A 55,624-nucleotide genomic window follows, 5' to 3' on the forward strand; every position below is an offset into this window, starting at 1 on the left:
TTTCTCGTCTTGAACCGTGCCGAGAAAGACTGGAAGATGTCAGCCCGCGAATGGACGGCCGCCAAGGCACAGATGGCCATCATGTTCGGCGAGCGCTTCACAAAGGCGATGAGCGCCTGAAACTGAAACCGCCCCTGCCGAGCACGAAATTCCGGACACTCCCCATCCCCGGCCGCCACCGCATCACGGTCGGAGCCGACAAGGCCTACGACACCAAGGATTTCGTGGCAGACATGCGCGCCCTCGGCGCAGCCCCGCATGTCGCCCAGAACACCCGCAATCGCCGCTCGGCCATCGACGGCCGGACCACCCGCCACCCCGGCTACCAAGTCAGCCTGCGCATCCGCAAACGGATCGAAGAGGTCTTCGGCTGGATCAAGGGAGCCGGTTTGCGCAAGACGCGCCATCGCGGCACGGCTCGCGTCGGCTGGGTCTTCACGCTGACCGCCACCGCCTACAACCTGATCCGCCTGCCCAAGCTGCTGGCCGCCGCGTAAAGTACGCCCGGAGTCCGCCTGAATGGCGGCTCCGGAGCTTCGGAGCGAGGCAAAAGACCTCCATCTCGACCAAAACGGGTGTGGAAGACGCCATTTTCAAGCCTCAGCGAAGGCAAGAGCGCTGCACAGGCTCGTTTTTCCGCGTCCTGTTAATAGCTCGCTTCTGGTATGTTATTCGCAGAAACTTGGAGGATTCTTATGAGTGATGGGCGAGGGGACGCACAGGTTCAGAGTGCAGCGCGGGCGCTTTTCAACGGGTGTGCGCCGGAGCGGAAGACGGAGCTCGACGACCTTTGGGAACGGTTTGCGCCGGAATTCCAAGTCCATGAGGACAACCATCCCAATGGCCCGTTCCTCTTCGACGCTGGCGCTTACAAATACGTTCGGTTCAACAACCGGGCGATGAGGCTAATTTGGCTGGGTGCCTTCATCGCGTGGGAGGCATTCAGCGCCACCCCCGAGACTCAGCAGACCGCACCAGACTGGACGCGGCTGAAGGCTATGCTCTCCACCTTCAACGGCATCCTAGCCGCTGTCGATCCCGAGACTGTCCCCTATCCGAGTGGTGTGCCTTTGCCGGGTGTCTATCTGGACGGCAAGGCTAATCCCGAGGAACGGGCGGTGGGCGAATTGGCCACGATCGCCAGCGGCTGGGCGCTGCTTCATGAGTTCCGCCACATTCAGAACCAGCAAAGCGGAACTGCCGCCGCTTTGGATGATGAAGCCGGGGTCAGAGCGGAGGAACTGGACTGCGACTCCTTCGCCACGACCTTCCTGACAAAGTGCATCGGCGACTACGCCGCCTCCAGTGGCTACCCGGCTGACAAGGTCCGCTGTAAACGCCAGCTCGCAATCTACATCAGCCTGTTCAACATTGCTCTTCTGACCAATGGACATTGGGAGCAGAGCGCCACTCATCCGGCGCTCCGTGATCGAATTGACGCCGTCAAGGCGATCTTCGGCGCCGACCGACAAGCTGAGGCAGAGCACGTGGCTGAGCTTGCCTTCCAAGCACTCGGTTGCATCTTACCGGGCGCGCCTCACTTCTAGAATTTCCCAATACTGAGCACGCCAAGCTAGAATACCCTTGCTTATCCGCAATTTCCTGTCTCAACAGCCGCAGTCCGGTTGCACAAACGCCGGTGCGGGTTTTTGCGGATAAGTCACGTTCAATGTCCTGGCTCATCGACAGAATTCAAAAGTTCGCTGATGGCTCACAGGAGGCGGTCGCGGCGGCTTACATAGGTTTTCTGTTCCGTTGCTACTCAGACCCCGCGTTCGGCGCTATCGCCCAGCATCAGCGTTGCGGGTCCGATCTGGACGGTAGTCAATTTGTCTTCTCTAATGTGTGGTTGCGACTGAGCGGGAAACGGGGAAATCCCGTTCAGTTTGGCGGGTGTCAAAAACGAGCGTTTACGGGCAAGGGGGCGCCCCGACCAGATCGCACTCCATGCGATCGAGCTGGCGGCGCAGGTCGTTGATCTTGTCGCGGACGGCTTCGCCATCGGCGCCGGGCTTCAGGCGGGCGATGCGCGTTTTCGCCTCGTCTATCGCCTTCCAGTCTGGCCATTCGCTGTTCAGCCCGAGGACGCCAGCGAGCGCGGCCCAGGTGTTCCGCGTGAGTTTCGCGTGATAGGCCAAGTTCTGGATCGTCTTGCACATCCCATAGCCGCTGGCGTCCTGCTCACGCCGGCCGGTCAGGGCCACCAGCTTGTCGGCCACTTTCGCGCGCCACGTCCGCATATTCGAATAGGTCGGCGACGTCCTGCCCGATCCGGCGCGCGACAACATCACGGGCGTGCCAGCGGGAGGCCTTGCGCGGCTCCGCCTGCCGAAACCGCTCCGCCCTGCCGACGCCGTCGAACAGCAGCTTCTGCCAGGCGGCGAGGGGGAGATTTTCGACCGGCCTCAAGGTCGGGGACTTGACCATCCGCCAGCCGTTCGGCCCGCGCGTCATCAGGCCGCACCCATGGGGCAGGTCCTGCTTGCCGATCAGGCCGACCGGCACTGCGAAGATCACGGCCGACGCGAAGGGTAGATAGCTCTGCCACTTCCCAGCGGTGACGTCGGCGCGAAAGTCCGCCACGCTGATTTTGCACTCATAGGCGAGGGGGCAGAAACGGCTGTAGGTGGTCGGGATGGTGTAGACGTCGGGCCGCACGGAGCCGGACGGCCCAAGCTGCATGTCGGTGAAGGTCAGCCGGTTTGTGCCGCCCACATGGGCCGCCAAGTCGTTGGCCAGATCATCGTGTTTCCATTCGACGCGGGAGAGGAGGTCGGTCATGACAAAGCCCAAAGGGAATAAGGGAGCCCTTTCGAGACCAAGCGTCAAGCAACAACGGAGTTCACCCTCGCCTGAAGGGTCTGTAATGGCTAATTCGTGAACGTAGCCTTATCCACAACTGTCTCGGGACCTCGTCTCATGCCGCTGACCATCAGAAGCGCCGTGCCGGAAGACGAGCCCGGCGTCGTCGAGTTGTGGCGCGCCTGCGGTCTGGTCGCGAGCTACAACGATCCCGCCGCCGACTTCCGCTTCGCGAAGGCCGGTGCCTGCTCCGACGTGCTGGTCGGTGAGGATGAGGCCGGCCGCATCAGCGGCAGCGTGATGGTCGGGCATGACGGCCACCGGGGCTGGCTCTACTACGTCGCCTCCGCTCCTCATGCCCGTGGCAACGGGATCGGCCGGCACATGGTGCAGGCCGCGGAGGAGTGGCTGCGGCAAAGGGGCGTGGTCAAAGCCCAACTATTGGTCCGGGAGACCAACACCAAGGTGGTCTCCTTCTACGAACAGCTTGGGTTCGAGGTGGCGCCGCGCGTGGTCATGGGCAAATGGCTGGATAAGCCGGAGTAGGCCCACGGTCCACCCGTGGCTGGCAAGGCGGCAGGAGCTGTTGATGGCCGGTACGCTGCACATGGGAGCATAGGCGATGCGGAGCATGACGGAGATCCTGTTTTGGCAACGCACGGACATGCCGGGCATGGAACGGCTCGTGCTCACGGTCTCCACGGACGCGGTGCTCGCGGGCTCGACCGTGATCTGCATGGAGGCGGGCGGCTTCAGGCTCGATCACCGGTGGCGGCTTACTCCGGACTGGCGGGTCCTGTCGTTGAGCGTGGACCGATGGCGGCTGGACGGGCATGAGCGCCTCCAGCTCGAGCGCAGGGATGGCGGCTGGTGTGTCGATGGCATGAGGCGGAGCGACCTTGATGGAGCGGAAGAACCGGACCTCTCCGTCACCCCCTTCTGCAACAGCTTCCCGATCCGCCGGACGCCCCAACGCGCGGGGGAGAGCCTCACGCTCGACACCTGCTTCGTGGACGGAGCGGCGATGACTGTGGCGCGGTCCCGTCAGCGATACGACCGTTTGGGTCCCGATCGCCTGCGCTATGTCGATCTCGGGCTGTCCGCTGGCTTCGAAGCCGATCTCGAGGTTGATGGGCGCGGCTTGATCCTTCGCTACCAGCATCTGTTCGAACGGATAGCGGGCGCCTGAACAGGGTGATGAGCCGGCGCGTCCTACCCCTCGGACCGCCCCGTGCCCTCACGGTCGCGCTCGTACCGTATCGCGAGCGGAAATTGCGGCAGCCAGGATTCGCGGCGGATGGTCCAGCACTCGTAGGTCGGCGTCAGCTGGTCCGGGGCGTCCAGGGAGCCCAGGTTCACTTCCACCTCATCGGCGAAGCGCGCGAAGACGGACGAGCCGCAACGGGGACAGAAGAACCGCCCGGCATGGTCGCGGGTCTCGCCCCCCACCGTCACCGCATCCGCAGGGAAAATCGCGGCGGCGTAGAACAGCGCCCCATGGTGCTTGCGGCAGTCGAGGCAGTGGCAAAGGCCGACCCGGTAGGGGCGCCCCGTCGCCACGATCCGAACATTGCCGCACAGGCAACCGCCCGTGAACCGGTCCATGCCGCGTCTCCCCAGCAATCAGGCAGGCGGAATGTCTACAACGATCCCCGCCGGGCGTCCATGAACGCGGCGCCGGCCCACCAGCCGGATCGTCTTCCCCCGGATTCCCACCAACCCACCGCCCGTTCATCGTATGATCACGCGGGCCGCCCATGGTCCCAAAATCGGAGGAAACCGTACGATGCGCGTCATGGTTCTGGTGAAGGCGACGAAGGACAGCGAAGCGGGCATCCTGCCCTCGGCCGACCTGCTCGAAGCCATGGGGAAATTCAACGAGGAGCTGGCCGCGGCCGGCATCCTCCTGGCCGGCGAGGGGCTGAAGCCGTCGGCCCACGGCAAGCGGGTGGCCTTCGACGGCGCGGGCCGCACGGTCATCGACGGCCCCTTCGCCGCGACCGGCGAGCTGGTCGCCGGCTTCTGGCTGTGGCAGGTCAAGGACATGGCCGAGGCGGTGGACTGGGTGAAGCGCTGCCCCAACCCGATGCCCGGCCCCAGCGAGATCGAGATCCGCCCCCTGTACGAGGCCGCCGATTTCGGCGACGCCCTGACGCCGGAGGCCGCCGAACGGGAAGACCGCCTCCGCGAAGGGTTGGCCGGCCGCTGAGGCGTCGCGGCCGGCGCCCGGCCCGGCAAAACCCTCAGGCCCCCTTCGCCGCCGCCTCGCCGCGGCCCGCCGCCGAAAGGACCAGCGCCGCCACCGCCAGCGCGAGCGGCGCGAAGGACACCCACAGGACCCGGTCCCACCCATAGGCCGTCAGCAGCCCCCCGGACGCGAAGGAGCCCAGCGCCATCGTCCCGAACACGATGAAGTCGTTCAGCGACTGCACCCGCGTCCGCTCCTCCGGGCGGTGGCACTCCAGCACCATGGCCGAGGCGCCCAGGAAGCCGAAGTTCCAGCCGAGCCCCAGCAGGATCAGGCTCACCCAGAAATGCGCGACATCCACCCCGGCCAGCCCGGCGGCGGAGGCGGCGGCGATCAGCGCCAGCCCGGCGGCCACCATGCGGGGCGCGCCGAACCGCGCGATCAGCCCTCCCGTGAAGAAGCTCGGCGCGTACATCGCGATCACGTGCCATTGCAGGCCGAGGTTGGAGGATTCCTGCGACAGGCCGCACAGCCGCATCGCCAGCGGCGCCGCCGTCATGATGAAGTTCATCAGCAGGTAGGACACGACCCCGCAGACCACGGCGGTGACGAAACGGGGCTGGCGCGCGATGACGCCGAGCGGCCGGTCCCCGGCGATCTCCTGCGCCGTCGGCATGGGCAGCCGCACGCCGACCAGCACCAGCGCCGACAGCAGCGCCACGCCGGCCTGCGCCAGGTAGGTGGCCGCGAACAGGTAGGGCGCCCACAGATCCATCGTGTGGGTGACGAGCTGCGGGCCGATGACCCCGGCGAACACCCCGCCCGCCATCACGGCGGACATGGCTCGCGGGCGCCGCTCCGGCGGCGCGCAGTCGGCGGCGGCGAAGCGGAAGGACAGGACCACGGCGGCATAGGCCCCGCCGAACACCATCGCCGCGCAGAACAGCGCGAAGGACCCCAGCACCACCGCGAGCGCCGACAGCAGCCCGACCAGCACGCCGCATCCCGTTCCCGCCAGGAAGGCGGCGCGGCGGCCGTGATGCCGGGCGATGGCGCCGGCCGGCAGGGTGCAGACCGCCATGCCCACCACGAAGATCGAGATCGGCAGCGTCGCCAGCGCCGGGCTGGGCGCCAGCGTGTTGCCGACGATGGCGCCCGTCGCGTAGACGACCACCGCGTTGGCGCCGGCCAGCGCCTGCGCGACGGTCAGCCGCACCACGTTGCCCATCTCATGCCCATAGGGGCTCGCGGGCGCGGCGCCGCCTGCGGGGCTGGTTTCGGCTTGGGACATGGGTTCCTCGGGCTGTGCGTTGGCCGGCGGGCGGTTGTTCCAGCAGTAATGGCCGCGCATCATGAACGGAAATGGTTTGTTCTCATGGATGAATGAACGGGAGTCATGGATGCTCGACCGCCAGCTTCTCGCGATCCTCCGCGAGGTGGACCGCCTGGGCAGCGTCACCGCCGCCGCCGCCCGGCTGAACCTCAGCCAGTCGGCGCTGAGCCACACGGTGCGCAAGTTCGAGGAGCGCCAGGGCGTCGCGGTCTGGACGAAGAAGGGGCGCGGCCTGCGCTTCACCCAGGCGGGCGCGCATCTGCTGGCGCTGGCGCAACGCGTGCTGCCGCAGATCGAACACGCCGAGCGGGTCCTGGCCGATTTCGCCTCGGGCCGGCGCGGCGCCCTGCGGGTGGGGATGGAATGCCACCCCTGCCAGAAATGGCTGATGCGCCGGACCGCCCTCTACCTCGCGCGCTGGCCGGACGTGGACCTGGAGGTCCGCACCGCCTTCCGCTTCGACGGCATCGCCGCCCTGCTGGAGGACGAGATCGACCTGCTGATCACCCCCGATCCGGTGGAATCGCACGAGGTCCTGTTCACGCCCGTCTTCGATTACGAACTGATCTTGGTGGTGCACGAGGCCCACCCGCTGGCCGCGCGCGGCGTGGCGCAGCCGCGGGACCTGCTGGACGAGGAACTGATCACCGTCCCGGTCGGGCTGGAACGGCTCGACGTCTACACCCGCTTCCTCCTTCCCGCCCACTGCCGGCCGCGCCGCCACCGCACGGCGGAGACGGTGGACCTGATGCTGCAACTCGCCGCCGCCGGGCGCGGCGTCACCGTCCTGCCGGACTGGCTGGTGCGGGAGGAGGGGGCCGACCTTCCCCTCCGGACCGTGCGGCTGGGTCCCGATGGCATCGGCAAGAGCATCCACCTCGGCGTCCGCCGCGGCGAGGAAGCGGTGGACTACATCGCGGGTTTCCTGGCGCTGGCGCGGGAAACGGGACGGTAGCGGCGCCCAATCGCCCGCCCGCCTCGCGCACGGTCTTCCCCCGGACGCCAGGATGATCTAATCCCCTCATGTTGCGGGACTGGCACCCGGATTCGCCACCGGCACGCCCCGCAGGGCATCAGCCCCCAGCATCATCCACCAGGGATCAGGATCACCGTGCCGACGACACTGACGGATCTTCTTTCGGCCCAGGGCGCCATGCTCGCCGGCTTCATCGAGGCGCACGCGGACTGGGCCGAGGCCATCGTCTTCCTGGTGGCCTTCGCGGAAGGGCTGACGCTGGTCGGGCTCGTGATCCCGGGCATCGTCGTGCTGACCGCCGCCGGCGGGCTGGCGGCCGCGGGCGTGCTCGATTTCTGGACGATCCTCCTCGCGATCACGGCGGGCGCCATCCTCGGCGACGCCGCCTCCTACTGGCTGGGCCGCCGATACGGCGAGCGGCTGTTCCAGCTCTGGCCCTTCAGCCGCCGGCCGGGCCTGCGCGGCCGGGGCGAGGCCTTCTTCGAGAAGCACGGCGGCAAGAGCGTGTTCCTGGCGCGCTTCCTCGGCCCCCTGCGCGCCGTGGTGCCGACGACCGCTGGCATGATGGGCATGCCCCACCGGCAGTTCCAGGTCTTCAACGTCCTGTCCGCCGTGATCTGGGCGCCTTTGCTGATGTCGCCGGGCCATGTCGCCTGGAACGAGTTCGGCAAGGGCGGCGCCGGCGACCGGGCGGTGCCGTCGGCCCCCAGCGGCGGCGGGGAACCGGCGGCACCCCGCACTTGCGTCCTCGCCCCGCCCGTGGAAGGCGTGCCGCCCGCCCCGGGCTGCTGACCGCCGCGCCGGGTGCGGCGCGCCCAATTCCATCCCTTGCGGGGCGCCTGTAACATGCTCCGCCTCCATGGATGCCCAGCAGGGGAAAACGGCGTGCCTCACGATGTTCCGCTCATCGCCACGGTTTCGATCGCCTTCGGGCTTGCCTTCGCGTGCGGCTTCCTGGCGGACCGGCTGAGGCTGCCGCCCCTCGTCGGCTATCTCGTGGCGGGGATCTTCGTCGGCCCCTTCACCCCCGGATTCGTGGCCGACGGCGGGCTCGCCGGCCAGCTCGCCGAGATGGGCGTCATTCTCCTGATGTTCGGCGTCGGGCTGCACTTCTCGGCGTCGGACCTGCTGGCGGTGAAGGGCATCGCCATCCCCGGCGCGGTGGGGCAGATCCTGCTCGCCACCCTGCTGGGCGCCGGCCTCGCCGTTTCCTGGGGGTGGAGCGTCGGCGCCGGCATCGTGCTGGGGCTCAGCCTGTCGGTGGCGAGCACGGTCGTGCTCCTGAAGGCGCTGGAGGAGCGCAACCTCCTCAACGCCCCGGACGGTCGCGTCGCCATCGGCTGGCTGATCGTCGAGGATCTCGCCATGGTGCTGGCGCTGGTCCTGCTGCCGGCCTTCGCCGAGGCGCTCGGCGGCCACGCGCCCGGCGGCGCCTCCGGCCACGCTCCGGCGGCCGGCGGCCCCATCTGGCTCACCCTGGCGGTCACGCTCGGCAAGGTGGCGGCCTTCGCGGCGGTGGCGGTCCTGCTCGGCCCCAGGGTCGTTCCCTGGCTGCTCGCCAAGGCCGCCCGCACCGGCTCGCGCGAGCTGTTCACCCTGTCGGTGCTCGCCGTGGCGCTCGGCATCGCCTACGGCTCGGCCGTGCTGTTCGGCGTGTCCTTCGCGCTCGGCGCCTTCTTCGCCGGGGTGGTGCTGAGCGAATCCCGTTTCAGCCACAAGGCGGCGGCCGAGTCCCTGCCCTTGCAGGACGCCTTCTCGGTGCTGTTCTTCGTCTCGGTCGGGATGCTGTTCGACCCCTCGATCCTGGTCCGCGAGCCCCTGGCGGTGCTGGCCGTCCTGGCCCTGATCCTGTTCGGCAAGTCCGTGATCGCCTTCGGCATCGTGCTCCTGCTGCGCTACCCGGTGGGCATGGGGCTGACGGTCTCGGCGAGCCTCGCGCAGATCGGCGAATTCTCCTTCATCCTGGCCGGCCTCGGCCTGTCGCTGGGCCTGCTGCCGCCGGAAGGCCGCGACCTCATCCTGGCCGGCGCGCTCCTGTCGATCACCCTCAACCCGCTAGCCTTCCTGGCGGCGGAGCTGATCCGCAAGCGGCTCCAGGCGCGGCGGTCGGGCGATCACGCCCCCTATGGCCGGCAGAATTTCGACAACCTCCAGCGCGGCCTTGCCGACGCCCGCCGGCGCGCCGAGGAGCGCGAGCGGGCGCGCGGCCTGGAAATCCAGGAGCTGGTGGAGACCTTCCCGGTGCTCTCCATGCTGGACCACTACGACCAGGAACGGCTGCTGCTGCTGTTCCAGCCCAGGTCGGCCCCGCCCGGCGAACGGGTGATCCGCCGCGGCGAGCGCGGCAGCGAGATGTTCTTCATCTCGACCGGCGCCGTCGAGGTGGCCGCCGCCGGCCGCGCGATCCGTCTGGAGGCCGGCGCCTTCTTCGGCGAAATGGCCCTGTTGAGCGGCACGCGCCGCAACGCCGACGTGACCGCCATCGACTACTGCCGCTTCCTCGTGCTCGACCGCCGCGACTTCAACCAGTTCACCGCCCAGCACCCCACCCTGCGCGCCGCCTTCATCGACATGGCGCACCAGCGGCAGACGATGAACCAGAAGAACAGCGATCCGGCGGAGGCGGCGCAGGCGTCTTGAGCCGGGGGGCGGAAGCGGTGGCGCGTCCTCGCCCCGCCCGTCAACGGCATCCCGCCCGCTTTGGGCTGCTGGCCGTTGCCGGTGCAGCGCCGATCAGCGGGTGTCGGTCGTCAACTCGCCGACTCCAGTCAGCGTGAATGCCCCCTTGCCCGGCAGCGTCACCCGCAATTCCAGTTCGCCGCCGGCCGCTTCCACGAACCGCCGCAGGGTGGAGAGATACAGGTCCGTGCGCTTCTCGATCTGGTGGACGGTCGGCTGCTTGATGTTCAGGGCTTCGGCAACCTGGCCCTGGGTCAGTTCGGCGATCCGGCGCAACTCGGCGAGGCCATCGATTTCGGCCAGGAACTCCGCCTTGCGCGCCTCGACGGCCGCACGCTCCTCGGGCGTCATTTCGGACAGGATCTGCTCCAACGGGATCGCCATGCTCAGTCCCCTTTCTTGAGGTCGGCAAGATGGTCGTCGTATCGCCGGTCGGCGGTGGCGACGAGCGTCGAATAGAACCGCTTTTCCGACACGCCGCTCTTGTCGCCCGCGACCAGCAGGATGGCGTTGCGCTTCGGATCGAAGGCAAACGCCACGCGCCACACGCCGCCATGCGACCTGAAGCGCAGCTCCTTCATGTTGGCATGCTTCGACCCGTTCAGCGTGTCGACATGCGGCCGGCCGAGGGAAGGGCCGCGCTCGCCGATCACCTTGGCAGCGGCGGCCAAATCGATCCGTATGGCCTGCGGAAGAGCCCTGAACTCGGTCGCAAACGCGGCATGGAAGAGCACGGCGTGCATGAAAGGAAAATAGGGTGGAGCCTATTTTCTAGCAATGGGAAAAAAATAGGGCAGAAGCTATGAGGGCGAGGGTGTGGAGCCGGTCTCAACCATCTCCATTGCCTGAGCATTATTCTGCTAACGTCGCGAACGTTTCCCGCCCCATCGCCCGCGCCAGCATCAGCGGAAAAATCCCCCCCATCCGCAGCAGCGTGACCTCCAGCGACGTCTCCACCGCCGCCTGCGCCGTAAACTCCTGCGTCTCCCCCGACGCCCGCCGGATGGTCACCGGAACCGCCGCGCGCGGCGTCAGGCCCTCCGCCTCCGCCGCGACCTCGATCCGGTCGCCGGGCTTCAGCCCCAGCCGCTCCGGATGGAACTCGGCCGGTAGGCGCAGGGGCAGGATGCCCATGCCGACGAGGTTCGAGCGGTGGATGCGCTCGAACCCCACGGCCAGCACGGCCCGGGCATTCAGCAGCCCGACCCCCTTCGCCGCCCAGTCGCGCGACGATCCCATGCCGTACCGCTCGCCGGCGACGATCACCACGGGGCGCCCCTCCTCGGCGTAGCGCTCCGCCGCCCGCCACAGCGCCATCCGCTCGCCGGTCGGCGCGTGGATGGTCTGGCCGGCGGGAAGGGTGGGGTCCAGCAGGTTGCGGACGGCGCGGTTGGTGAAGAGGCCGCGCAGCATCACCTCCCAGTTCGCCCGGCGCGAGGCATAGACGTTCAGGTCCCCGGGGTCGTCCCCCCGGGCGATCACGTGCCGCCCGGCGTCACTGTCCGGCGGGATCTGCCCGACGGGGGAGATGTGGTCCGTGGTGATGTCGTCGCCCACCACCAGGATCGGGTCGGCGAGGTACCGGCCGAGCCGGCTTTCGGCCGAGGCCGTGGCGAAGGGCGGCCGCCGGATGTAGGTGGAGGCCGGGTCCCAGGGGAAGACCGGCCCCTCCGGCGCCTCCAGCGCCCGCCACTCTTCGCTGGCCTCCGCCGCGTCGAAGGCCGCCGCCACGTCGCCCGCCTCAATCGCCCGGTCCAGCGCCGCGTCGATCTCCGCCCCGCTCGGCCAGACGTCCCGCAGATGCACCGGCCGCCCGTCGGAAGCCCGGCCCAGCGGGTCCGACAGGATGTCCCGGTTCACGTCGCCCGCCAGCGCGTAGGCGACGACCAGGGGAGGGGAGGCGAGGAAGCCCGCGTCCAGCTCCGGGTGGACGCGGCCGGGGAAGTTGCGGTTTCCCGACAGCACGGCGGCCGGCAGGATGCCACGCTCCGCCATCGCCTCGCGGATCGCCGGGGTCAGCGCGCCGGAATTGCCGATGCAGGTCGTGCAGCCGTACCCGACGATGCCGAACCCCTGCGCCTCCAGATCCTCCAGCAGCCCGGCCCGGCGCAGATAGCGTTCCGCCGTCGGCGATCCGGGCGCCAGCGAGGTCTTGGCCCAGGGCGCTGGCCTCAGCCCCAGCCCCCGCGCCTTGCGGGCGAGCAGGCCGGCGGCGACGATCAGCCGCGGATCCGACGTGTTGGTGCAACTCGTGATGGCGGCGATTGCCACCGCCCCGTCCGGCGGCCCGGCGCCGTCCGCCGCGCGCAGCGGGCTGCCCCCGCGCAAGACCGCCAGCGCCTCGGCGGTCCGGTCCGGGGATATCCGGTCCTGCGGGCGGCGCGGCCCGGCCAGGCTCATCCCGACCGCCGACAGGTCGAAGTCGATGGTCTCGCTGTAGCGCGGCCGGGCATCCGCGTCGAACCACAGCCCCTGCCGCCGCGCGTAATCCTCCACCAGCCGGACGCGCGCCGCGTCCCGCCCCGTCCGCTCCAGATAGCGCAGCGTCGCCCCGTCGATGGGGAAATAGCCGCTGGAGGCGCCATACTCCGGCGCCATGTTCGCCACCACCGCCCGCTCCCCGGCAGACAGGGCGGAGACGCCCGGCCCGTGGAATTCCACAAAGCGCCCGGACAGCTCGATGCGCCGCAGCCGCTCAGTCACGGCCAGCGCCAGGTCCGTCGCCAGAACTCCCTCGCGCAAGGCGCCCGTCAGCCGCACTCCGACCACCTCGGGGATGCGCAGCATCACCGGCATGCCGAAGATGACGCTCTCCGCCTCCAGCCCGCCGACGCCCCAGGCCAGCACGCCGATGCCGTTGATCATCGGCGTGTGGCTGTCGGTGCCGATCAGCGTGTCGGGAAAGGCCCACTCCCCGTCCTCTCGGCTCTCCGTCGCCACGACGGTCGCCAGCCGCTCCAGGTTGATCGTGTGCATGATCCCCGTGCCCGGCGGGTGGACGGCCATGCCCTTCAGCGCCGTGGTCGCCCATTTCATGAATCGGTAGCGCTCGGCGTTGCGCCGCAGCTCCGCCGCCATGTTGGCCGCCTGGGCGCCGGGCACCGCGAAGGCGTCCACCGGCAGCGAATGGTCCGTGGACACGTCCACCGGCAGCACCGGGTTCAGCCAGGCCGGATCGGCCCCGGCCTCCGCCAGGGCCGACCGCATCGCCGCGATGTCGGCCAGCGCCGGCCCGCAGGTCGTGTCGTGCATCAGCACCCGGCCGGGGTGGAAGGCGATCTCCCGCTCGCTGGTGCCCGTCTCCACCCAATCGAGGATCGCCGCCCGCGCCGCCTCCCGCCCATCCGCGTCCCGGCGCAGGACATTCTCCAGCAGGATCCGGTGGATCCAGGGCAGGCGGTGCAGCCGGTCGCCGGCCTCGGCCGGCAGGTCGACGATGCTGTACCGGCGGCCGGCGCTCACGATCTCGGAACGGATGAGGGACACGGGGATGCTGCCTCTTCTCGGTGCTGCGCCGGCCCGCCACGGCGGCCGGCGCTTGGGGGCATGTCGGTCAATGCGTTGCACTTTTAACAGCGTGCGTGCAAAACGGCCATTGCTTTTTTGGTGATATGCGTGCAATCGTCGGCGTCAGCCATCACGAAGCGGCGGCGGACACCGGCCCCGGACAAGGCCGCCGGGCCACCCCAACCGCCACCACACAAAAGCAAGGGAGGAGACAACCATGTCGTTCAGGACATCCGTGCGCCGCGTGGCGCTGGCCGCCGGTCTGGCGCTCGCCGCGATGCCCGGCGCCGCCCTGGCGCAGATGGAGCTGAAGATCACCGCCCCCGCCGGCCCCGGCGGCGGCTGGGACGCCGCCGCCCGCTCGATGCAGCAGGCGCTGACCGGCGCCGGCCTCGCCAGGAGCGTGCAGGTCACCAACGTCACGGGCGCCGGCGGGACGATCGGGCTGGCGCAGTTCGTGAACACGGCCCGGGGCGACGGCAGCCAGCTCCTGGTCAACGGCATCACCATGGTCGGCGCCATCCTCACCAACAAGGCACCGGTCGGGCTGGACCGGGTGACGCCCATCGCGCGCCTGACCGCCGACCCGCTGGTCATCGTCGTGCCGAAGGCCTCGCCCCACCAGACCGTCCAGGACCTCGCCGCCGCCATCAGGGCGGAGCCCGGCAAGGTCGTCTGGGCCGGCGGATCGGCCGGCGGCGCCGACCACATCCTGGCGGCACTCTTCGCGCAGGCGGCCGGGGCCGACGCGTCGAAGATCAACTACATCCCCTTCTCCGGCGGCGGGGAGGCGCTGGCCGCCATGCTCGGCGGGCACGTCACGGCCGGCGTGTCGGGCTACGGCGAGTTCGAAAGCCAGATCAAAAGCGGCCGGCTGCGCGCGCTCGCCCTGTCCTCGCCGGAACGGCTGGCCGGCGCGGAGGTCCCCACCCTGAAGGAACAGGGGATGAACGTCGAGGTCGTCAACTGGCGCGCCGTCGTGGCCGCCCCGGACATCTCGGCGGAGCAGAAGCAGGCCCTGACGGCGGTCGTCGATAAGATGGTCAAGACGCCGCAATGGACGGAGATCCTGAAGGCCCGCGGCTGGTCCGACGCCTATCTGTCCGGCGACGGCTTCGCCGCCTTCCTCACCGCCGAGCGCGAGCGCGTCGCCGACGTGCTGCGGACGGTCGGGCTGGTGAAGTAACGGCGGGTCCGGACCCGCCGCGCGGCGCAGGTTCCCGCAGGCTCCAAAGGAAAGACGATGATGCCCTCGAACCGGACGCCACGCGTCGACGTGGCCGCCCTTGCGGTCGGGCTGGGGCTGTTGGCGGCCTCCGCCATGCTGTTCCTCGACACCGCCGGCATGACCGTGACGGCGGTCTACGGGATCGGGCCGAAGGCGATGCCCTACGCGGTCGGGGGCGGCTTGGCACTTCTGGGCCTCCTCCACCTGCTGGCGGCGGTCCGGGACGGGCTGCCCCGGCCGGACCCGATGGACGCCGCGTCCGTGGCCTGGATGATCTCCGGCCTCGCCGGCCTCATCGCCTGCGTGGCCTTCGGGTTCGGCTTCATCCTCGCGGCGGCGGTCGCCTTCACCGCGACAGCGCGGGCCTTCGGCCGGCGCGCGCTGCTCGCGGACGGGGCGCTCGGCCTCGGCATGGGGCTGGGTATCTACCTGATCTTCACGAAGCTCCTGACCCTGACCCTTCCCCAGGGTCCGCTCGAACGCCTGTTCTAGGGCTCGCCTTTTCCGGACATCCGATGATCGAAACATTCGCCGCGCTGAGTCAGGGTTTCCTCATTGCCCTGACGCCCGCCAACCTGCTCTTCGCGCTCGTCGGCGTGCTTCTCGGCACGGCGGTCGGGGTGCTTCCGGGCATCGGGCCGGCCCTGACAGTGGCCCTGCTGCTGCCCGTCACCTTCAAGCTCGACCCGGCCGGGTCGCTCATCATGTTCGCCGGCATCTATTACGGCGGCATGTATGGCGGCTCGACCACCTCGATCCTCATCAACGCGCCGGGCGAAAGCGCTTCGATGATCACGGCGCTCGAAGGCAACCGCATGGCGAAGGCGGGGCGCGGCGGGCCGGCGCTGGCGACCGCCGCCATCGGCTCCTTCGTCGCCGGCACCATCGCCACGGTGGGGCTGGCCCTCTTCGCGCCGCAGCTCGTCGAAGTCGCCATCGGCTTCGGGCCGGCGGACTATTTCGCCCTCATGGTGCTGGCCTTCGTCACCGTCTCGGCGACCTTCGGCGCCTCGCCCCTGCGCGGCATGACCAGCCTGTTCCTGGGCCTCTTCCTCGGGCTGGTCGGTATCGACAGCCTGACCGGCCAGACGCGCCTGACCTTCGGGGTCCCCGAACTGGTGGACGGCATCGAGATCACGACGCTCGCCGTCGGCCTCTTCGCCGTGGGCGAGGCGCTCCACGTCGCCTCGCGCCGCCTCCACGCGACCGACGAGCTGGTGCCCGTGCGCGGCTCCCTCTGGATGAGCCGGGAGGACTGGCGGCGCTCCTGGAAACCCTGGTTGCGCGGCTCCCTCCTGGGCTTTCCCATCGGCGCGCTTCCGGCGGGCGGTGCCGAAATCCCGACCTTCCTCTCCTACGCGGTCGAACGCCGGCTGACGAAACACCCGGATCAGTTCGGCCAGGGCGCCATCGAAGGGGTGGCGGGGCCGGAGGCCGCGAACAACGCCTCGGCGGCGGGAACCTTGATGCCGCTGCTGACGCTCGGCCTGCCCACCTCGGCGACGGCGGCGATCATGCTCGCGGGCTTCCAGCAATACGGCCTCAACCCCGGCCCGCTGCTGTTCGTGGAACGGCCGGACCTCGTCTGGGGCCTGATCGCCAGCCTCTTCGTCGCCAACGCCATGCTGCTCGTGCTCAACCTGCCGCTGGTCGGGCTCTGGGTGCGCATGCTGGCGATCCCGCAGCCCTGGCTCTACGCGGGCATCCTCGTCTTCTCCGCCATGGGCACGGTCGCCACCAACCCCTCGCCGGTGGAGTTGGCCATGCTGCTGGTCTTCGGTCTGCTGGGCTTCGGCATGCGGCGCTTCGACTACCCCATCGCGCCCATGATCGTCGGCCTCATCCTCGGCCCCCTGGCCGAGGCGCAACTCCGCCGCGCCCTGGCGATGAGCCTCGGCGACCCCACGGTTCTGGTCGGCAGCCCCGTGGCCGTCGTCCTGCTCGCCCTCGCCGCCGTGGCCCTTCTCGCACCGCTCCTGTTCCGGGGGCTGGCGCGCTTCCAGGCCGCCGAGGATTGACGGTCCCGGATTGATGGGCCTCGCGGATTGACCCGCCACGCGGTCATCCGCCATCCTCCGGCCCAGTCGCGGCGGCGTCCCCAGCGGGGAACGAGGGGTTTCATGAGCACGGATCTTCAGGAGGAGTCCAGGGGCCGGGGCCGCCGCGAGATCGGCGAGGTCCTGTCCGCCCGCATCCTCGAGTTCATCCGGGCCGGAAACCCGGCGCCCGGCACCCACATGCCGGCCCAGGAACTGGCGGAACGCTTCAACGTCTCGCGCTCGCCGGTCAACCGCGCCCTGCGCCTCCTCCACGAGAACGGCATCCTGGCGCACGAGCCGAACCGCGGCTATTTCCTCGCCGAGGGCTGGGCCGCGGCGGCCGACGCCTTCGCGCCGCGGGCGGGCGATGGTCCGGGCGACCCCTATTTCCGCATCGCCGAGGACCATCTGCACGGGCGCCTGCCGTCGCCGGTGACGGAAACCTTCCTGCGTGAACGCTACGGGCTGAAGCGGACCGAGACCGCCGACATCCTGAACCGCATCGCGCGCGAGGGCTGGGCCGAGCGCCGCCCCGGCTACGGCTGGGAATTCTCGGCCATGCTGACGACGCCGGAAAGCCTGGAGCAGACCTACCGCCTGCGCCTCGCGCTGGAACCGGCCGCCCTGCGCGAACCCGGCTACCGCCTCGACCCGGAGACCGCCGCGCGCTGCCGCGAGGCGGAGGAACGTTTGCTCGCCGGCGGCATCGAGACCGAGACCGCCGACGCCTTGCACGAACGCGGCGTCCGCTTCCACGAGGCCATCGTCGGCGCCTCCGGCAACCCCTTCTTCCTGGAAACCATCCGCCGCATCAACCGCCTGCGCCGCCTGCTCTCCTACCGCTCCATGCTCGACCGCAGCCGCTATTACCAGCAATGCCGCGAACACTTGGCCATCCTCGACCTGATCGAACGGGGCCGCATGGACGAGGCGGCGGAAGCGCTGGAACGGCACCTAAGCGGCACGCTGGTGAACATCCAGCGCATCCGCCCGATCCTGGAGCGGTGAAAGCCCATTCCCTCTCCGTGTCACCCGACCCTGGCTCGCTCCGCCAGGAAATTGAGAAGCACGCGGATCCGCGCGGGAAACGGGCCGCCCTGGCCGATGTGGACGGCGTAAAAGTCCTCCCGGTCACCGGGGTTGCAGGGTTCCACGTTAGAACTCTCTCAGGCACGCAGGATATGCGTCAGATTGGAAGCTCGAAATTCTAGCTCAAACTCCAACGCGGCATAAGGCTTTCCTAGGAACTGATGTGTATTTGTAACTGTAGGGTTAGGTGTAGGTTGCGCGATAGTCTCTGAATGCTTGCTCAAAGTTTGAAAGAAGGCGCCGTTCGATATTCGTAGTTAATGGAGACATGCCTAGTTCGTAACGCTTTTCATGACGTGCAAAAAGCTTTTTTACAGATTCCCCATCCTTCGTTGAGACAAAAAATCTATTTTTTTTCTGAATGTCTTGTATGAGTCCAAGAAATGAGCGACCCAGGTTGATGCCCAAATCGGAATCTATATAATACTTGCATTCCGCTGCTAATACGACTTTGCTGCAGCGTGGGTGCGTCTTCTGTTGACGACAAAACTCAGCTTCATCTGAGAAAAGGACTGCTACGTCACATTCGTGCCTGACTTGAGATTTTCCAGCAATATAGATCCCAACGTGTGCTTCCAATAGGGGGCATTTTTGGAAATGGATTTCCGCATGCGAATAGGGGTGCCTGTCTGAAGAGATGGCGCCGGGTGAGGTCCTGAAATGAAACTGGGCGTGTGCTACGCCATCGATCGTATTACCATTGATGTCTTTGAACGTAATGTTGCCGCCTTCTGACTGTGCAGCCTCAAGGACCAAAGCCCATACATAAGCCTCGTATAAATCAGCCCCGTCTGATGCCGCTGTGAGGTTTGGGGTGATAGCTAAGCTTAATGCAGATTGAATTTCCGCCATAAGGTGTGGTCTAAGCGGCATATCCAGCCTCCTTTTTAAGCTCGATAAGAAGTTCTTTAAGCTTATTAGATGCGCTAATTCGTCGCGCGAATTCGCTATAACTTAGTACGTGCCCTGTATCGCCGGGCCTTTCTGAAGAAAAGTAAATCTCCGTTGGTTGTGCGGCAGGCCGCAGAGTCTCAGTTATTCTGTTGTGGATTAATACACCGCCAATTACGATGGTCTCTATAGCGTCAATCATTATTTTAAGAGCTTCTTTTGGTTCAAAAGGTTCTGTTGTTAGAAATGTAGCTTTGGTGCGGCTAGTCTGCCGAGGACGGCCACGGGTGATGGGGTCTTGACGAACGAGGCGCTCACTCGGAGCTGATAATTCCTTCCGCCCGGTCTTGCCCCGAGCAACCTCATCATCAATTTGATCGGCCAGCCAGCGTAGTTTGTTTTCAATCAAATAGCTTCTTAACTCATTGTAAACAGTTGTTGCTTCCTCTGGGGTCATCGTTCAACTCGCAGATTGCTATAAAGAATCTTTGCATGGCTTAACAACTCTTAGATGATAATTCAATGGGTAATTTATTTTTTGCATGTTAAAGTATGAATTCATATCATTGTATGAATGCTTTACGCGCATTCCGCATGTGCTTAGACCGTGTCTGCAAAATTCAGAGCCATAGCAAGAGCGCTGCGATGGTGATCATGGCGAGGTAGTTGACGGCGCGCTTCTCATATCGTGCGGCAATTCGGCGAAACTGCTTCAACCTGTTGATCAGGCGCTCCACACGATTGCGCTTCCGGTAAGGCTCACGGTCGAAGGCGTGGTCGCGCTTTTCGTTGCTCTTGGCCGGGATGACCGGTTCGATGCCGCACCGGCGCAAGAATGAGCGGATCACACCGCTGCTGTAGGCCTTGTCGGCGGCCAGCCGATCCGGCTTGAGGCGTGGCCGCCCCCGACCCACGCGCTTGATCCAGCCGGTGCCCATCAGCGTGAAGAAGGCCTTGCTGTCGTGCACCTCGCTGCCCGTCAGCGCGAAGGTCACCGGCCTTCCGAGCCCCTCGGCGCGGATCTGGATCTTGGTCGAGAACCCGCCGCGCGAACGCCCCAGCGCCTCGCCGTCGGCTCCCTTTTTTCTCCGCCGGCCTTGCGGGCGCCGACCGTGTGCTGATGAGCGTGAACGATTTTGTTGTCGACAAAGTGCAGGCTCCAGTCAACCCGACCCCGGCGGTTCGGCACTGGCCTGCAACGCTTCCAGGACGCGTTGCCAAACGCCGGCTTTGCGCCAGCGGTAAAATCGGCTCGAAACCGTGCCGAACGAGCCGTACCGTTCCGGCAAGTCACGCCAGGGCGCGCCCGTGCGGGCGATCCACCGCATCCCATCGATCATGCGCCAGAAGCGGCTTCAGTCGCTCGAAAAAGTTGTGAGACATCTTGCAAACGCATTGAATGATGCGTGCATCTTCAGGATTGAGACTGCGGCGCTACATCAACTCGACCGAGATGGACTTCACCGGGAGCAGCGCCCGGAGCAGTGGAGGATATCCAGCAGGAACCAGGGCAACTCTCTTCCAGCCGGAACCTCCCATTGCGCCGCCGGATGGGCTTGGGTGCAACGCCTCAGTTACACCTCGCCTATATGAATTAGGTCGACCCGGTGTCGATCAATTTGCTTGTCGGCGATAACACTCGGCAGCTTGGCATGTTAGGCTGTAAGCTCCAGTATAATGAGGGTGTTGCTAATAGCTTCCTTTCGGGAAGCAAAAAGGCTAACAGGGTAGAATCAAAGGCTTGGCCGTCATCGGGCCATGAGAGTGTTTGCTACCGAATAACGGGCCTTTTCGAAAACCCAGACGGCGCCTTGATAGGACGAAGCGCGGGAGGCCATGCCCCCCGCGCTCCATCCTCCGCTCCGGCGCCCTCAACCGGCCCCGGTCACCCCCATCTCACTCCGCCGCCATCGGCTGCGGCGTCGCCGGCTGGCGCCAGGACTGGAGCAGGCCGGTTTCCTTGGCCTTGGCCGCCTCGACGTTGCGCCGCTTGATGGGACCGTAGCCGCGCATCTCCAGCGGCAGCGAGGCGATCTCCACGGCGAGGTCCAGCCGGTCGCGGGTCAGCCCGTGCAGGATCTCGCCCATCACCGCCTCGTACTCGGCGATCAGCCGGCGTTCCATCCGGCGCTCCGCCGACCGGCCGAAGGGGTCGAGCGCGGTGCCGCGCAGGCGCTTGCCCCTCGCCAGCACCGCCAGCGCCTTCAGCATCCAGGGGCCGAAGGTCCGCTTCCTCGGCTCGGCCCCGTCCTGGCCCTCTTCCCCCAGCGCCGGCGGGGCCATGTGGAAGGTCAGCTTCCAGTCGCCCTCGAACATGGACCGCACATGGTCCACGAAGCCCGTCCGGGTGTAGAGCCGCGCGACCTCGTACTCGTCCTTGTAGGCCATCAGCTTGAAATAGGCGCGTGCGACCGCCTCGGTCAGGAGGGTGGAGCCGGGCGCCACGCGCGCCTCCGTCCGCCGGGTCCAGTCCACGAGGCTGTGGTAGCGCCCGGCATAGGCGGCGTCCTGGTAGTCGGTCAGGAAGCGGACGCGGCGCTCGATCGTCTCCTCCAGCGTGGCCGAGGGGCGGCGCTGGTCGAGGAAGGCGGTCACGGCGGCCACGGGCACCGCCGGCCTGGCGGCGGCCTCCGCCGCGGCCAGCACGGCGGCCGGGTCGATGGCGGCGCGGCGGCCCCACTGGAAGGCGTCGCGGTTCATCCGCACGGCCACGCCGTTCAGCTCGATGGCCTTCAGGATCGCCTCCTCCGACAGGGGGATCAGCCCCTTCTGCCAGGCGAGCCCCATGACGAAGGGGTTGGTGGCGATGCTGTCGCCCAGCAGCGCCGTGGCGATGCGCGTCGCGTCCAGCGCCTCCACCGCCTCCTCGCCGCAGGCCTTGCGGATGTCGGCGACCAGCTCGGGCACGGGGATGGCGAAGTCCGGCTTCTTCAGGAAGTCGATGGTGATGTTGTCGTGGGTGTTGATGACGGCGCGGGTGCGGCCCGCCGCCATCTTCGACAGGGCGTCGCCCGCCGCCGCGACGACGAGGTCGCAGCCCAGCACCGCGTCCGCCCCGCCGGCCGGGATGCGCACCGAATGGATGTCCTCCGGCGTCGGCGCGATGCGGATGTGGCTGGTGACCGCACCGCCCTTCTGGGCGAGGCCGGTCATGTCCAGCACGCCGACTCCCTTGCCCTCGATGTGGGCGGCCATGCCCAGCAGCGCGCTGATGGTGACGATGCCGGTGCCGCCGACCCCCGTCACGTAGAGGCTCCAGGGCCGGTCGAGATCCGGCAGGACGGGCGCGGGCAGGGGGGCCGCGTCGCTGTTGGCGGCGTTGCCCGCCCCGGCCGGCACCGGCTTGCGCATGGTGCCACCCTCCACCGTCACGAAGCTCGGACAGAAGCCCTTGGTGCAGGAGAAGTCCTTGTTGCAGGAGGACTGGTCGATCTGGCGCTTGCGGCCGAACTCCGTCTCCAGCGGCACGACCGACACGCAGGAGGACTTGGCCGAACAGTCGCCGCAGCCCTCGCAGACCAGCTCGTTGATGACCACGCGCTTGGCCGGGTCGGCCATGCGGCCGCGCTTGCGGCGGCGGCGCTTCTCGGTCGCGCAGGTCTGGTCGTAGATCAGCACCGACACGCCGGGGATCTCGCGCATCTCCCGCTGGACGCGGTCCAGCTCGTCGCGGTGCTCCACCGTGGTGAAGGGGGGCAGCCCGTGGCCGATCCCGTATTTCTCCGGCTCATCCGACACCACGGTGATGCGCTGCACGCCTTCGGCGCGGAGCTGCTGGGCCAGGGCCGGCACGGTCAGGGTGCCGTCCACCGGCTGGCCGCCGGTCATGGCGACCGCGTCGTTGAACAGGATCTTGTAGGTGATATTCACCTTGGCGGAGATCGCCTGCCGGATCGCCAGGATGCCGGAATGGTAATAGGTGCCGTCGCCGAGGTTGGCGAAGATGTGCTTCTCGCTGGTGAAGGGCGCCTGCCCGACCCAGGGCGCGCCCTCGCCGCCCATCTGGGTGAAGGTGTCCGTCCGGCGGTCCAGCCAGGTCACCATGTAGTGGCAGCCGATGCCGGCCACCGCACGGCTGCCCTCCGGCACATGGGTGGAGGTGTTGTGCGGGCAGCCGGAACAGAAGGTCGGCTTGCGCTCCACCTGCGCCTTGTGGGCCTTCTGCTTCTCCTGCGCGTCAAGGAAGGCGACGCGCCGCTTCAGGTTCTCGTTGTCGATGAAGCGCTCCAGCCGGCGGCCGATGACCACGGCGACCTGGGCGGGCGACAGCTCGCCGGCGCTCGGCAGGACCCAGTCGTTGTTCTCGTCGAACTTGCCGACCACGCGCGGGCGCACGTCCGGGTGCCAGTTGTAGAGCTGCTCCTTCAGCTGGTTCTCGATGACCGCGCGCTTCTCCTCGACGACGACGATCTCCTCCAGCCCCTCGGCGAAATGGCGGGCGCCGTCGCGCTCCAGCGGCCAGGGCATGCCGACCTTGTAGACGGTGATGCCCCAGTCGGCGGCCATGGCCTCGGTGATGCCCAGCTCGTCGAAGGCCTGGCGGACGTCCAGGTAGCTCTTGCCCGTGGTGACGATGCCCAGCCGCGGCCGGGGGGACTCCATCACCACCCGGTCGATCCGGTTGGCCCGCGCGAAGGCCAGGGCGGCGTAGAGCTTGTGCTTCATCAGCCGGTGTTCCTGCTCCAGCGGCGGGTCAGGCCAGCGGATGTTCAGCCCGCCCGGCGGCAGGGGGAAGTCCGGCACGGTGTTCGACACGCGGTGCGGATCGACATACACGGACGCCGAGCTGTCCACCGTCTCCGCGATCGTCTTCATGGCGATCCAGCAGCCGGAATAGCGGCTCATCGCCCAGCCGATCAGCCCGTAATCCAGGATCTCCTGCACGCCGGCCGGGTTCAGCACCGGGATCATGGCGTGCATGAAGGCGTGTTCGGACTGGTGCGGGAAGGTGGAGGATTTGGCGTTGTGGTCGTCGCCGGTCAGCACCAACACCCCGCCGTTGCGCGACGTGCCGGCGGCGTTGGCGTGCTTGAAGGCGTCGAGCGAGCGGTCCACCCCCGGCCCCTTGCCGTACCACATGGCGAAGACGCCGTCATAGGTGGCACCGGGGAACAGCCCGACCTGCTGGCTGCCCCAGACGGTGGTGGCGCCCAGCTCCTCGTTGACGCCGGGCTGGAAGCGGATGTGGTGCTTCTCCAGGAACGTCCGCGCGGTCCAGAGGCTCTGGTCCAGCCCGCCCAGCGGCGATCCCCGGTATCCCGAAATGAAGCAGCCGGTGTTCAGCCCGGCGGCCAGGTCGCGCTGCCTCTGCATCATCGGCAGCCGCACCAGCGCCTGGGTGCCCGTCAGGTACACGCGGCCCCGTTCCAGCGCGTATTTGTCGTCGAGGGTGACGGTTGCGAGCGCCATGTTCCACTCCCCGTTCGTTGCCCGGTTCAGGCGGTCGAGCGTTGCTTTTTCTGATTGTTCGCTCGACAGAAGGGTAATGACGGCTGCCCCAACCCGCAACGGGCGTCGCGGGCTGCTCCGCAAAAAGCACGAAACGGTCCGGCGGTGGCGCGGGCGGGAAAGACCCCGCAAAAAAACAGCATCAAACTGGAAAATTGGAACGCCCCGCCGGCCGGCCCGCCCGCGCTTCAGCACTTCGGGAACGGCCCGGCCCGCGGCACGACGGCCCCGTTGCGCTTTGACGGCGGCTGCCGCTGGCCCTCGTCCCCCGCCCAGCGGCAGCCGACCAAAAAATTCTGATCCACTCCGATAACATTAAAAATGTTTCATTAATGAATAGCTGAGAGAAAAATCATGACAAACGGACCCGGTTCGGGCGCGGCGGGCAGGAGGCGTGGCATGCCCTTGGCCGGACCCGGGATCCGCGCGGCGCGGTGAGCAGAAAGAAAGACCAAGCGATGGCATCAAGCCCGATATACCAGCAGAGAGTCGTCGATGTGCGCACGCAGGACGTCTACCGCGTGGAGATCTTCTACAGGGACGAAGCGGGCGACGCGCCGGCGGCGGTCCTGCCGGTCGGCGTGGACAGGAACTTCCACGCCGTGGGCGACATGCTGAGAGATCTCCTCGAGGCTTCCTCCCGGCTGCCGGAGGACATCCAGCACCTGATCTCAATCAACGTCGCGAACTCGATCTTCTTCGACGGCGATCTGACCCATCTGGTCATGTCCAGCCTCCAGGACCTGCCCTACGGCCTGTCGATCGAGGTCTCGCAGCTCGGCGATCTGCCGGAGCCACGCAAGATCAACGCGCTCTTCAGCGAGTTTCGCAAAATCAACTGCACCGTGGAGCTGGACAATTTCGGCGGCGCCTTTTCGAAGAACCCGCAGGTCTTCTCCGAATATTCCTTCGATTCGATGAAGCTCGACGCGCGCTTCGTCCAGAACGCCCTGGCCGACGACCGCCGCCTGCGGCTGCTGTCGCTGGTGTCCGACATGGTCAAGGCCCAGGGCAAGCGGATCATCGCGACGGGTGTCGCCTCGAAGGCGGACAGCGACAAGCTTGCCGGACTCGGCATCGTATTGCAGCAGGGCGAGTTCATCCACTCGCCGCAACCGGTTATGTGAGGAGTTGGGGCATGATTAGCTTTCCGGTCAGGGCCGACGAGAACGGACGCATCGACGCGCTGCAAGGCCTCAACATCGTGGACACGCAGGGGCACGAGGCCGTCCAGCGCTTCGTCGAGATCGCCAAGGCGCTGTTCGACGTGCCGATGGGGGCCGCGACCCTCCTCGACGAGGACAAGCAGTGGCTCTACGCACGCTCCGGCCTCGCCGTGTGCGAAACGGGCCGCGACGTGGCCTTCTGCAACTATCCCATCTACCACGAGGAGCTGTTCGAGGTCACCGACGCCACCCTCGACCCGCGTTTCCGCGACAACCCGCTGGTCACCGACGCGCCGCACCTGCGCTACTACTGCGGCGCGCCGATCTTCTTCGACGGCGTGCCGCTCGGCGCGCTCTGCATGCTGGACGTGAAGCCGCGGGACCCCGCATCGGAGGTCCACAAGAAGGTGCTGACGGAGCTGGCGGCGGCCGTCGCCCGCGAGATCTCGGTCTCGCTGCAGCTCCGCCGCGCCACGGCCGAGCTGACCTCGCTGCTGGCGGAGATGTAAGACCGAGTGCAGGGCGGGCGGGCCGGCGCCGTCGGGCCTCACTGCACCGGCGGCTGCCCGGCGTGCGGCTGGTCCGGAGCCGGCGGCTCCGGCCGGGCGTCCGGCCAGACGCTCGGCACCGGCGACCCGTTGAGCGCGAGCGCGCGGACGGTGGCGCGCAGGGACCGCAGCAGCGCGCGGGCGATGGCGCGGGACTCCGAGCTGCCGTCGCAGGTCGCGGCCCAGCGCAAGGCCGCCGCATGGGCCTGGAGGGCGTCGGCGAAGCCCTCCCCGTCGGCATCCACCCAGGTGACGCAGGTCGCCAGCGACGCGACCATGGCCTGCGCGGCCTGGTCGCCGTTGGCGGCGAGCTGAAGGTCGGACAGGGCGTGCCGCAGCCGGGCGCCGATGGCGTCGGGCCGGGCAATGGCCTTCTCCAGCCGGTCCACGGCCAGCAGAAGCCGGATGCGCTCCCGGCTCGGCGGGACCGCGCGGGAGGAGGGCGGCGGCAGGCGCAGGGGCTCCGGCCCGGCGGACAGGGCGGGATACTCATCGGAAAACTGGGGCGGCGGCTCGGCCGGGGGCAGCCGGAAGGTCGCGGTCCTGGGCTCCTGGCGGTAATCGTCCTCCGGCGCCTGGCTGGCGGACCGGACGTTGGGCGGGACGCCCGACTCGTTGCGGCGGCTCAGCACCGCCTCGATGCGCTGGATCAGGGTGGCGGCGGTGATCGGCTTGGCCAGCACCGTGTCGGCCCCGGCGTCCCAGGCCGCGCGCACGGTCGCGAGGTCGGCGTTGCCCGTCAGCACGATCACCGGCAGGTCCTGCCGCGTACAGCCCGGCGACTGCCGCACCCAATAGAGAAGCTGTCCGCCGCTCACCGGCTCCATCAGCCAGTCGGTCACCATCAGGTCGAACCGCTCGCGGCGCAGCAGCTCGCGCGCCTGCTCCCCGGCCCCGACGGAGACGACCCGGCCGACGCCCCACAGCGCCAGCATGTCCCTGAGCGCGCTCTGGAGCAGCGGGTTGTCGTCCACCACCAGGATCTTCAGGTTGTGGCGCTGGGCGCTGGGCATGGAAGCGTTCGTCATGGGGCGCGCGGGCTCCGGCTCGGGTGACAAGCCGAATATCCGCACCCCGCGCCATGCTTTCAGGACATGGAGAGGGGTTATCGCCGTTCCGTCCCGCCGCCCCGCCCGCCGGGTAGGGGATGACGCGCCGGATCCCCGATCGAAAGTGGTGAGAGGCGGTGAAAAGGCCCGAAAGGGGGATGTCGGCGGGACCGGCCGGGACGGCCGCCAGTCCGGGCTCGGTACTCACCCGATGGCGGACTCCGCGATTCCGGTGAAGGCCATGCCGAGCGCCCAGACGCCGAAGCCGGCGAGCGCCAGGCCGGTGCAGTGGTTCAGCAGGGCCAGCCGCTCGTCGGAGATGCGGTGGCGCACCGCCGCCACTCCCAGCGACAGGCCCATCCACCAGGTCGAAGCACCCAGGAAAATCCCGAAGACCAGGGTAGTGGCGTCCATCCGGCCGAGATCGCCGCCCAGCCCGAAGCCGGCGAAGACGGCGATGAAGGCCATGATGGTGGCGGGGTTGGTCAGGGTCAGCGACAGGCCGGTCAGGAAGCCGCCGAGCATGCTCGGCGCTCCGGCGTTGCGGCGCGCCTCGGCCTCCTGGTCCTTCGGCTTCTGGCGGAAGGTGCGGACGGCGACGACGATCAGGAAGATCCCGCCGACGAGCTGGAAGCCGATCTCGTTGCCGCGCAGGAAGCTCATGGCGGCCGACACGCCGAAGGCGGCGATGGCGCCGAAGATGGTGTCGGCGACCGCCGCCCCGAAGCCCGTGGAGAAGCCCATCATCGGGCCGTGCTGGAGCGTGCGGCGGATGCACAGCAGGCCGATCGGCCCGACGGGCGCCGCGATGGCGATCCCCAGGACCAGCCCCTGCAGCAGCACCACCAACTCATGCACCAACCCGGCGTCCCCCTTCGGACCTGATCCGCGCGGCCCCACGGAATGCAGGCCCGCGACTCGCGACGGTTGGGGCGGGGTGTACCCGTCCTCCACCATCCCGTCAACCAGCCTGCCGCCGAATCGGCTCCACCCGGCACCAAGGGCCCGGCACCAACGGATAGGACCAAACGGTCCCTGTCGCGCCGCGCGCGGCGCGGCTATGCTCCCGTTCCGGGCCAAGGGCCCGCCCGCGCCGTGCGGCGCGGCCACAGCTTTGGACGATGCGGATGAGCGAAGGCGGCGGAGTGCCGGAGCCGATGAAGGACCGGCTGATCGGGGAGGCCCGCGCGGCGATGGCCAGGGCCTACGCCCCCTATTCGAACTTCCCGGTCGGTGCCGCGATCCTCGGCGAGGGCGGCGGCATCCACGCCGGCGCCAACGTCGAGAACGCCGCCTACCCGCAGGGGCAATGCGCCGAATCCTCCGCCATCGGCGCCATGATCATGGCCGGCGAGCGCCGCATCCGGGAGATCGCCGTCATGGGCGGCCAGCCGGGCGACGGGCTGCTCTGCACGCCCTGCGGCGGCTGCCGCCAGCGGCTGCGCGAGTTTGCGGCACCGGGCATGACCATCCATGTCTGCGGGCCGGAAGGGCTGCGGCGCAGCTTCACGCTGGAGGAGCTGCTGCCCCACTCCTTCGGCCCCGGCAACCTCGCCTTCTGACGGCCCCCCTCCAACCGGACCACGGCCCCAATCATGGAACTGAACGCATGACCGCCGCCGGCGCCGCCGCGGAAATCCTGTACCGGGCCCCCGGACGCCAGCCCAGGACCGGCATCGTGCTGGGCTCCGGCCTCGGCGGGATCGCCGACCGCGTCGAGGACGCCGTCATCATCCCCTACGGGGAGCTGCCCGGCTTCCCCCTGCCGAGCGTCGAGGGCCACGCCGGCCGGCTGGTGGTCGGGACGCTCGGTGGGGGAATGGTCGCCTGCATGCAGGGCCGCGTCCACGGCTACGAGGGCAACGGCTTCGCCGCGCTGAAGACGGCCATCCGCGCGCTGAAGCTGGCGGGCTGCGACGGGCTGGTCCTGACCTGCGCCGCCGGCTCCCTGCGGGAGGAGGTCGGGCCGGGCCGGCTGATGGCCATATCCGACCACATCAACCTGCTCGGCACCAACCCGCTGGCCGGCCCCAACGAGGACAGCTTCGGCCCGCGCTTCCCCAGCCTGACCGACGCCTGGGACCCGGAGCTACGGTCGCGCCTGCACGCCGTTGCGCGGGCGCGGGGCATCGACCTGGCGGAGGGCGTCTATGCCGCCTGCCTCGGCCCCTCCTTCGAGACGCCCGCGGAAGTGCGGATGTTGAAGGTTCTGGGTGCGGACGCCGTCGGCATGTCCACCGTCCCGGAATGCATCATCGCGCGGCATTGCGGCCTGCGGGTCGTGGGCTGCGCGGTCATCACCAACCTGGGCGTGGGTCTCGGCGACGGGCCGGTGGACCATGACCAGACGCTGCGCGCGGCTGGCGCCGCCGCCGCCGACCTGGAAGGGCTCCTGGTCGGCTTCCTCGAAGGCCTGAACGACACCGGCTCGAACCAAGAGGACGGACGCCGCCCATGAATCTCCCCCCTGAGCTGCAGCAGGCCGTGGATGAGGCCGCCACGGCCACGACCCTCACCAAGAAGGCGGCGCGCCGCGCCATCGGCCTGCTCGACCTCACCAGCCTGGAGGACGCGGACACCGACGGCACCATCCAGGCGCTGTGCCGCCGCGCCGTGACGCCGGCGGGTCCCGTCGCCGCCGTCTGCGTCTGGCCGCGCTTCGTGCGGACCGCGCGCAAGGCCTTGAAGGGCAGCGGCGTGCGGATCGCCACGGTGGTGAACTTCCCCGGCGGGGAGGGCACGGCCGCCTCGGTCGCCGAAGAGACGGCCGCGGCGGTCGCCGACGGGGCCGACGAGATCGACATGGTCTTCCCCTACCGCGCCTTCATCGACGGCGCCCGCACCCTGCCCAAGGGCGTGATGCACGCCTGCCGGGAAGCCTGCGGCGACAAGATCACGATGAAGGTGATCCTGGAATCCGGCCAGTTCCCGGACCCGGACCTGCTGTCCTGGGCGGCGCGCGACGCCATCGCCGCCGGTGCCGATTTCCTGAAGACCTCCACCGGCAAGACCAAGCCCGCCGCCACGCTGCCGGCCGCGGCGCTGCTCCTGCACGCCATCGCCGACGCCGGCCGGCCCGTCGGCTTCAAGGCCGCCGGGGGCATCCGCGACGCCGCCACGGCGGCGGGCTACCTGGCCCTGGCCGAGCGCATCATGGGGCCGGACTGGGCCAGCCCGAAGACCTTCCGCTTCGGCGCCTCGGCCCTGCTCGACTCCCTGCTCGCCGCGGCGGAGGGGGGATCGGGGAAGGGTTCCAAGGACGCCGGTTACTGATAAGGTCCCGGCAAGAAGACCCAGCGAGAAAAGACGGACATGCTTCCACAGGAAATCATCCGCAAGAAGCGCGACGGCGGCCGGCTCGCCGCCGCGGAGATCGAGGGCTTCGTGCGGGGCATCACCGACGGCTCGGTGACGGAGGGGCAGGCCGCCGCTCTCGCCATGGCGGTCTTCTTCCGGGGCATGGAGCTGGAGGAGCGCGTGGCCCTGACCCGCGCCATGACCAACTCCGGCACGGTGATGCGCTGGGATCATCTGGACCTCTCCGGCCCGGTGCTGGACAAGCATTCCACCGGCGGCGTCGGCGACAAGGTCAGCCTCATCCTGGCCCCGGCGCTGGCCGCCTGCGGCGGCTTCGTGCCGATGGTCTCGGGCCGCGGGCTCGGCCACACCGGCGGCACGCTCGACAAGTTCGAGAGCATCCCCGGCTACCGGGCCAAGCCCGACCGCGCGACGCTGGAGCGGGTGGTGAAGGGGGTTGGCTGCGCCGTCATCGGCGCCACCGACGACATCGCCCCCGCCGACAAGCGGCTCTACGCCATCCGCGACGTGACCGCGACGGTCGAGTCCATCGACCTCATCACCGCCTCAATCCTGTCGAAGAAGCTCGCCGCGGGCCTCGACGCGCTGGTGATGGACGTGAAGTTCGGCTCCGGCGCCTTCATGGCGCGCTATGACGACGCCCGCGCGCTGGCCGCCAGCATCGCCACCGTCGCGCGCGGCGCCGGCCTGCCGACCGTGGCGCTGCTGACCGACATGAACCAGGTGCTGGGCACCACCGCCGGCAACGCGCTGGAGATGCGCGAATGCCTGGACATCCTGCGCGGCGGCCCCGCCGACCCGCGCCTTTACGAGGTGACGGCCGCCCTCGCGGCGGAGCTTCTGGCGCTGGGCGGGCTGGCCGCCGACGCCGATGAGGGCCGCCGGCGGTTCGACCGCACCATGGCCGACGGCAGCGCCGCCGACCGCTTCGCCCGCATGGTCGCCGCCCTCGGCGGCCCCGCCGACCTGCTCGACCGGCCCGACGCTTACCTCGCCGCCGCCCCCATCGTCCGCCCGGTCTTCCCCGACCGGGAGGGTCGCGTCGCCGCCATCGACACGCGCGCAGCGGGCATCGCCGTCGTGGCGCTCGGGGGCGGGCGCAGCCGGGCCGAGGACGGCATCGACCACGCGGTCGGCCTCGCCGGGGTTGCCGGCCTCGGCGACACGGTCGGCCCCGCCGCCCGCCCGCTTGCCCTGGTCCACGCCCGCACCGAGGCCGGGTTCGAAGCCGCCGCCGCCACGCTACGCGCCGCCTTCACCCTCGCCGCCGTCACCCTTGCCGACGAGGCGCCCGAGGCCGGGCCGCTGATCGCCGAGAGGCTTTGAGGGGTAGGGGAGCGGCGTCTGGGGATACCCTCCCGACCCGGTGCCGCTCCGCTCAGATGCCCTGGCCGCCGGACACCTCGATCCGCTGGGCATTGACCCACCGGTTGTCCTCGGACAGCAGGCTCGCGATCATCGGCCCGATGTCGTCCGGCAGGCCGACGCGGCCGAGCGCGGTCATGTCCGCGAAGAAGCGGTTGAACTCCGGGGTGTCGCGGACCGCCCCGCCGAAGAAGTCGGTCTCGATGGCACCCGGCGCCACCGTGTTGACGGCGATCCCGCGTCCGCCCAGCTCCTTCGCCATGTAGACCGACAGCACCTCGACCGCGCCCTTCACCGCCGCGTAGGCGGACCAGCCGGCTGCCGAAACCCGGGTCAGGCCGGAGGACAGGTTCACGATGCGGCCGCCGTCGGCGATCAGCGGCAGCAGCGCCTGGGTCAGGAAGAACACGCCCTTGAAGTGGACATCGACCAGCGCGTCGAACTGCGCCTCGGTCGTCTGCGCGAACGGCGCGCCGTCGCCGTGGCCGGCATTGTTCACGAGATGATCGAAGGTCTTCCGCTGCCAGACGTCCTGCAATGCCTCCCGCATGCGTCCCGCGAAAGCCGCGAAGGAGGAAACGTCGCCGGTGTCGAGCGGCAAGGCGACGGCCTTGCGGCCCAGGGCTTCGATCTCCGCGACGGTGGCCCGCGCCTCCTCCGCGCGGCTCCGGTAGGTGAGGACGACGTCCCCGCCGCGGCGGGCGATGCTGAGCGCCGTGTTGCGGCCGAGCCCGCGGCTGGCTCCGGTGACGAGGGCGATCTTGGTCATGGTCAGGCTCCGTTGTGCGACGCTGTGGTGCGACCGCGCCACTATCGGTCCGGAGAGCCGGCCTTTGTTGCCGGAAGCTCGACGTTCTTTGCCCGATCCTACGAGACCGCGTGCGTTGCCGGAGGCGAGGGGCTAGGCTTTGCGCATGACCAGCCTGCTCGACGCCGTCCGCCGTCACGCCGAGGCTCACGCCGACGCGAACGGCCTGGCGCAGACCCCGATCCCGGGCCTCACGACCGTGCGCGCGACGGTGCCCAGCGGCCTCGTCCACGCGATCTCCCGCCCGCTCGTCTGCCTCGTGCTGCAGGGAAGCAAGCACGTCACGATGGGCACGCGGGGCTTCGCCTTCGCCGCCGGCGATTCGCTGCTGATCACGGCGGACGTGCCGACCGTGAGCCAGATCACGCGCGCAAGCGTCGGCGCCCCCTACCTCTCGCTCGTGCTGGAGCTTGACCCGACGGTCATTGCCGACCTCGCGGCGCAGATGAGGGACGCCCAGCCCTCCGATCATGCGCCGGTGCGCGTCGATCCGACCGACGCCGAGGTGGCCGACGCGGCGCTACGGCTGATGCGGCTGCTCGAACGCCCGGCCTCGGTCCCGGTGCTGCACGCGCAGCTCGTCCGCGAACTGCATTACTGGCTGCTGGCCGGCCGCCACGGGGCGGCGATCCGCCGTCTCGGCTGGCCGGACGGCCACGCGCAGCGCGTCGCGCGCGCCGTGGCGCTGCTCCGGGCCGAGTTCGCGCAACGTTTGCCGGTCGAGCGCCTCGCCGCCGTGGCGGGGATGAGCCCGTCCTCCTTTCACCAGCACTTCCGCGCGGTGACCTCCCTGACGCCGCTGCAGTTTCAGAAACATCTGCGGCTGATCGAGGCCAGGCGGCTGATGCTGTCGGAGGGCACGACCGCCGCCAACGCGGCCTATGCGGTCGGCTACGAGAGCGTGCACCAGTTCACCCGCGAGTACGGGCGGATGTTCGGCCTGCCCCCCGTCCGGGCCACGAAGGCGGCGAGGAGCAAGGCCGAAGCCGGCTGATCGGAACCTGTTCCCTCACTTCGCCAGCTCGATCGCCTCGGCGAGCTTCCGCACGGCCTCCTGGGAGGTCATGTCCGAATTGAAGTGCGAAGTGACCACGTCCAGGAAGGCGCCGCGCACGGCACCGGGGACGGACATCTCATGCGCCATGGAGGGGACGGCGGTGTTGTTGGCGACCGCCGCCTTCAGGTCGTCCATGGACTTCACCGCGCATTCGTCGAACTTGTCGCGCGGCATGTCCTGGCGGGCGGGGATGGATCCCTTCAGCGTGTTGAAGGTTTCCTGGAAGCTCGGGCCGAGGATCAGCTTGGCGAGCAGCATCTGGCCGGCCGTGCGGTCGGCGTTGCCCGACTTGAACATCACGAAGCTGTCGGCGTTGACGATGTAGCCGGACTGGCCCGGAACCGCCACGCAGAGGAAGTCCTTTCCCGGCACCTTGCCGGCGGCCAGCAACTCGCCCTTGGCCCAGTCGCCCATGATCTGCATGGCGGCCTGACCGTTCATCAGCATGGCGGTGGACAGGTTCCAGTCGCGGTTGTTGAAACCGGCATCGACATAGCCGCGCAGCTTGCGCATCTGGTCGAACACCTTGACCATCGTCTCGCCGGTCAGCGCCTCTTCGTTCAATTCCACCAAGGCCTTGCGGAAGAAGTCGGCCCCGCCGATGCCCAACGCCACGTCCTCGAAGACGGAGGTGTCCTGCCAAGGCTGGCTGCCATGGGCCAGCGGCGTGATGCCGGCGGCCTTCAGCTTTTCGGCGGCGGCGTTGAACTCGTCCCATGTCTTCGGAACCGTCAGGCCCGCCTTCCCGAAGACCCTGGGGTTGATCCACAGCCAGTTGACGCGGTGGATGTTCACCGGCACCGCGACGAAGCGCCCCTCATGCTTCATGACGTCCAGCACCAGCGGCGGCAGCGTCTTCTCCCAGCCCTCCGCCCTGGCGACCTCGTCGAGGCTGGCGAGCGTGCCCTGCTCGGCCCAGTCCCGGATGTTCGGCCCTTTCAGCTGCACCGCGTTCGGCGGATCGCCGGCCAGCACGCGCGAGCGCAGCACCGTGCTCGCCGCGTCGCCGCCCCCGCCCGCCACCGGCGCGTCGATCCACCGGCCGCCCGCCGCCTCGAACTCCCGCCGCAAGGCGCCCGCGGCCTTGGACTCGCCGCCGGAGGTCCAGTAATGCAGCACCTCGACCGTCGGCTCGGCCTTGGCCGGTGCCGCGGCCAGGCCGCAGGCCAGCACGGTCGCCAGCGCGGTCAGCGCGGCGCGGGACGTGAACGGAAAGCGCATCATGGACCTTTCCCCCTGGAGTTCGCGGAAGGCCCCCCGCCACCGCGGACGGCTCCGGCGTGAAGCGTGGCCTGAGAGAAACTCTACGCCCGAAACTGTCGCAGCCACGGATTATCGTGTAACGCAGCCTTTTCCATGCGCCGCCGCTGTTACACGAACGTTACGAATCCGCGCCGCTCCACACCGACCCGAGCGGGTCAGGGCTGCGCCCGGAAGGCTGGGCGGTGGCGGGCGGCTTCGGCTAGGGTGGCGGCCCATCCCGAAGGGCATCGCCATGCTGACCGACCCCGCCGATACGATCGCGCCCGTCCACCCGGCCGGGGCCGCCCGAGGCCAGGATGTGCAGAACCCCGGCGGCCCGAACCAGGACCGCCAGAACAACGACAACGTGCCCGCGGCCATCGGCTGTTTCGTGGCGGCCATCGCGCTGTTCTCGGTCATGGACACGCTCATCAAGTTCCTCAGCGCCGGCTATCCGGTGGCGCAGCTGATGTTCGTGCGCTCCTTCGTCGCGCTGTCGCTGGTGGGCGGCTATGTGCTCGCCACCGGCGGGCTGGCGAGCCTGCGGACAAAGCGGCTCGGCTCCCATGTGCTGCGCTCCCTGGCCGGGCTGGCCTCCATGGCCTGCTTCTTCTACGCCTTCAAGCATCTGCCGCTGGCCGAGGTCTATGTGCTGAGCTTCGCCGGGCCGCTCTTCATCACCGCCCTGTCGGTGCCGCTTCTGGGCGAGCGGGTCGGCTGGCGGCGCTGGGCGGCCGTGCTGGTTGGCTTCGGCGGCGTTCTGGTGATGGCGCGCCCCTCGGTGGACGCGCTGCCGCCCTTCCCGGTTCTGGTCGGTCTGGGCGCGGCCTTCTTCTACGCGCTCGCCATGCTGGCGGTGCGCGGCCTCGCCCGGACCGAAAGCAACGGCGCCATTGTGACCTACCTTCTGCTGACTTGCACGGCGGCCAGCGCCGTCTTCGCCCTGCCGGTCTGGGTGGCGCCGTCGGGTGGCGACCTGCTGCTGATGGGGGCGGTGGGGACCTTCGGGGCGGTGGCGCAGCTCTTCATGACCCAGGCCTTCCGGCTGGCCCCCGCCGTGGTGGTGGCGCCCTTCGAATACTCGGGCATGCTCTGGGCGACGCTGCTGGGCTTCCTGGTCTTCGGCGAGGTGCCCACGCAAGCCGTGCTGGCCGGCGCCGCGATCATTATCGCCAGCGGCATCTACATCATCCACCGCGAGGCGGTGCGCGGCCGGGGGTAGAAACGGCGCGCCTTATCCGCCCCTATCCATCCTTCGGCCAATACTCCCGACGTCCCTCAAAAGCTCAGCGTGAATCAACCCCGGGGTGATCTGGGCACAGTCCCCTCGCGCGCAAACGTCACATTCGCGTGATATTTTACCTTTGCGCTATGCCGTAATAGGTATAGGCAGCATCAATGGGGGTGGGCGCGTGGCGCGCCACACGGCATGGGCAAGGGGGGCTGGATCGGCATGTTTGAAAAGTTTCGGAACACCCAGATCAGAACACGCCTGGCGGTGAGCTTCGGCGGCGTTCTTCTGCTGATGATCGTGCTGACGGCGATCGGCATCGGGCAGGTGCACGACATCAAGTCCAGCCTGACCACCATCAACGACGTGAACAACGTCAAGCAGCGCTACGCCATCAACTTCCGCGGCAGCGTGCACGACCGCTCCATCAGCCTGCGCGACGTGACGCTCGCCTCCGGCGCCGAGGCCGTCCGCGCCGAGATCCAGACCATCGAGACGCTGGCCAGGGACTACGCCGAATCGGCCCGGCGGCTCGACGCGATGTTCGCCGAGCGCGCGGACATCATGCCGCGGGAGCGCGACATCCTGCGCGGCATCAAGGAGACGGAGGCCAGGACGCTTCCCATCGTCAAGGCGCTGATCGACCGCCAGCTCGCCGGCGACGACGCGGGTGCGGAGACCCTGCTGATGCGGGAGGCCCGCCCGGCCTTCGTCGAATGGCTCGCCCGCATCAACCAGTTCATCGATTTCCAAGAGGCGGCGAACAAGACGGTCGCCGACCGCGCCCGCGAGGTCGCCGACCGGTTCGAGATCCTGATGGCCACGCTGTGCGCCGCCGCCCTGCTGCTGGGGGCCGGCTTCGCTTGGTGGTCGATCCATTCGGTCAAGCCCCTGCGCCGGGTGACCGCCTCCATGCTGCGCCTCGCCGACGGCGAGCTGGAGGTCGAGATCCCCGCGGTCGGCGGCAAGGACGAGGTGGGCTGCATCGTCCGCGCCCTGCAGATCTTCAAGGACAACATGGCCCGCACCCGCCGGATGGAGCAGGAGGCCGTGGAGGCCGAGCACCGCGCCGAGGCGGAGAAGAAGCGCGTCATGAGCGAACTGGCCGACCAGTTCGAGAGCAGCGTCGGCTCCATCGTCGGTCTGGTCTCCTCGGCCGCGTCGGACCTCGAATCCTCCGCCCGCACGCTCGACGGCACGCTCGACCGCACCAACAGCCAAGCCGGCACCGTCGCCGCCGCCGCCACGCAGGCGACAGCCAACGTGGAGACGGTGGCCGCCGCCTGCGAGGAGCTGACCGCCTCCGTCCGCGGCGTGGGCGAGCAGGTCCGCCAGTCCTCCGACATCTCCTCCCGCGCGGTGCGCAACGCGGAGGAGACGCAATGCACGGCGGAAGGCCTCGTCACCGCCACCCGGAAGATCGGCGAGGTGGTCCAGCTCATCAGCGCCATCGCCGAGCAGACCAACCTGCTGGCGCTCAACGCCACCATCGAGGCCGCGCGCGCCGGCGAGGCCGGCAAGGGCTTCGCCGTCGTGGCGTCGGAGGTGAAAAGCCTCGCCAACCAGACCGCCAAGGCCACCGAGGACATCACCAGCCAGATCGCGGAGGTCCAGGACGTCTCCCACCGCACCGTCGGCTCGATCAAGGAGATCGCGGCGGTGATCGGGGAGAGCAGCGCCATCGCCACGACCATCGCCCAGTCGGTGGAAGAGCAGAACGCCGCGACGCTGGAGATCGCCCGCAACGTGCAGCAGGCCTCGACCGGCACGTCGGAGGTCTCCGACGCCATCGGCCAGGTCAGCGCGGCGGCGGCCGAAGGTGGCCGCGCCGCCAACCGCGTGCTGTCCAGCGCCCAGGAACTCTCGCGCACCGCCGCCTCGCTGCGCCGGGAGGTCGACGGCTTCCTCGCCCAGGTCCGCGCGGCCTGACGGGGCAGGGCGGCCCGCCTCGCGCGGGGTGGGCGGTGAACGCCGCGTCGTTCGTGGATCTTGGGCCGGCTGCCCGCCGGCCCAAGCCGTTCCTGGCTTCTCTCCGGAGGGCGCGCCGGGCGCCCGCTCACCCGTTCAGCGCACCCGCGAGGGCTCCCGCCGACCCGGTTTGGGTCGCGCCGTCATCCTTGAAGCGGGTTGCGCTTGTAGCGTTTATGGCCCATGTGAATGGGCAACGGAATGAGTTCGCCCGAGAGCGCGGCCTGTTCAGCGGGCGGGTCCGGTTGCGATGGAGCCGAGACGATGACCGACACGGCAAGGGCGGAGCGGAACCGCCGCATGGAACCCGTTTCCCCTGCGGTGGAGGAGTTGGGCGAGGTGGAGAGACTGTCCGCCATGCTCGACGGCTTGGCTGGGCGCATGGAGGATCGAGGCGAGCGCTGCAAGCTGTTGGGACCGCGCGGCGAGGAGGTCGAACTTCCGGCTTCGGTGTTCCATGTCCTGGAACGTGCTGCCGGGCTGATGGCCCAGGGCGATGCAGTCACCGTGGTGCCGGTTGGGCAGGAACTCACCACCCAACAGGCGGCGGACCTCCTGAATGTCTCGCGGCAGTATCTGGTAAGGCTTCTGGACGAGGGCCGCATCGCCTTCACGCGGGCTGGTTCCCACCGGCGCATTCTCGCGAAGGATGTTCTGGCCTTCAATCAGACTCGGCGGGTGGAGCGCAGGAACGCGCTGGACAGGCTGGCCGCTCTCAGTGAAGAGAATGGAGGGTATCCCGAACTCGACTGAGTCCGACTGGAAAAGCAAGTGGTTCCGGCACCATTTCCGGGTCGTCCTCGACGCCAACGTCCTCTTCCCCTTCACCGTGCGGGATACCCTGCTCCGCGCGGCCGAGCAGGACTTGTATCTCATCGGATGGTCGGCGAAGATTCTTGAAGAAATGCGTCGGAATCTCGTGAAGACCGGGCACACGACCGAAAGGGGTTCCCACAGCTTGGTCGAAGCGATGCGGGAAGCCTTTCCCGAAGCCGAGATCACCGGGTATCAGTCGCTCATCCCGGCAATGCGAAACGATCCAAAGGACAGGCACGTTGCGGCGGCGGCTATCATGGCCGAGGCACAGGTCATCGTCACGGAGAACATCTCTGACTTCCAGAACTTGCCCGGCGGTCTGGAGGCGAAAACAGTCGATGAATTCCTGTGCGACCTCTTCAACCTGTCTCCAAGGCTCATGGCCGGAACCATAGTGAACCAAGCGGCCGCACTCCGGCGGCCACCGCGCACCCCGGCGGACATTCTGCGGGGCTTGGATCGTTTCGCACCGAGATTCGTCGCCAAGGTCAGGCCGCTGGTCGAATGATCGAAAGGCGGGAAGCCCGCCCCCGCGTCGAGGACGGGCTTCCTGTCTCCGGGGAGCGGCGGTCGGCGCCTACAGCGTGATGGTCCGTACGTCATCCATTGCAGGGCGATGCGCAGTCAACGACAGCGTGCCCCGCCACTCCAGCCGCAGGGAGTCTTCTGCCCCTCTTTTTCGTCCGGCGCTTACCCGTTCAGCGCGCCCGCAACAGCCCGCGCCACCTCGGCGTGGATCGTGTCGCCGTCCTTGAAACCCTTGGGCGTCTGCGCGAGGTAGCAGGCGATGAGAACCGGCGGCTTGCCCGTGGGCCAGACGATGGCGATGTCGTTGAAGGAGCCGTTGCCGGTGCCCGTCTTGTCGCCGACGCGCCAGCCCGGCGTCAGCCCTGCGCGCAGGCGCTTGTCGCCGGTCTTGTTGGCGACCATCCAGTGGATGAGCTGCTCGCGCGAGGCCGGGCGCAGGGCGTCGCCGATCATCAGACGCTCCATGCTGTGGATGATCGCGTCCGGCGTCGTCGTGTCGCGCGGGTCGCCTGGGATGGCGCTGTTCAGCGTCGGCTCGTTGCGGTCGAGCCGCGTGTGACGGTCCCCCAGCGTCCGCACGAAGGCGGTCAGCCCGGCCGGATCGCCGACGGCGGGAAGCAGCAGGTTCGCCGCGACGTTGTCGCTGAGCGTCATCGTGGACTCGCACAGCTCCGCCACCGTGGGCGCCGGGCCGTTCAGGCGGGTCTCCGTGAAGGGCGCGTAGGGGACCATGTCGGCGGGCGTCACCGGGATGCGGCGGTCCAGGCTCTCCCGACCCTCGTCCACCCGCCTCAGGATCGCGGCGGCCAATAGAAATTTGAAGGTGCTGCACATCGGGAACATCTCGTCCGCGCGCCAGCCGAAGCGTCGTCCGCTGCCGGTGTCATGCACCGACACGCCCAGCCGTCCGCCGCTGCGCCGCTCCAGCGCCGCCATGCCGTCGCGCAGCCCCTTGGCTCCCGAAAAGCCTTTGTCTGCTGCCCCCACGCGCGTCGCGGCCAGCAGTGCCGCACCGCCCGCCACGGCCAGGAAACCCCGTCGTCCGATCATTCCATCCTCCAGTTTCGTTCTGTGGCTGGCGGGACGGTAGTCGCGTTCGGAAGGAGCGGCAAAAGACGATATCTGTGGCGAGACCCTAGAAAAATTTGTGCATAGTCGCGCGCGCCTATTCGCTCCGATCTTCCCGTTGTTGGACGTTCCGTGCTGAACACCTCTGCCCCATCCAACATCAATAGGACAGCATTCCTTAAATCCGACCCGGTTGTAGGATACTCAACCCAGGTCGGACGCCGCTGATTTGCCGCTGGCCTCTCCCGACTCCCCCGCGCCCTCGGCGAAGGAGCCCCATGACCGCCGCCCTTGGCTTCCGTCGTGGTGGCTCCTGCGTCCCACGCGACTGCCCCCAGGGGCTTGCGGCGCTGGGCTTCTACAGCCGTGCCATGGGGGATGCCTGGGACCGCGGTGATCCGCGTTGCCTGGACAGCGCCTATTGGGAATATGTGTCGATGATCCGCGAGGCCCGCGCGGCTGCGCGCGCTCAATTCCTTCGCCGCCCCCTCCTGGACACTCCCGCCGGGCGTCAGGCCGCGCGGCTGCGGCCTTCCGTCGCGGCGGCGGACGATTCCAATAGGGCGAGCTGGTCCGTGATCCCCATGCCGGCCAGGATGCGCCGCACGCGCGGGGCTGGGTTCAGGAACTCCGCGGCACCGCCGCGCCCGCGCACCGCCTCCTGCAAGGTCAGCAGCACGCCCACGCCGGACGCGTCGATGAAGTCCACGCCGGCGAGGTCGATCCGCAGGCACAGGCCCGCATGGGCCGCCGCGGCGCGGAGCAGCGGGCGCAGGCGCGGCAGCGCCCGGTGGTCCAGGCTGCCGGCCAGCCGCACGCGAAGGCGCGGCGCCACCTGTCCCAGCGGGACCGCCAACCCTTCGACCGTGAGGGACGCTCCCTCGCCACGCATCATCCGCTCCACATCATAGGCGGTTCGACAGATCCGCCTTTCTTGGGGAGTCGGAGATAACCATGCGATGGCGATGGATGCGTGACGGTGATGTTTCCGTTCCATGACGGCGCACCCGCTTTGCACCTCCGCCTATCCCGCATGCCGGAAAGCTTGCCTCCCGCAACGCGGGGCACCACCACAGACGGGCTTGCGCAAGGCGGCATCCTCCGAACATTATGCGGGAGGTTCAATCAAGACGGAGCGCCCCCGCGCCCAAGGCCGGGGACACCATGAACGATTCCGCAAGCGGCCCAAGTAGGCCGCAGGACGCCTGGCAGGTTCCGGACGTTCTGCGGCGGCCCAGCGACAGGCCCCCCGGGATGCGGCACTCCAGCCGTGCCCGGTCCGCGCCCCATGCGCCACGCGCATCCCGACCCGATTCAGGCCCGAAGGGGCGCGGTCAGCTCAAGACCGCACCAGGATCGGCGCGCCCGCGCCACCGATCCGTCCCTCGTCTGTTTGCTGAAAACCACCACACCGGATTGACCGATGCTTGGCTTTGAGATCGCGATCGTCTTCGCGCTGATGCTGCTGAACGGCGTTTTCGCCATGTCGGAGCTGGCCGTCGTGTCCTCCCGCCGCGCGCGGCTCCAGCAGATGGCCGAACAGGGATCGGCCGGCGCGAGAACCGCCCTGCGGATGGTCGAGGACCCCAGCCGCTTCCTCAGCACGGTCCAGATCGGCATCACCATGGTCGGCGTCGTCGCCGGTGCCTTCGGTGGCGCCACGCTGGGTGACCGGCTGGGCGCCTGGCTGGAGGAGATCCCGGCGCTCGCCGGCTATGGCAGGGGAATCGGCGTTGGCTCGGTGCTCGTCGCCATCACCTATCTCTCCATCGTGCTGGGCGAACTGATCCCCAAGCGCATCGCGCTGAAGGATCCCGAGCGCATCGCCGCCGCCGTCGCCCGCCCGATGCGCGCCCTGTCGCGCATCGCCGCCCCCTTCGTCTGGCTGCTCGGCATCTCGACGGACGCGCTGCTGCGCCTGCTCGGCCTGCACGGCGAGCGGGAGGCGACGGTGACGGAGGAGGAGGTCCGCTCCATGATCACGGAAGGAACCGAGGCCGGCGTCTTCGCGCCCGAGGAAAAGAAGATGATCGACGGTGTGCTCCGGCTCGCCGACCGGTCGGTGCGCAGCATCATGACGCCCCGGCCCGACGTGATCTGGCTCGATGCCAACGACAGCCAGGACGCCCTGCTGGAGGAGATCAAGGAAGGCGCCCATTCGCGCTATCCCGCCTGCCGGGGCGAGCTGGACGAGTTGCTGGGCGTCGTGCACACGCGCGACCTGCTCGGCCTCGCCTTCCAGGGCAAGCCGCTCGACCTCGCGGCCTCGGCCACCAAGCCGCTGGTCGTCCATGACGGCACCCCCATCCTGAAGCTGCTGGAGCTGATGAAGCGCTCCGGCATGCACATGGCGGTCGTGGTGGACGAGTACGGCAGCATCGAGGGCGTCGTCACCATCACCGACATACTGGAGACCATCGCCGGCGACCTGCCGGAGGTCGGGGAGGAGCCGGAGTCGGCCGCCGTGCGCCGCGAGGACGGCAGCTGGCTGATCGAGGGCTGGATGCCGGTGGACGAGTTCGAGGACACGGTCGGCATCAAGGGCGTGAAGAACAGCGGCGATTTCCACACCGTCGCCGGCTATGTGCTGAACTGCATCGGGCACATCCCCACGGCCGGCGAAACCTTCGAGCGCGACGGCATCCGCTACGAGGTCGTGGACATGGACGGCCGCCGCATCGACAAGGTGCTGGTCATGCCGGTTCCGGCGGCCGCGGAAGAGCCGTAACTGCCGGGCGGCGGCGCGGGGAAGACCCCTGCGCCCGCCGTCCCCGTCTTTCCATGCCGATTGTGAAGTGTTGGTTGCGCCGTCGGACGGGGTTCGACAGACGCCCGCGCGCGCCTGTATCCTTTCGCGCAGGCTGCACGGTATTGCGTAATCATGCATGTTGATGCATGGTCCTGCGTGACGATGAACGATCGGCCCATAGCCAAGGGCCGGCATTCCCTCGACTGGAGTTTCCATGACCTCCCTGGTTTCCGACGGGCGGGGCGACGCGGCGCCGCGCGCGGCGCGGCGGGCCACCTGCCTGCTGTTCCTGATGTGCGGCATCGCCCTGTCGAGCTGGGCGCCCATGGTCCCCATCGTCAAGGCGCGGCTCGGGCTGGAGGAAGGGGAGCTTGGCCTCATCCTCCTGGCGCTGGGAAGCGGCGGCATGGCGATGATGCCGATGACCGGCGCGCTCATCGAACGGTTCGGGAGCCGGCTGACGCTCCTGGTCGCCGGGATCGCGGCGGCAGTGGCGCTGCCGCTGCTCACCATGGCCCCGTCCGGGCCGGCGCTCGCCGCGGTGCTGTTCCTGTTCGGCGGCGCCGTCGGGGTGGTCGATGTGGCGATGAACGCCCAGGCCGTGCTGGTGGAAGCGCGCTATGGGCGGCCGCTGATGTCCTCCTTCCACGGCCTCTTCTCGGTCGGTGGCCTCGTCGGCGCCCTGGGCATGAGCGCGCTGGTCGGCACCGGCCTGGCGCCGCTGGCCTGCGGGCTCGGCGTCGGCGCGCTGGTCGCCGCCATCACCCTCACCCAGCATCGCGATGTGCTCGGGCCGGACCGGGACGCCCCGCGTGCCGCCGGCGGCCCGGTCTTCGTGCTGCCGCGCGGCGGCTCGCTCCTGCTCGGGCTGCTGTGCTTCGCCGTCTTCATGCTGGAAGGCGCGGTGCTGGACTGGAGCGCCGTTTTCCTGCGCTTCTTCCGGGGCTTCGGCGAGTCGCAGGCCGGTCTGGGTTACGCGGCCTTCTCCGTCGCCATGGCGGTGGGGCGCTTCACGGGCGACCGGCTGACCCAGGCGCTCGGCCCGGTCAACGTCGTGCGGGTCGGCGGGCTCCTGACGGTGGCGGGGCTGCTCATCGCCGTGGCGCTGCCCTGGGGGGCTGCGGGGCTGCTCGGCTTCGTGATCATCGGGCTGGGGGCCAGCAACATCGTGCCGGTTCTCTTCAGCGCCGCCGGACGGCTGCCGGACATGCCCGCCAGCACGGCCATCGCCGCCGTCTCCACTCTGGGCGGGGCGGGGCTGCTCTTCGGGCCGGCCGTGATCGGCTTCGCCGCCGAGGTGACGACGCTGCCACTGGCCCTGGGGCTCGTGGCCGTCATGATGGCGGCCGTGGCGCTCAGCGCCCGCATCGTCCGTCCGGCCTGACCTGTTCGCCTGACCCGCGCGGCGCCGAAAATTGTACATCCGGCCTTGGAATCGGCCTATGGTTCCTGGGGCCAGGATTTTGCGACCGCGACGCGCGATTTGATGGAATAGACGCTCGCCGCGCCACGTTTGTCACAGGGCAAGCTTAAGCGGGGGGAAGAGCGATGCGTTCGAAGACATTGATGGCCGGCGTGCTGGCGGCGTCCCTGCTGGCGTCGGGCTGCGCCAGCAACTCGGAAGAGGCGGCGGGGCTGGCGCTGGTGGGCGCCGCCGTCGTCGGCCTGGGCATCCTCGCGGTCAGCGACGATGACGGGGACGACTGGCACGACGACCATGACCGCCGCCGGGGCCATCACGGCTACCGCGACCGCGGCTGGGACGACGATGACGGCTGCCGCCGCCGCCACCGCCACGGCAAGCACCGCTGCTGAGCCCCAATGCGGGACTGGTGGCGGGGCCGGTCAGGAGGAGGCGGACGACCGCCGCTTGCGCCGCCATTCGGTCCATCGCCGCTCGCCCCAGACCATGAGGCGGGCGGTCGGGCGCTTCAGGAAGGGAATGTCCTGGGCCAGCAGCAGAACGCCCAGCGGCAGCATCCACAGGCCGAGGACCGGCAGGAAGCTGAAGAAACCGCCGACGATCAGCAGCAGGGCGATCGGGACGCGCAGCCAGATCATGCGGGGCTCGCGCAGGCCCCGCAGCCCGCGGCCGATCGGCCCGGGGAGCTTCTGCTCCAGCTTGTCGAACTGGCGGTCGATGCGCTTGTCGTAGATATCGTCGGTCACGGCGTGTCCAGAGGTTTCGGGCAGGGTTCGGGCGGGGAACCCGCCACCGTCCTTCACAAGCCTCGCATTCAACAGGCGGCGCGCTCCCGCCATTCCAAGTGGGTGTCCTTCCGGAATAGGCGAAGGCTTTTTTAGGTTCCGGTCCGGCCAAGATTTTTTGAGGCTGCCGGGATTAAGCCCGCCATGCGCCGCGTATACGGTGCGTCCGGTTGAGGGGAAGACGAAAGAGAATGGACATATCAAGTCATCTCGGTGTCCTGCGCCGCTACGCGCTGGTGCTGACGCGGGATGCCGACCGGGCCGAGGATCTCGTGCAGGAAGCCGTTCTGCGCGCGCTGGAAGGCGCTCGCACGCTGCGCGACGGCACCGATCCCAAGCCCTGGCTGCTGTCCATCCTCCACAACACCCACGTGTCGCGCTGTCGCCGCCTGAAGACGGAGCGCGAGGCGGAATCGGCCCTCGTGCAGGCCGACGGCCTGTCCGGGAACCCGTCGGCGCCGCAGGCGGCCCGCGTGGAGCTCGGCCAGACCATCGAGGCCCTGATGGACCTGCCCGAGGAGCAGCGCGAGGTGCTGATGCTCGTGGCGATCGAGGGGATGAGCTACCGCGACGTGGCCGACTGCCTGGGGGTGCCGCTCGGCACCGTCATGTCGCGGCTGGCGCGCGGCCGGGCGGCCCTGCGCGCCGCGACGGAACGTTCGACGGACCGCCCGGGTGAAACCGGGCAGGGACCGCATCTGCGATTGGTAAGGTGATCCGATGCCCGCACCCATTCCCGAGGAAGACCTGCTCGCCTATGTGGACGGCCAGCTCGACGTGGCGCGCCGGATTGAGGTGGAGGCCTATCTCCAGGACCATCCCGACCTTGCCGCCCGCGTCATGCGGGACATGCGGCTGCGCGACGAGATCAACCTCTTTCTGACGGCCGGTCCCGTCCTAGGCCCCGCTACGGGCACGGCACCGCTTCCCGTCACGGCCGCCGTGGCGGCCCAGGTCCTCCCGCTTCCCGCCCGCCCGCGCCGCCGCGCGGCGGCGCAGCTCCGCGCGGCGGTGGCGGCGGCCGTCTTCATCGGCATCGGCTGGTCGGCCCACGCGCTGTTCGGCAACGTGCTGGCCGATCCGGTCGCCGCCGCCCATCCCGTGCCCGTCTTCGCCGACGAGGCGGTCGAGGCGCACCGCTCCGCCATCGAGGCGGGGGAGACCTTCGGCGGCCAGCCGCCGGAGCGGGCGCCGGCGCTCGCCCGTGTCGCCTCCCAGTCGGCGGGCGGCGCCCTTCCCATCCCCGAATTTCCGAAGGAACTGCACGCCCTGACGTCGCGCATCGTCCCCTGGGACGTGGGCAGCGCGGTCCAGGTGGTCTACGAGGCCGCCGGTTCCGACCGCGTCACCCTGTTCGCGGCCGAGGACGGCAGCTTCTCGGCAACCCGTCCCGAATCCGCGCGGTTCGGTGATCTGTCGGTCGTCTACTGGCAGCAGGGCCACCATGTGTATGCCCTGTGCGGAAAGCTGCCGGCGTCCGAGCTGATGGCCTACGCCAAGGCCGTGCAGGCTTCCTGGTTCTGAACCGGTACCGACCCGAACACATCGAGAGGAAACTATGGTGAACCCGCACTACTCCCCCTTCGGCGCGGCGGCCGGCCTGTCCCAGGCCGCGTACGACGAGGGCCTGCGCAAGCACATGCTGCGCATCTACAACATGATGATGCTGGGTCTGGCCCTGACGGGCGCGGTCGCCTTCCTCGTCGCCAACACCCCGGCTCTCTACGTGCCGATCTTCACCACCCCGCTGAAGTGGGTGGTCATGCTGGCGCCGCTGGCCTTCATCATGGTGCTGTCCTGGCGCTTCCAGAGCATGTCGGCGGCCAGCCTCCAGGCGCTGTTCTGGGCCTTCTGCGGCGTCATGGGCCTGTCCATGGCCTCGATCTTCCTGGTCTACACGGGCGCCAGCGTCGCGCGCGTCTTCTTCATCACCTCGGCGCTGTTCGCGGGCATGAGCCTTTACGGCTACACCACGAAGGCCGACCTGTCGAAGATGGGCTCCTTCCTGATGATGGGCCTGCTCGGCATCGTGCTGGCCAGCCTGGTCAACATCTTCATCGGCTCCAGCGCCCTGCAGTTCGCCATCTCGGTGATCGGCGTGCTGGTGTTCACGGGCCTCACCGCCTACGACACCCAGCGCATCAAGGAAGAGTTCGCCGAGGGCTACGGCCACGAGACGAACACCAAGATGGCCGTCATGGGCGCGCTGTCGCTCTACCTGAACTTCATCAATCTCTTCAACATGCTGCTCCACCTGACCGGCCAGCGCGAGGAGTGATCCCGGACGGCATCACGCGGATTTTTGAGCTTCGGATTCGAGCTTCGGAATAGACGCTTCAGACAGTCAGGAACGAGGACCATGGAACACAACGAGCGCCAGATCATCGATGGCCTGTTCGACAAGCTCCGGCAGGCGGAGATGCAGTCCGGCCCGCGTGACCCCGAGGCGGAAAGCCACATCCGCGCGCATGTCACCCGCCAGCCGGCGGCACCCTACCTGATGGCCCAGACCATCGTCATGCAGGAGCAGGCGCTGGCCGCCATGCAGGCCCGCAACGAGGAGCTGGAGCGCCAGCTCCAGGAGCGTCCGGCGGCCTCCTCCGGCGGGCTGTTCGGCGGGCTGTTCGGCGGCTCCAAGCCGGCGCCGCAGCCGCAGTCTTCCGGCTACGGCCAGCCGGCCATGCGTCAGGGTGGACCCTGGGGCAACCAGCAGGCGCCGGGCTACGGTGACCCGCGGGTCGGCGCCTACGCCAACCCGCAGTACCGACACGGCGGCGGGGGCGGCTTCATGGCCGGCGCCATGCAGACCGCCATGGGCGTGGCCGGCGGCATGCTGCTCGGCAACGCGCTGATGGGTGCCTTCTCCGGCGACGAGGCCCAGGCGGCCGAAGCCCCTGCGGAGCCGGCGGCGGAAGCCGACCAGGCGAGCTGGGACCAGGGCGGCGGCGAGGACTTCGGCGGCGATTTCGGCGACGAGATCTAAGCCCGGCCATTCCTGGCCGACCGGGCCGCGCGGGGACAGCCCCGCGCGGCCTTTTTTCATGGCGGAATTTCCCCATGCCGCGTGTTGACCGGCCCAGATCTTTCGGCCACTCTGCCCGCCGCCTATGACATGGGGTGCCCGCTGGGCGGGCTGAGATCACACCCATAGAACCTGACCTGGGTCGTACCAGCGGAGGGATCGTCTGCGGGCCGCGGCTTGTCCGGTTCTTTCCGTCCCGCCCCGGTTCCCGGCTCCCCCAATGGTCCGTTCCGCGCCGTGGGGAAGAGATGATGAGGACCGGACGCAACCGAACGATGGCCAGCGCGCTGCCCCTGATCGGGCTTCTCCTGGCCCATGCCGCCGCACCTGTGCGGGCGGAAGAGGATATCTCCATCCCCGTCCTCGTGCCCGTCACCGGCTTCCTGTCGCTGGAAGGCACCAGCCAGCGCAACGGCGCGCTGCTGGCCCTGAAGGACGCCGTCCCCGGCCTGACCATCCGCTCCGACGTCATCGACACCGGCACCTCGCCCGAAGCCGCCGTGACCGCGCTGGAACGGGCGGCGGGCGGTGGCGGGGTCGTCGCGGTGGGGGCCAGCATGCTCGGCACCCAGATGCTCGCCATGCTGCCGCTGGCCGAGGAATACGGGCTGCCGCTGGTCACCGTGTCCGGCACCGCCTCCATCACCGAGCAGGGCAACCCCTGGGTCTTCCGCTTCTTTCCCGGCGACGCCGTGACCAAGGAAGCGCACGCCCGCTACGTGGTGGAGGAGCTGGGCAAGCGGCGCGCGGCCGTGATTTACCAGACCACCGCCTACGGGCAGAGCGGCAAGGCCCATCTCGACACCGTGCTGAAGCGGCTGGGCGCCGAGCCGGTCTTCGCCGAAGGGGTGGACCCCACCGCCAAGGACCTGCTGCCGGTGCTGACCAAGGCGCTCGCCGCCGGTCCCGACGTGCTGATCCTGCACCTGCATTCCGGCCCGACCGCCCTGTTCCTGCGCCAAGCCGCGGCGCAGGGGCTGACCATCCCGGTCGTCGCCGGCTCCGCCATGCACCAGCCGAGCACGGCGGCCCTGCTTGAGCCCGCCGAGCTGAAGGGGGTCTGCGCGGAGACCGCCGCCTCCCCCGTGTCCGGCGGCTCGCCGGAGATGGAGGCCTTCACCGAGGCCTACCGGCGGGAGTTCAAGGCGGAGCCGGACGCCTTCGCGCTCGGCCAGTATGACGGCACGCGCATGGTGCTGGAGGCGGTGAAGGCCGGCGCCCGCACGCCCCAGGCGGTGCGCGACGCCCTGGCCGGCGGCACCCACAAGGGGCTCGCCATGACCTACCGCTCCGACGGGAAGGGCAACATGGCCCATTCCGCCGTGATCGTCTGCTACGACGGCGCCAGCCGCGTCCCAAAGCTCGCCAAGCGCTACGACAACGTGACGGGCGTCGTGCCGTGAGGCACCGCCGGTGATCATCCTCCAGCTCCTGGTGAACGGGGTGGCGCTGGGGGCGGCCTACGCGCTGGTGGCACTGGGCTTCGTGCTGGTGCTGAACGCGACGTCGGCGGTGAACTTCGCGCAGGGCGACCTCGTCATGGCCGGCGGGCTGCTGGCCGTGGCCGCGGCGCCCCTGCTGCCCCTGCCGGGGGTGCTGCTGCTCCCGGTGGTGATGGCGCTCATGGCCGGGCTGGGGGTGCTGCTGGCGTTGGCGGCCTACATGCCCCTGCGTCGGCGCCCGCCGGTCTCGGTCTTCATCAGCACCATCGCGGTGGGCATCATCCTCCAGAATGGGGCCTCGGTCCTGTTCGGGCCGGAGCCGCGCGCGGCTCCACCGCTCTTCTCCGGCGGGTCGCTGAGCCTCGGCGGGCTGGTCGTGGCCGAACAGAGCCTCGCCATCATCGCCGTGGCGGGGCTGCTGATCGCGGCGCAGGGCTGGCTCTTTGCCCGCACCCAACTCGGCCGCCGCCTGCGCGCGACCGCCCAGGATCCGGAGATGGCGCGCGCCTGCGGCGTCCCGGTCACGGCGATGATCCTCGCCACCTTCGCGTTGGGTACGGCCTATGCCGGGGTCGCGGGGCTGCTGCTCGCCAACCAGTTCTTCGTCGCACCCACGGCGGGCGGCGACCTGATCCTCAAGGCCTACATCGCCGTTACCATCGGCGGCTGGGGGTCGGTGCCGGGGGCGGTGGCCGGGGCGCTGGTGATCGCGCTGTTCGAAGTGGGGGTGTCGTCGGTCCTGTCCTACCCCGTCGCACTGGGCGCCTTGTACGTCACGCTCCTGCTCATCCTGGTCGCCCGGCCGCAGGGCCTCTTCGGGGAGGCGGCGCGGCGCCGTGCGTGACCTCCGCAGCCTCGGCCAGCCCCTGCTCCTCGCGTCGGGTGCCCTGGCCCTGACCTCGTACGCCCTGCTGTACGCGTCTCCCTACGAGCTGCGCGTGCTGACCGTCGCCGGGGTGTACGCGTTGGCCGTGACCGGCTTCCAGATCGTCTTCGGGCTGGCCGGCGCCCTGTCGCTGGCGCATGGCGCCTTCTTCGGGCTCGGCGCCTACGCCACGGGCATCCTCGGCAGCCGCTACGGGCTGGGCTTCGCCGCGACCTTCCCGCTGTCACTCCTGCTGCCGCTGGTGGTGGCGCTGCTGGTCGGGCTGCCCGTGCTGCGGCTGGAATCGCACTACTTCGCGCTGGCGACGCTCGGGGTGGCGCAGGTCGTGCTCCTGCTGGCGGTCAACCTGCCGGACCTGACCGGCGGGGCGAACGGGCTGCCCGGTGTGCCGGGCGTGGTGCTGTTCGGCTGGGCGGTGCCGCGCGGGCTTCCGCTGGCAGCGCTCGTCTGGGGCATGGTGGCTTTCGGCGGGCTGCTGGCCTGGCGTGTGGCGCGCGGACGGCTCGGCCGGGCGCTGGTGCTGGTGCGCGACGACCCGCTGGCGGCGGCGGCGCTGGGGCTCGACGTCGGGCGCCTGCGGCTGGCGGCTTTCGCTCTCAGCGCGGTCTTCGCGGGCGCCGCCGGTGCCCTGTCCGTCCACACCCAGCGCGTGGTGTCGCCGGAAGTGCTGGAATTCCCGGTGATGGTCTCGGTCCTGACCATGGCCGTGGTCGGCGGGCGCGGGCGGGTCGCGGGGGCAATCCTCGGCGCGCTCCTCCTGATCCACCTGCCGGAATGGTTCCGCGCGCTCGAGCGCAGCTACCTCATCGTCTATGGCGTGGCGCTTCTGGCCGCGGTGATCGCCGCCCCGCAGGGGCTGACCGGGCTGCTGGACCGGCTTCTCCCGCCACGGGACCGCGCCCCCCCGCGCCCCGTGCCGCCGGCCGAACCCGCCCGCTCCGGCCCGGGGCCGGCACTGGTGGTGAGAGGACTCGCCAAATCCTTCGGCGGCGTCCGCGCGGTGGACGGCGTCTCCTTCGCCCTGGAGCCAGGCGCCATCACCGGCCTCATCGGCCCGAACGGCTCGGGCAAGACGACCGTGATCAACCTGCTGTCCGGGCTGGAGCGGCCCGACGCCGGGACTGTGGAGCTGTTCGGGACGGAAACGGCGGGATGGCGCCCCGACCGCATCGCCCGCGCCGGCCTTGCCCGCACCTTCCAGTCCGGAGCCCTGCCGGACGGCGCGACCGTGCTGGAGGCGGTGGCCGCCGCGCGGCTGGCGGAGGACCCCGGCCTCGTCCCGGCGGAAGCGCACGCCCTGTGGGCGCTGGAACGGCTCGGCGCCGGCGGCCTCGCCGGGCGCCTCTGCGGCGACCTGCCGGCGGCCCTGCGCCGCCGGGTCGAGCTGGCACGCGCGCTGGCCCGCCGCCCCGGCCTTCTGCTGCTCGACGAGCCGGCGGCCGGCCTGACCGACGCGGAGAAGGCCGACCTTGCCGGCCATCTGCGTGCCGCCGCGGCGGAGGGCACGGCGGTGCTGGTGGTGGAGCATGACATGGGATTCCTGCTTCCGCTCGCCGGGCGCGTCCTCTGCCTCGACCAGGGCCGCCTGCTCTATGAGGGGCCGCCGGAGGGCGTGCGGCGGGACCCGGCGGTGGTCGCCGCCTATCTCGGGGAGGGGACCGCATGACGGCGCTGCTGCGCGTCGAGGATCTGACGGCCGGCTACGGCGGCGCCGTGGCGGTGGACGGGCTGTCCCTGGCCTTGGAGGCGGGTGAGGCGGTGGCCCTGCTCGGCGCCAACGGGGCCGGCAAGTCCACCCTGCTGAAGGCCGTGCTCGGGCTCGTGCCGGCCAGCCGAGGCCGGATCTGGATCGGCGGCGAGGAGGCGACGGGCCTCGCCGTGGAGCGCCGGGTGAGGCTGGGGCTGGGCTACGTGCCGGAGGGCCGCCGCGTCTTCCCCGGCATGAGCGTGCGCGACAATCTGGAGGTGGCGAGCCCGCTCGGCCGTGCCGGCCGGGCGGCGGATCTCGACGCGGTCTTCGCGCTGTTCCCCGCCCTGGAAGGAAAGGCGGCGGAGCGGGCCTGGCGTCTGTCGGGCGGCCAGCAGCAGATGCTGGCGGTCGGGCGCGCGCTGATGGGCCGGCCCCGGCTGCTCCTGCTCGACGAGCCGTCGCTCGGCCTGTCGCCGAAGCTGGCGGGTGAGGTGTTCGCCGCGGTGAAGGCGATTGCCGGCACCGGCACCGCCGTGCTGGTCGCCGAACAGAGTGCGGCGCGCGCTCTCGGCGCCGCGCGCCGCGCGGTCCTGCTGCGGCTTGGCCGCGTCGTCCATGACGGTCCGGCGGACCGGCTGCCCGACGATGCCCTGCGGGACGCCTTTCTAGGCGGCTGAGGGGACAAATCCGCGGGAAAACGCCTGATGTCACCGCCCTTTCGCTTGCGGCGCGCACCACGGAAGAGCTAGTTTCCTCCGCTTTTGTTGGCATGGACAGCGTTATGACCGTCAAACCCTTCGCCGCCGCTTTCGCGAGTCTCCTGCTGCTGGGGGCCTCCTCCTCCGGCGCGGTCCGGGCGGAGGAGTGGCGCGTGGCCGAACTGGTGCCCGGGTCCGAATGGCCCAGCACCGGCTTGCCGTTCCCGATGGGCCAGTTGCCGGTGCCCGCGCTGGAGAACGTGCCGGCGCCCCCGCCCGACCCCGAACCCGCGGCCACGGCGCGCAAGGACGGGCCCGCCGTGCTGGAACATGGCTGGGAGGGCGGGCCGAGCAAGGACAAGGACGGCAACTTCGCCTATTGCGTGGTCGAGGGGCAGTACGACACAGGCCATGCGCTGATGCTGGCGCGCAACGCCAGGGGGGAGCTGAACGTCGGCATCGGCATTCCCGGCGCCGAACTGCCCAAGGACGAGCAGTGGCCGGTCGAGATCCTCGTGGACGGCAAGCTGAAGCGCGAGCGCACCGCCGTCGCGCCGCAACGCGACATGCTGGTGATCGCCAACGGCCGCGACGAGGAGCTGTATGACGCCCTGATGAACGGGAACCAGTTCATCGTGACCTCGGCCGCGGACCGCATCGGCTTCACGCTGAAGGGCACGAAGAGGGCGCTGGCCGACCTGAGGACCTGCGTGGAGAAGAGCGGCCAAGTGCCGCCCTTCAAGCCCGTGGTGGTGTCCGAGAAGGTGAAGGCGGGCGCTGCCGCGCTGCCAGCACCGCTCATGGATCTCCTGGCCGCCGCCGGATTGGAGGAGATCGAGCCGATCGGCTTCGGCCAGACGCCGCCGGAGCAGCGCGCGGCCGACTTCGCCTGGCGCTACGGCCCGATCTTCGGCGGGGTCCGCGAGAGCGCGGTCAAGGAGGGCGCCAAGCTCACCGACCTGTCCGATGAGTTCGCCGGCTCCATGAAGGCGCGCTGCGGCGGCAAGGCGACCGTTGCCTTCACCGACCAGGAGGATCTGCCGGAGGTGTCCTTGCGCACCGGCAGCGTCGAGTGCGCGACGGAGAAGGGCGTGCTGCACGTCTCCCTCCTGTTCTTCCTGTCCCCCGACCGGCTCTTCACGGTCATCTTCCACGAGGCCGCCGAGACCGACCGCCAGCTCGCGGACAAGGCGACCGGGAACATCGCCCGGGTCATCCGCACCGTGGCGGCGGAGCCGGCCGAGACGGGCGCGGGGGACAAGAGCGCTTCGGACAAGCCGAAGCAGAATTGACCCGAAGGGATGGCCCATTCCGGGCCGTCCTCCCGATGAATGGTTGAAGCGGCCGGGTGCACCGCACACCTTCCCTGCCATGCCGCAAGACGCCACTCCGTTGAACAGATCAGCCGGCAGCGACGCCGGCGCGGCCGTGACCTCGGCGGCGTCGGGAGTCCTGGCGCGGCAGAACCTGCGCGACAGCGCGCTCTTCCTGCTCCTGCTCGCCGCGGCCCTCGGGGCCGTCGTCGGCCTCGCCGTGGCCGGCCTGCACGACGCCGTGCTGTGGGCGCAGGCGGCGGTGTTCGGCCTGCCCCCGGACCAGCATCTGGGTGGCGCCACGACGGGCGGGATCGACCCCTGGCGCGTCATGCTGATTCCGGCGGGCGGCGGGTTGCTGCTGGGCGTGCTGGTCGCGCTGGTGCGGCGCTGGCGCCCGCGCGACATCGTCGACCCCGTGGAGGCGAACGCGCTGTACGGCGGCAAGATGTCCCTGCTGGACAGCCTGCGGCTGACCATCGCCACCATCCTGTCCAACGTCTCCGGCGTGTCGGTGGGCATGGAGGCCGCCTACAGCCAGGCCGGCGGCGGCCTTGCCTCCTCCTTCGGGCAGCGGCTGCGGCTGCGCCGGTCGGACCTGCGCACGCTGGTCGGCTGTGGCGTGGCGGCGGCCATCGCGACGGCCTACGGCACGCCGCTGGCCGGGGCCTTCTACGCCTTCGAACTGGTGCTGGGCGGCTACACCATGGCGACGCTGGCGCCGGTCGGCACCGCCGCCCTGTCGGCCGTCGTGGTGTCCGGCTTCTTCTTCGACCATTCCCTGCCGCTGTCGGTCGGCCGGCCGGTCGCGGTGGACGGCTGGGACTACGCGGCTTGCGCGGTCGCCGGTTTCCTGGCCGGCTGGCTCAGCATCCTCACCATGCAGGCCGTGACCCTGGCGGAGCGCGGGTTCCGCGCGCTGCCGGTCCCCTCCTGGCTGCGGCCGGCGCTCGGCGGGCTGTGCCTGGGCGGGATCGCGCTCTTCGTGCCGCAGGTGCTGGGCGCCGGGCCGGGCGCCGACCCGGCCGGATTCGGCGGCGGCGTCGCGATCCTGGCCCTGCTGCTCTGCGCGAAGATCGCCGCCTCGGCCGTCTCGCTCGGCAGCGGTTTCCGCGGCGGGCTGTTCAGCGCGTCGCTTTTCCTGGGCGGGCTCTTCGGCGGGCTGCTGGCGATCTTCACCGACACCATGCTGCCGGACATGGGCATCGACGGGGCGCTGCTGATGCTGGTGGGGATGGGGGCCGTCGCGGCCGGGGTGATCGGGGCGCCGAT

The 55,624-nt window shown here is 69.4% G+C and carries 53 protein-coding genes, 1 pseudogene and 1 riboswitch (1 of these 55 cut by a window edge); of the genes and pseudogenes, 36 read left to right on the top strand and 18 right to left on the bottom strand.

Going from position 1 to position 55,624, the window contains the following annotated elements:
- Positions 1-173 precede the first annotated feature (173 nt).
- Positions 174-497 (top strand): annotated as a pseudogene (locus JUB11_RS19515) (transposase); the annotation flags it as partial.
- A 198-nt stretch (positions 498-695) separates the two neighbouring features.
- Positions 696-1,547 carry a phage exclusion protein Lit family protein gene (locus JUB11_RS19520; protein WP_207460251.1) on the top strand — a complete coding sequence of 284 codons (852 nt, stop codon included), beginning with the start codon at positions 696-698 and terminating at the stop codon, positions 1,545-1,547.
- A gap of 363 nt (positions 1,548-1,910) precedes the next feature.
- On the opposite strand, the gene JUB11_RS19525 is transcribed toward JUB11_RS19520, so the two are convergent.
- Together JUB11_RS19525 and JUB11_RS19530 are read right to left on the bottom strand one after the other, a co-directional pair.
- Entirely contained in the window at positions 1,911-2,219 is a 309-nt protein-coding gene (locus tag JUB11_RS19525; RefSeq protein ID WP_207460252.1) for a hypothetical protein, read from the bottom strand.
- The gene (locus JUB11_RS19530) at positions 2,182-2,781 is read right to left on the bottom strand and encodes a hypothetical protein (protein WP_207460253.1); all 600 of its coding nucleotides are present in this window, start codon (positions 2,779-2,781) and stop codon (positions 2,182-2,184) included. The genes JUB11_RS19525 and JUB11_RS19530 overlap by 38 nt, the downstream gene beginning before the upstream one ends.
- A 138-nt stretch (positions 2,782-2,919) precedes the next feature.
- Between JUB11_RS19530 and JUB11_RS19535 the strand changes: the two genes are divergently transcribed.
- Together JUB11_RS19535 and JUB11_RS19540 are read left to right on the top strand one after the other, a co-directional pair.
- On the top strand, positions 2,920-3,348 hold the full coding sequence (locus JUB11_RS19535) for a GNAT family acetyltransferase (RefSeq protein ID WP_207460254.1): 429 nt from the start codon (positions 2,920-2,922) through the stop codon (positions 3,346-3,348).
- 85 nt (positions 3,349-3,433) lie between these two features.
- A complete protein-coding gene (locus JUB11_RS19540) occupies positions 3,434-3,991 on the top strand; it encodes a putative glycolipid-binding domain-containing protein (RefSeq protein ID WP_247887172.1) in 558 nt (185 codons plus the stop codon).
- Between the two features lie 23 nt (positions 3,992-4,014).
- On the opposite strand, the gene JUB11_RS19545 is transcribed toward JUB11_RS19540, so the two are convergent.
- Positions 4,015-4,407 carry a GFA family protein gene (locus JUB11_RS19545; RefSeq protein ID WP_207460256.1) on the bottom strand — a complete coding sequence of 131 codons (393 nt, stop codon included), beginning with the start codon at positions 4,405-4,407 and terminating at the stop codon, positions 4,015-4,017.
- A 181-nt stretch (positions 4,408-4,588) separates the two neighbouring features.
- On the opposite strand from JUB11_RS19545, the gene JUB11_RS19550 reads away from it, so the two are divergent.
- Complete coding sequence (locus tag JUB11_RS19550) at positions 4,589-5,011, top strand: YciI family protein (protein WP_207460257.1); 423 nt, start codon at positions 4,589-4,591, stop codon at positions 5,009-5,011.
- Between the two features lie 34 nt (positions 5,012-5,045).
- Here JUB11_RS19550 and JUB11_RS19555 read toward each other — a convergent pair whose 3' ends face one another.
- A complete protein-coding gene (locus tag JUB11_RS19555) occupies positions 5,046-6,281 on the bottom strand; it encodes an MFS transporter (RefSeq protein ID WP_207460258.1) in 1,236 nt (411 codons plus the stop codon).
- 109 nt (positions 6,282-6,390) lie between these two features.
- Here JUB11_RS19555 and JUB11_RS19560 point away from each other — a divergent pair, with 109 nt between their 5' ends.
- The 3 genes from JUB11_RS19560 to JUB11_RS19570 all read left to right on the top strand — a co-directional run bounded on the left by JUB11_RS19560 (position 6,391) and on the right by JUB11_RS19570 (position 9,939).
- Positions 6,391-7,278, top strand: coding sequence for a LysR substrate-binding domain-containing protein (locus tag JUB11_RS19560; RefSeq protein WP_247887173.1), 888 nt, complete (start codon positions 6,391-6,393; stop codon positions 7,276-7,278).
- A gap of 156 nt (positions 7,279-7,434) precedes the next feature.
- Positions 7,435-8,091: a DedA family protein gene (locus JUB11_RS19565; protein ID WP_348771468.1), complete on the top strand. Its 657-nt coding sequence runs from the start codon at positions 7,435-7,437 to the stop codon at positions 8,089-8,091.
- A gap of 93 nt (positions 8,092-8,184) precedes the next feature.
- Positions 8,185-9,939 (top strand): cation:proton antiporter, encoded by a 1,755-nt coding sequence (locus JUB11_RS19570; RefSeq protein WP_207460260.1) that lies wholly within the window; start codon positions 8,185-8,187, stop codon positions 9,937-9,939.
- 93 nt (positions 9,940-10,032) lie between these two features.
- Here JUB11_RS19570 and JUB11_RS19575 read toward each other — a convergent pair whose 3' ends face one another.
- The 3 genes from JUB11_RS19575 to acnA all read right to left on the bottom strand — a co-directional run bounded on the left by JUB11_RS19575 (position 10,033) and on the right by acnA (position 13,464).
- Entirely contained in the window at positions 10,033-10,362 is a 330-nt protein-coding gene (locus JUB11_RS19575) for an XRE family transcriptional regulator (RefSeq protein WP_247887174.1), read from the bottom strand.
- A 2-nt stretch (positions 10,363-10,364) separates the two neighbouring features.
- On the bottom strand, positions 10,365-10,721 hold the full coding sequence (locus JUB11_RS19580) for a type II toxin-antitoxin system RelE/ParE family toxin (protein WP_207460261.1): 357 nt from the start codon (positions 10,719-10,721) through the stop codon (positions 10,365-10,367).
- Between the two features lie 109 nt (positions 10,722-10,830).
- Positions 10,831-13,464: an aconitate hydratase AcnA gene (gene acnA / locus JUB11_RS19585; RefSeq protein WP_348771469.1), complete on the bottom strand. Its 2,634-nt coding sequence runs from the start codon at positions 13,462-13,464 to the stop codon at positions 10,831-10,833.
- A gap of 238 nt (positions 13,465-13,702) precedes the next feature.
- Here acnA and JUB11_RS19590 point away from each other — a divergent pair, with 238 nt between their 5' ends.
- The 4 genes from JUB11_RS19590 to JUB11_RS19605 all read left to right on the top strand — a co-directional run bounded on the left by JUB11_RS19590 (position 13,703) and on the right by JUB11_RS19605 (position 17,760).
- Positions 13,703-14,671, top strand: coding sequence for a tripartite tricarboxylate transporter substrate binding protein (locus JUB11_RS19590; protein ID WP_207460262.1), 969 nt, complete (start codon positions 13,703-13,705; stop codon positions 14,669-14,671).
- Between the two features lie 57 nt (positions 14,672-14,728).
- A complete protein-coding gene (locus JUB11_RS19595; protein ID WP_207460263.1) occupies positions 14,729-15,205 on the top strand; it encodes a tripartite tricarboxylate transporter TctB family protein in 477 nt (158 codons plus the stop codon).
- A gap of 26 nt (positions 15,206-15,231) precedes the next feature.
- Positions 15,232-16,731 (top strand): tripartite tricarboxylate transporter permease, encoded by a 1,500-nt coding sequence (locus JUB11_RS19600; protein ID WP_207460336.1) that lies wholly within the window; start codon positions 15,232-15,234, stop codon positions 16,729-16,731.
- A gap of 102 nt (positions 16,732-16,833) precedes the next feature.
- Positions 16,834-17,760 carry a GntR family transcriptional regulator gene (locus JUB11_RS19605; protein ID WP_207460264.1) on the top strand — a complete coding sequence of 309 codons (927 nt, stop codon included), beginning with the start codon at positions 16,834-16,836 and terminating at the stop codon, positions 17,758-17,760.
- 264 nt (positions 17,761-18,024) lie between these two features.
- On the opposite strand, the gene JUB11_RS19610 is transcribed toward JUB11_RS19605, so the two are convergent.
- From JUB11_RS19610 to JUB11_RS19630, 4 genes are all read right to left on the bottom strand, one after another.
- Positions 18,025-18,714, bottom strand: coding sequence for a hypothetical protein (locus tag JUB11_RS19610; RefSeq protein WP_207460265.1), 690 nt, complete (start codon positions 18,712-18,714; stop codon positions 18,025-18,027).
- Positions 18,704-19,189 carry a hypothetical protein gene (locus tag JUB11_RS19615; RefSeq protein WP_207460266.1) on the bottom strand — a complete coding sequence of 162 codons (486 nt, stop codon included), beginning with the start codon at positions 19,187-19,189 and terminating at the stop codon, positions 18,704-18,706. The genes JUB11_RS19610 and JUB11_RS19615 overlap by 11 nt, the downstream gene beginning before the upstream one ends.
- A 163-nt stretch (positions 19,190-19,352) precedes the next feature.
- Entirely contained in the window at positions 19,353-19,895 is a 543-nt protein-coding gene (locus tag JUB11_RS19620; protein WP_207460337.1) for an IS5 family transposase, read from the bottom strand.
- Between the two features lie 733 nt (positions 19,896-20,628).
- Complete coding sequence (locus JUB11_RS19630; protein WP_207460268.1) at positions 20,629-24,141, bottom strand: indolepyruvate ferredoxin oxidoreductase family protein; 3,513 nt, start codon at positions 24,139-24,141, stop codon at positions 20,629-20,631.
- 497 nt (positions 24,142-24,638) lie between these two features.
- Here JUB11_RS19630 and JUB11_RS19635 point away from each other — a divergent pair, with 497 nt between their 5' ends.
- A complete protein-coding gene (locus JUB11_RS19635) occupies positions 24,639-25,307 on the top strand; it encodes an EAL domain-containing protein (protein WP_207460269.1) in 669 nt (222 codons plus the stop codon).
- 11 nt (positions 25,308-25,318) lie between these two features.
- On the top strand, positions 25,319-25,855 hold the full coding sequence (locus JUB11_RS19640) for a GAF domain-containing protein (RefSeq protein WP_207460270.1): 537 nt from the start codon (positions 25,319-25,321) through the stop codon (positions 25,853-25,855).
- A gap of 38 nt (positions 25,856-25,893) precedes the next feature.
- On the opposite strand, the gene JUB11_RS19645 is transcribed toward JUB11_RS19640, so the two are convergent.
- A complete protein-coding gene (locus JUB11_RS19645; RefSeq protein WP_247887175.1) occupies positions 25,894-26,922 on the bottom strand; it encodes a response regulator in 1,029 nt (342 codons plus the stop codon).
- A 225-nt stretch (positions 26,923-27,147) separates the two neighbouring features.
- Complete coding sequence (locus tag JUB11_RS19650; protein WP_207460271.1) at positions 27,148-27,801, bottom strand: LysE family transporter; 654 nt, start codon at positions 27,799-27,801, stop codon at positions 27,148-27,150.
- Positions 27,802-28,100: 299 nt separating this feature from the next.
- On the opposite strand from JUB11_RS19650, the gene cdd reads away from it, so the two are divergent.
- The 4 genes from cdd to deoA are packed head-to-tail and all read left to right on the top strand — an operon-like array spanning position 28,101 to position 31,587.
- Positions 28,101-28,505 carry a cytidine deaminase gene (gene cdd / locus JUB11_RS19655; protein ID WP_207460339.1) on the top strand — a complete coding sequence of 135 codons (405 nt, stop codon included), beginning with the start codon at positions 28,101-28,103 and terminating at the stop codon, positions 28,503-28,505.
- A gap of 47 nt (positions 28,506-28,552) precedes the next feature.
- Positions 28,553-29,401 (top strand): purine-nucleoside phosphorylase, encoded by an 849-nt coding sequence (locus JUB11_RS19660; RefSeq protein ID WP_207460272.1) that lies wholly within the window; start codon positions 28,553-28,555, stop codon positions 29,399-29,401.
- Positions 29,398-30,216 (top strand): deoxyribose-phosphate aldolase, encoded by an 819-nt coding sequence (deoC, locus tag JUB11_RS19665; RefSeq protein ID WP_207460273.1) that lies wholly within the window; start codon positions 29,398-29,400, stop codon positions 30,214-30,216. The genes JUB11_RS19660 and deoC overlap by 4 nt, the downstream gene beginning before the upstream one ends.
- A 39-nt stretch (positions 30,217-30,255) precedes the next feature.
- Positions 30,256-31,587 (top strand): thymidine phosphorylase, encoded by a 1,332-nt coding sequence (deoA, locus tag JUB11_RS19670; RefSeq protein ID WP_207460274.1) that lies wholly within the window; start codon positions 30,256-30,258, stop codon positions 31,585-31,587.
- A 52-nt stretch (positions 31,588-31,639) separates the two neighbouring features.
- Here the strand turns inward: deoA and JUB11_RS19675 are convergent, their stop codons facing one another.
- A complete protein-coding gene (locus JUB11_RS19675; RefSeq protein ID WP_207460275.1) occupies positions 31,640-32,395 on the bottom strand; it encodes an SDR family oxidoreductase in 756 nt (251 codons plus the stop codon).
- Between the two features lie 145 nt (positions 32,396-32,540).
- Here JUB11_RS19675 and JUB11_RS19680 point away from each other — a divergent pair, with 145 nt between their 5' ends.
- A complete protein-coding gene (locus JUB11_RS19680; RefSeq protein ID WP_207460276.1) occupies positions 32,541-33,428 on the top strand; it encodes an AraC family transcriptional regulator in 888 nt (295 codons plus the stop codon).
- Positions 33,429-33,443: 15 nt separating this feature from the next.
- Here JUB11_RS19680 and JUB11_RS19685 read toward each other — a convergent pair whose 3' ends face one another.
- Complete coding sequence (locus JUB11_RS19685; protein WP_247887177.1) at positions 33,444-34,715, bottom strand: ABC transporter substrate-binding protein; 1,272 nt, start codon at positions 34,713-34,715, stop codon at positions 33,444-33,446.
- Positions 34,716-34,986: 271 nt separating this feature from the next.
- Here JUB11_RS19685 and JUB11_RS19690 point away from each other — a divergent pair, with 271 nt between their 5' ends.
- The 4 genes from JUB11_RS19690 (at position 34,987) to JUB11_RS19705 (ending at position 39,256) form a co-directional block, all read left to right on the top strand.
- Complete coding sequence (locus JUB11_RS19690; protein ID WP_207460277.1) at positions 34,987-35,955, top strand: DMT family transporter; 969 nt, start codon at positions 34,987-34,989, stop codon at positions 35,953-35,955.
- A gap of 231 nt (positions 35,956-36,186) precedes the next feature.
- Positions 36,187-37,893 (top strand): methyl-accepting chemotaxis protein, encoded by a 1,707-nt coding sequence (locus tag JUB11_RS19695; protein ID WP_207460278.1) that lies wholly within the window; start codon positions 36,187-36,189, stop codon positions 37,891-37,893.
- A gap of 303 nt (positions 37,894-38,196) precedes the next feature.
- Positions 38,197-38,685, top strand: coding sequence for an excisionase family DNA-binding protein (locus JUB11_RS19700; RefSeq protein ID WP_207460279.1), 489 nt, complete (start codon positions 38,197-38,199; stop codon positions 38,683-38,685).
- The gene (locus tag JUB11_RS19705; protein ID WP_207460280.1) at positions 38,660-39,256 is read left to right on the top strand and encodes a PIN domain-containing protein; all 597 of its coding nucleotides are present in this window, start codon (positions 38,660-38,662) and stop codon (positions 39,254-39,256) included. Before JUB11_RS19700 ends, JUB11_RS19705 begins: the two co-directional genes overlap by 26 nt.
- A 182-nt stretch (positions 39,257-39,438) precedes the next feature.
- Here JUB11_RS19705 and bla read toward each other — a convergent pair whose 3' ends face one another.
- Both bla and JUB11_RS19715 read right to left on the bottom strand, forming a co-directional pair.
- Positions 39,439-40,326 (bottom strand): class A beta-lactamase, encoded by an 888-nt coding sequence (bla, locus tag JUB11_RS19710; RefSeq protein WP_207460281.1) that lies wholly within the window; start codon positions 40,324-40,326, stop codon positions 39,439-39,441.
- A gap of 529 nt (positions 40,327-40,855) precedes the next feature.
- Positions 40,856-41,239, bottom strand: a complete 384-nt coding sequence (locus tag JUB11_RS19715; protein WP_207460282.1) for an STAS domain-containing protein — start codon at positions 41,237-41,239, stop codon at positions 40,856-40,858.
- A 528-nt stretch (positions 41,240-41,767) separates the two neighbouring features.
- Between JUB11_RS19715 and JUB11_RS19720 the strand changes: the two genes are divergently transcribed.
- From JUB11_RS19720 to JUB11_RS19730, 3 genes are all read left to right on the top strand, one after another.
- On the top strand, positions 41,768-43,072 hold the full coding sequence (locus JUB11_RS19720; protein WP_207460283.1) for a hemolysin family protein: 1,305 nt from the start codon (positions 41,768-41,770) through the stop codon (positions 43,070-43,072).
- 235 nt (positions 43,073-43,307) lie between these two features.
- A complete protein-coding gene (locus tag JUB11_RS19725; RefSeq protein ID WP_207460284.1) occupies positions 43,308-44,477 on the top strand; it encodes an MFS transporter in 1,170 nt (389 codons plus the stop codon).
- 164 nt (positions 44,478-44,641) lie between these two features.
- On the top strand, positions 44,642-44,908 hold the full coding sequence (locus JUB11_RS19730) for a hypothetical protein (RefSeq protein WP_207460285.1): 267 nt from the start codon (positions 44,642-44,644) through the stop codon (positions 44,906-44,908).
- A gap of 30 nt (positions 44,909-44,938) precedes the next feature.
- Here the strand turns inward: JUB11_RS19730 and JUB11_RS19735 are convergent, their stop codons facing one another.
- Positions 44,939-45,262: a hypothetical protein gene (locus JUB11_RS19735; protein WP_207460286.1), complete on the bottom strand. Its 324-nt coding sequence runs from the start codon at positions 45,260-45,262 to the stop codon at positions 44,939-44,941.
- Between the two features lie 230 nt (positions 45,263-45,492).
- On the opposite strand from JUB11_RS19735, the gene JUB11_RS19740 reads away from it, so the two are divergent.
- The 10 genes from JUB11_RS19740 to JUB11_RS19785 form a co-directional block, all read left to right on the top strand.
- The gene (locus JUB11_RS19740) at positions 45,493-46,017 is read left to right on the top strand and encodes a sigma-70 family RNA polymerase sigma factor (RefSeq protein ID WP_207460287.1); all 525 of its coding nucleotides are present in this window, start codon (positions 45,493-45,495) and stop codon (positions 46,015-46,017) included.
- Positions 46,018-46,021: 4 nt separating this feature from the next.
- A complete protein-coding gene (locus tag JUB11_RS19745; protein ID WP_207460288.1) occupies positions 46,022-46,825 on the top strand; it encodes a hypothetical protein in 804 nt (267 codons plus the stop codon).
- A gap of 34 nt (positions 46,826-46,859) precedes the next feature.
- Positions 46,860-47,579: a Bax inhibitor-1/YccA family protein gene (locus tag JUB11_RS19750; protein ID WP_207460289.1), complete on the top strand. Its 720-nt coding sequence runs from the start codon at positions 46,860-46,862 to the stop codon at positions 47,577-47,579.
- An 81-nt stretch (positions 47,580-47,660) separates the two neighbouring features.
- Entirely contained in the window at positions 47,661-48,284 is a 624-nt protein-coding gene (locus JUB11_RS19755) for a DUF2076 domain-containing protein (protein WP_207460290.1), read from the top strand.
- Positions 48,285-48,404: 120 nt separating this feature from the next.
- Positions 48,405-48,500: riboswitch (TPP riboswitch) on the top strand.
- Positions 48,501-48,598: 98 nt separating this feature from the next.
- Complete coding sequence (locus tag JUB11_RS19760; protein ID WP_207460291.1) at positions 48,599-49,726, top strand: ABC transporter substrate-binding protein; 1,128 nt, start codon at positions 48,599-48,601, stop codon at positions 49,724-49,726.
- A gap of 10 nt (positions 49,727-49,736) precedes the next feature.
- Positions 49,737-50,609, top strand: a complete 873-nt coding sequence (locus tag JUB11_RS19765) for a branched-chain amino acid ABC transporter permease (protein ID WP_207460292.1) — start codon at positions 49,737-49,739, stop codon at positions 50,607-50,609.
- Positions 50,602-52,317 (top strand): ATP-binding cassette domain-containing protein, encoded by a 1,716-nt coding sequence (locus JUB11_RS19770; protein ID WP_207460293.1) that lies wholly within the window; start codon positions 50,602-50,604, stop codon positions 52,315-52,317. Before JUB11_RS19765 ends, JUB11_RS19770 begins: the two co-directional genes overlap by 8 nt.
- On the top strand, positions 52,314-53,018 hold the full coding sequence (locus JUB11_RS19775; RefSeq protein WP_207460294.1) for an ABC transporter ATP-binding protein: 705 nt from the start codon (positions 52,314-52,316) through the stop codon (positions 53,016-53,018). Before JUB11_RS19770 ends, JUB11_RS19775 begins: the two co-directional genes overlap by 4 nt.
- 104 nt (positions 53,019-53,122) lie before the next feature.
- Positions 53,123-54,331, top strand: coding sequence for a hypothetical protein (locus tag JUB11_RS19780; RefSeq protein ID WP_207460295.1), 1,209 nt, complete (start codon positions 53,123-53,125; stop codon positions 54,329-54,331).
- Positions 54,332-54,431: 100 nt separating this feature from the next.
- Positions 54,432-55,624 carry the 5' portion of a chloride channel protein gene (locus JUB11_RS19785; protein ID WP_247887178.1) on the top strand. It continues 619 nt past the right edge of the window, so 1,193 of the gene's 1,812 nt are visible here — the first part of the coding sequence; the start codon lies at positions 54,432-54,434; the stop codon falls past the right edge of the window.

It is taken from the genome of Azospirillum sp. SYSU D00513, assembly GCF_017356015.1.
Taxonomy (GTDB): Bacteria; Pseudomonadota; Alphaproteobacteria; order Azospirillales; family Azospirillaceae; genus Azospirillum.

Coding starts and splice junctions, on each gene's coding strand:
- JUB11_RS19715 (WP_207460282.1), bottom strand. CDS start 41,239: ATGATGCGTGGCGAGGGAGCGTCCCTCACGGTCGAAGGGTTGGCGGTC.
- JUB11_RS19575 (WP_247887174.1), bottom strand. CDS start 10,362: ATGGCGATCCCGTTGGAGCAGATCCTGTCCGAAATGACGCCCGAGGAG.
- JUB11_RS19545 (WP_207460256.1), bottom strand. CDS start 4,407: ATGGACCGGTTCACGGGCGGTTGCCTGTGCGGCAATGTTCGGATCGTG.
- JUB11_RS19630 (WP_207460268.1), bottom strand. CDS start 24,141: ATGGCGCTCGCAACCGTCACCCTCGACGACAAATACGCGCTGGAACGG.
- JUB11_RS19520 (WP_207460251.1), top strand. CDS start 696: ATGAGTGATGGGCGAGGGGACGCACAGGTTCAGAGTGCAGCGCGGGCG.
- JUB11_RS19635 (WP_207460269.1), top strand. CDS start 24,639: ATGGCATCAAGCCCGATATACCAGCAGAGAGTCGTCGATGTGCGCACG.
- JUB11_RS19590 (WP_207460262.1), top strand. CDS start 13,703: ATGTCGTTCAGGACATCCGTGCGCCGCGTGGCGCTGGCCGCCGGTCTG.
- JUB11_RS19750 (WP_207460289.1), top strand. CDS start 46,860: ATGGTGAACCCGCACTACTCCCCCTTCGGCGCGGCGGCCGGCCTGTCC.
- deoA (WP_207460274.1), top strand. CDS start 30,256: ATGCTTCCACAGGAAATCATCCGCAAGAAGCGCGACGGCGGCCGGCTC.
- JUB11_RS19675 (WP_207460275.1), bottom strand. CDS start 32,395: ATGACCAAGATCGCCCTCGTCACCGGAGCCAGCCGCGGGCTCGGCCGC.
- JUB11_RS19695 (WP_207460278.1), top strand. CDS start 36,187: ATGTTTGAAAAGTTTCGGAACACCCAGATCAGAACACGCCTGGCGGTG.
- JUB11_RS19610 (WP_207460265.1), bottom strand. CDS start 18,714: ATGCCGCTTAGACCACACCTTATGGCGGAAATTCAATCTGCATTAAGC.
- JUB11_RS19560 (WP_247887173.1), top strand. CDS start 6,391: ATGCTCGACCGCCAGCTTCTCGCGATCCTCCGCGAGGTGGACCGCCTG.
- JUB11_RS19660 (WP_207460272.1), top strand. CDS start 28,553: ATGACCGCCGCCGGCGCCGCCGCGGAAATCCTGTACCGGGCCCCCGGA.
- JUB11_RS19605 (WP_207460264.1), top strand. CDS start 16,834: ATGAGCACGGATCTTCAGGAGGAGTCCAGGGGCCGGGGCCGCCGCGAG.
- JUB11_RS19755 (WP_207460290.1), top strand. CDS start 47,661: ATGGAACACAACGAGCGCCAGATCATCGATGGCCTGTTCGACAAGCTC.
- JUB11_RS19680 (WP_207460276.1), top strand. CDS start 32,541: ATGACCAGCCTGCTCGACGCCGTCCGCCGTCACGCCGAGGCTCACGCC.
- JUB11_RS19540 (WP_247887172.1), top strand. CDS start 3,434: ATGACGGAGATCCTGTTTTGGCAACGCACGGACATGCCGGGCATGGAA.
- JUB11_RS19645 (WP_247887175.1), bottom strand. CDS start 26,922: ATGACGAACGCTTCCATGCCCAGCGCCCAGCGCCACAACCTGAAGATC.
- JUB11_RS19615 (WP_207460266.1), bottom strand. CDS start 19,189: ATGACCCCAGAGGAAGCAACAACTGTTTACAATGAGTTAAGAAGCTAT.
- JUB11_RS19740 (WP_207460287.1), top strand. CDS start 45,493: ATGGACATATCAAGTCATCTCGGTGTCCTGCGCCGCTACGCGCTGGTG.
- JUB11_RS19720 (WP_207460283.1), top strand. CDS start 41,768: ATGCTTGGCTTTGAGATCGCGATCGTCTTCGCGCTGATGCTGCTGAAC.
- JUB11_RS19640 (WP_207460270.1), top strand. CDS start 25,319: ATGATTAGCTTTCCGGTCAGGGCCGACGAGAACGGACGCATCGACGCG.
- JUB11_RS19700 (WP_207460279.1), top strand. CDS start 38,197: ATGACCGACACGGCAAGGGCGGAGCGGAACCGCCGCATGGAACCCGTT.
- cdd (WP_207460339.1), top strand. CDS start 28,101: ATGAAGGACCGGCTGATCGGGGAGGCCCGCGCGGCGATGGCCAGGGCC.
- JUB11_RS19580 (WP_207460261.1), bottom strand. CDS start 10,721: ATGCACGCCGTGCTCTTCCATGCCGCGTTTGCGACCGAGTTCAGGGCT.
- JUB11_RS19730 (WP_207460285.1), top strand. CDS start 44,642: ATGCGTTCGAAGACATTGATGGCCGGCGTGCTGGCGGCGTCCCTGCTG.
- JUB11_RS19530 (WP_207460253.1), bottom strand. CDS start 2,781: ATGACCGACCTCCTCTCCCGCGTCGAATGGAAACACGATGATCTGGCC.
- JUB11_RS19690 (WP_207460277.1), top strand. CDS start 34,987: ATGCTGACCGACCCCGCCGATACGATCGCGCCCGTCCACCCGGCCGGG.
- JUB11_RS19550 (WP_207460257.1), top strand. CDS start 4,589: ATGCGCGTCATGGTTCTGGTGAAGGCGACGAAGGACAGCGAAGCGGGC.
- JUB11_RS19555 (WP_207460258.1), bottom strand. CDS start 6,281: ATGTCCCAAGCCGAAACCAGCCCCGCAGGCGGCGCCGCGCCCGCGAGC.
- JUB11_RS19535 (WP_207460254.1), top strand. CDS start 2,920: ATGCCGCTGACCATCAGAAGCGCCGTGCCGGAAGACGAGCCCGGCGTC.
- bla (WP_207460281.1), bottom strand. CDS start 40,326: ATGATCGGACGACGGGGTTTCCTGGCCGTGGCGGGCGGTGCGGCACTG.
- JUB11_RS19745 (WP_207460288.1), top strand. CDS start 46,022: ATGCCCGCACCCATTCCCGAGGAAGACCTGCTCGCCTATGTGGACGGC.
- JUB11_RS19595 (WP_207460263.1), top strand. CDS start 14,729: ATGATGCCCTCGAACCGGACGCCACGCGTCGACGTGGCCGCCCTTGCG.
- deoC (WP_207460273.1), top strand. CDS start 29,398: ATGAATCTCCCCCCTGAGCTGCAGCAGGCCGTGGATGAGGCCGCCACG.
- JUB11_RS19725 (WP_207460284.1), top strand. CDS start 43,308: ATGACCTCCCTGGTTTCCGACGGGCGGGGCGACGCGGCGCCGCGCGCG.
- JUB11_RS19780 (WP_207460295.1), top strand. CDS start 53,123: ATGACCGTCAAACCCTTCGCCGCCGCTTTCGCGAGTCTCCTGCTGCTG.
- JUB11_RS19705 (WP_207460280.1), top strand. CDS start 38,660: ATGGAGGGTATCCCGAACTCGACTGAGTCCGACTGGAAAAGCAAGTGG.
- JUB11_RS19685 (WP_247887177.1), bottom strand. CDS start 34,715: ATGATGCGCTTTCCGTTCACGTCCCGCGCCGCGCTGACCGCGCTGGCG.
- JUB11_RS19760 (WP_207460291.1), top strand. CDS start 48,599: ATGGCCAGCGCGCTGCCCCTGATCGGGCTTCTCCTGGCCCATGCCGCC.
- JUB11_RS19775 (WP_207460294.1), top strand. CDS start 52,314: ATGACGGCGCTGCTGCGCGTCGAGGATCTGACGGCCGGCTACGGCGGC.